This is a genomic window from Arthrobacter gengyunqii (assembly GCF_023022985.1).
Classification (GTDB): domain Bacteria; phylum Actinomycetota; class Actinomycetes; order Actinomycetales; family Micrococcaceae; genus Arthrobacter_B; species Arthrobacter_B gengyunqii.
Map to the genome: position 1 here is coordinate 1 of NZ_CP095461.1, position 57,152 is coordinate 57,152.

Sequence of the window (57,152 nt, forward strand, 5' to 3'; positions counted from 1 at the left end):
GAGTGCAGATAGCAGACACAAAGGACTACTCCACGTTAGGGGCAGGACCGCCGCCAGTCAAACCGGGAACGGCCTGCCGAGGGCAGAGGCCTGTTCATACAGTTTCGTCCACACCTGTGGACAACTCCTTCAAGCTTACCCGCCCACAGGGTGGTGTGAGCCCTGTCCCAGACCCTGTCCACAGCCGGAATCCAGCTACCACAGGCGGTAAATCATCCCTTAGGCTAGGCCTCGGGCCATTTATCCACCAACTGTGTATAAGTCTGTGGATGAACTGCCGGAATCCCGCTCGGGCTTCCATGTTTTCTGAGACCGCTGAGGGCGATCACGAGAGGTTTTTGTGGGCACGGACGAAATCAACGACGTCGGCAGTTCCTGGCGCAAGGTCATAAGGACGCTGGAAACCGATGACCGGGTCTCCCCCCGGCAGCGGGGATTCGTGGTTCTGGCCCAGGCACAGGGCCTGATCGGCACCACTCTGCTGGTGGCGGTGCCCAACGAGCTCACCCGCGAAGTCCTGCAGACCCAGCTCAAGCACATCCTGGATGAAGTCCTCCGGGGAGTCTTCCAAGCCGACATCCAGTGTGCCTTCGTCATCGACTCGGACATGCTGCCGGCGGTGAAGGCGGATCCCGAGCCGGAACCCGAGCAGCCCGCCCCCAATCCGGTTCCCAGCGGCGAAAGTGCTCCCTCTCCCACACCGCCGAGCACCTCCCAGGAATTCGGCCGACTGAACCCCAAATACGTCTTCGAGACGTTCGTGATCGGTTCCTCCAACCGGTTTGCCCACGCAGCAGCGGTGGCTGTCGCCGAGGCACCCGCCAAGGCTTACAACCCCCTGTTCATCTACGGCGACTCCGGACTGGGCAAAACCCACCTGCTGCACGCCATCGGACACTATGCCCGCCACCTCTACACGGGGATCCGGGTGCGGTACGTGAATTCCGAGGAGTTCACCAACGACTTCATCAACTCCATCCGGTATGACGAAGGCGCCAGCTTCAAGCAGCTGTACCGCAACGTGGACATCCTGCTCATTGATGACATCCAGTTCCTGGCCAACAAGGATGCAACGCAGGAAGAGTTCTTCCACACCTTCAACGCGCTGCACAACCACAACAAACAGGTGGTCATCACCTCCGATCTGCCGCCCAAGCAGCTCTCGGGCTTCGAGGAACGGATGCGGTCCCGCTTCGAGTGGGGCCTGCTCACCGATGTGCAGCCGCCGGAGCTGGAAACCCGCATAGCGATCCTGCGCAAGAAAGCCATCGGCGACAGCCTGAGCGCCCCGGACGATGTCCTGGAATACATCGCCTCGAAAATCTCCACCAACATCCGTGAGCTGGAAGGTGCCCTCATCCGGGTTACGGCGTTCGCCAGCCTGAATCGGCAGCAGGTGGATGTGGGGCTGGCCGAGATTGTGCTGAAGGACCTGATTACCGACGACGGCGCCCAGGAAATCACTGCCGCATCGATCCTGGGTCAGACGGCTGCATACTTCCAGATCTCGCTGGAAGAGCTGTGCTCCAAATCCCGGACGAGGACGCTGGTGACAGCCCGGCAGATTGCCATGTACCTGTGCCGTGAGCTGACGGACATGTCGCTGCCCAAGATCGGACAGGAGCTCGGCGGCAGGGACCACACCACCGTGATCCACGCCGACCGGAAAATCCGGGAACTCATGGCCGAGCGCCGCGCCATCTATAACCAGGTCACGGAACTGACGAACCGGATCAAGCAGCAGCAGCGGGAAGCATAATCCCCGGAACCGCGGGGATGCAGAGCCCGCAGGGGCTCGAAATTAACATTTGTGGACAAGGGTGTGGATAACCCGGTGGATAACTCCCGGCTACCTGATGTTCCCTGTGGATACGCGGAATTACAAAAAAGTTCCCCACAGCCCGCTGCAGACGCGGCAGCGGGAGCCCACAGGTTATCCACAGGCAATAAAAGCCTTGACGCCCCGATCCGCTGGGTTATCCACAGTATCCACAGGAGTTATTAACACTACGAACCTTAAGAAATTCGGTTCCACCAAATAACATCTGACCTTTCCGGACCAAGCCTGCCTCCTTGCCTGAACGAACATCGGATGTCTTCCCTGAACCCTTCGCGCTCCAGCCGAAGATGCCTTCGATGCCGTGCATCCACAGCCGGTCGGGCGCTAAGCTGGCACAGAGTATTGTTGTCATTCGCAGCCCATCCTGAGATGGTGTCTCGAACGCGGTGCAGCTGCGGCGCCGCAGCGCGCGGCGATGCTCCCTCACTTGTCATGAAGATTCAGTTGTACTGAGAAGTACGTTGTGAAAGGCGGCACCCTGCAGTGAAGTTCAGAGTTGAGCGGGATGTCCTGGCCGAAGCGGTTACATGGACAGCGCGTTCCCTCTCGCCGCGTCCCCCGGTTCCGGTTCTGTCGGGCCTGCTGATCAAGGCGGAGAGCGGATCACTGAGCATCGCGAGCTTCGACTACGAGATTTCGGCACGGCTCCAGATCGCGGCCGATATTGCCGAAGAAGGAACCATTCTGGTCTCCGGCCGGCTGCTCGCCGAAATTTGCCGCAGTCTGCCCTCAGCACCGGTAGAGGTCGAAACCGACGGTTCCAAGGTGACGCTGACCTGCCGCAACAGCCGGTTCAACCTCGCCACCATGCCCGTGGCTGAATACCCCGAACTTCCTGCCCTTCCCGAGGTCAGCGGCGTCGTTGACGGTGAGGCTTTCGCGCAGGCCGTTTCCCAGGTGATCATCGCTGCCAGCCGTGACGACACCCTTCCCATCCTCACCGGTGTGCGGATGGAGATCGAAGACGATCTCATTACCTTCCTCGCAACGGACCGTTACCGGCTGGCCCTGCGTGAACTGTCCTGGAAGCCTTCCACGCCGGGGATCTCCACCAGCGCGCTGGTCAAGGCCAAGACGCTGAACGAAGTAGCCAAAACCCTCGGCGGCGCCGGGGACCTGAACATTGCTTTCTCGGATGACAGCGAACTGATCGGCTTCGAAAGCGGCGGACGCCGCACCACCTCGCTGCTGGTGGACGGGGACTACCCCAAGATCCGGTCGCTGTTCCCGGATAACACCCCCATTCATGCCACGGTGGAAACCAGCGCCCTGGTGGAAGCCGTCCGCCGCGTCTCCCTCGTGGCTGAGCGGAACACTCCGGTCAGGCTCGCCTTCACCGACGGCCAGGTCACCTTGGACGCCGGCACCGGTGAAGATGCGCAGGCCTCCGAAGCACTGGAAGCCTCGTTGATCGGCGACGACATCACGGTGGCTTTCAATCCGCACTACCTCAGCGAGGGCCTGGGCGCCTTCCCGAGCAAGTACGTGCGTTTCTCCTTCACGACACCGCCGAAACCCGCGGTTATTTCCGCCCAGGAAGAGCTCACCGGCGATGACCGGGAGGACTACCGGTACCTGCTGATGCCGGTCCGGCTGCCCAACCAATAAGCCAGGGCCGCGGAAGCCGTCCGCGACCGCAAGGAAGAGGAACCTGTCATGCACATAGGCCTCATCGGACTCGGCAAAATGGGTTTCAACATGCGTGAACGGCTGCGCCGCAACGGCATCGATGTCACGGGATTCGACCGGAATCCGGTGGTCAGCGACGTGATGTCGCTGACCGAACTCGTGGCGGAGCTGCCGTCTCCGCGGATCCTGTGGCTTATGGTTCCGGCCGGCGAGGTCACCGACGCCGTCGTTCATGAACTGAGCGAAGTGCTTTCGCCCGGCGACCTGGTGATCGACGGCGGCAACTCCCGGTATGACGCCGATATCCGCAACGCGGAAAAGCTTGCCTTGACGGGGGTCCGTTTCATGGACTGCGGTGTCTCCGGAGGAGTCTGGGGCAGGGAGAACGGCTACGGGTTGATGGCCGGCGGCGCAAGCGAGGATATTGCCCTGGCCATGCCAGTCCTGGATGCCCTGCGTCCTGCGGGCGAGCGGGCACGCAGCTTTGTCCATGCCGGGGCGGTGGGTGCGGGCCATTACGCCAAGATGATCCACAACGGCATCGAGTACGGCCTCATGCAGGCCTACGCAGAAGGCTATGAGCTGCTCAGCGGCAAGGACATCATCACCGATGTCCCCGGCGTGATGCGGGCCTGGCAGGACGGCACAGTCATCCGGTCCTGGCTGTTGGACCTCATGGTCAAGGCATTGGATCAGGATCCGGAGCTGAGCCGGGTGGCCGGTTACGTGGAGGACTCCGGCGAAGGCAGGTGGACCGTGGAAGAGGCCGTTGCCAACGGTATTCCGGCGCCGGTCATCACCGCCGCCCTGTATGCCAGATTCATGTCGCGGCAGGAGGACTCGCCGGCGATGAAGATGGTGGCGGCGCTGCGGAACCAGTTTGGCGGCCACAGCGTCAGGGCCGCGGATGAAGGTCTGCCTCCCGGGACTACGCCGGCAGCGGCGCAGGAAACGGCGGTGCCGCCGGCGGTCGATGAGACCGGCAGCCCTGAGTAGTCTGCGGCAGTAGGGTGGAAGTACAGGACAACAAGCACGCGGAAGGCAGGGCAAAGGTGGACGGGTTTGTACATTGATTACCTCTCCCTGACCGGTTTCCGCAGCTACGCGCAGCTTGACCTCGAATTGAAACCCGGAGTCACCGTGTTTGTCGGCCCCAACGGAACCGGCAAAACCAACATTGTTGAAGCCATCGGCTACCTGGCATCGCTGTCCTCGCACCGCGTCAGCAGCGACGCTCCGCTGGTCTCCTTTGACGCCGGCCAAGCCCTGGTCCGCGCCCGCCTGGTGCGGGGAAGCCAGCGCACCAGCGTGGAACTGGAACTGAACCCGGGACGTTCCAACCGGGCCCGGATCAACCGCGCCAACCCGGTGCGTGCCCGCGAGATCCTGGGCATGTGCCGCACGGTGCTGTTCGCTCCGGAGGACCTGGCCCTGGTCAAGGGGGATCCGGCCAGCCGGCGCCGGTTCATTGACGAACTTATTGTGTCCCTGGTTCCCCGGCATGCAGCCACCCGCAGCGATTACGAGCGCGTGCTGAAGCAGCGCAACGCCCTGCTGAAATCCGCACGCGCGGCCGGTCGGTTCACCTCGTCCCATGAGGCGACCCTGGAAGTCTGGGACCAACACATGGCGGTGGCCGGCGCCAGCCTCCTCGCCGCGCGTCTCGAAGCCCTGCACCGGCTCCAGCCGCACCTGCAGAGCGCCTACCGGGACCTGACGGACGGCAGCAAGGCGGCCCGGGCCGTGTACCGCTCCACGCTGCAGGGAACGGTGAACGACGACGGCGCCGTCGTCAGCGATGCGAATCCCGAGGAATTGTACGGACTCAGCGAACCGGAGCTGGCCGAGCGGTTCCTGGCGGCGTTTGCCGCCAACCGCCGCCGCGAAATTGAACGCGGAACCTCCCTGGTGGGACCCCACCGGGACGATCTGGAGCTGATCCTGGGCCAGGCTCCCGCCAAGGGCTATGCCTCCCACGGCGAGACCTGGTCGTTTGCCCTGGCCCTGCGCCTGGGAACGTATTACCTCCTGCTCAGTGATGATGAGACTCCGGGTGCCGGGCCTATCCTGATCCTCGACGACGTGTTTGCCGAACTCGATGTCCAGCGCCGCAGCCGCCTCGCCGGAATTGTCTCCGGAGCCGAGCAGGTGCTTGTCACCGCTGCAGTTGCGGGGGACATTCCCGAAGCCCTGGCCGGGGAACTGGTCACCGTGGTTCCCGGAGGCATCAGTGCTCCCGCCCTCTGATGCCGACGGAAACCCGGAAACCGGGGAGCCGGAAGTCCGCCAGGACGCCGCGCAGGCCCAGCTGAACCGGATGCGCCAAGCCGCCCAGTCCCGGGGCAACCAGCGCATTTCCCCGAGCCGCCGCAAGGCCGGGCAGCGGCGGTCGGCCCTGCCGTTTGTGCCGGGTGAATACAGCGGCCGGGATCCGCAGGGCGTGGGGAAGGTCTTCAACCGCTTTGTCAGTGAACGCGGCTGGAACTCCCCCGTGGCGGTGGGCTCGGTGATTTCCCGCTGGGAGGAACTCGTGGGCCCTGACGTCAGCGCCCACTGCACTCCGGAATCCTTCTCGGACACCACGGTGCAAGTCCGCTGCGACTCCACCGCCTGGGCCACCCAGCTGCGGCTGCTGCGCAGCTCACTGATCAGCCGGTTCGACGCGGAACTGGGTGCCGGCGTCGTCACGAAAATTGAAGTGATCGGTCCGGCTGCACCGAACTGGCGCAAAGGCCTGCGCAGCGTCAAGGGCCGGGGTCCGCGCGATACCTACGGATAGCCTGCGGCACTTTCGGCCGGTGGGCAACCGGATCCGGCGCAGTTGCCAGATGCCGTTCAGCGGCTCGGGAACCCCTCCCGCCATATCCGGACTAGGAGATGGGGCTGGAATGGGCTCAAAACATGCTTTGGTGGCCGCGTAGGGGGTGTTTTGGCCGGTATTGACCCCTGCGACACGGTAGAATTGGTAGTTGAGACGCCTGCCTGGGGGAGGCGTTCTAATTTGACCAACACACTGAGGAGTCGACAGCACCTGTGGCTAACGACAATGAGATGGACAACGCTGACGTAACGCCAGAGCACCACAGCGAGGCTGAAAAACCGGCTCCGCACGAGTATGGCGCCAATGAAATCACCGTGCTGGAAGGCCTGGAAGCTGTCCGGAAGCGTCCGGGCATGTACATCGGGTCCACCGGGCCCCGAGGCCTGCACCACCTGGTCTATGAAGTGGTGGACAACTCGGTTGACGAGGCGCTGGCCGGCTACTGCGACCGCATTGACGTCACACTGCAGGCCGACGGCGGAGTCCGGGTCAGCGACAACGGCCGCGGCATTCCGGTGGATATGCATCCCACGGAAAACATGCCCACCGTCCAGGTGGTCATGACCATCCTGCATGCCGGCGGAAAGTTCGGCGGCGGCGGATACGCGGTCTCCGGCGGTCTTCACGGTGTCGGCATCTCAGTGGTCAACGCCCTCTCCGCCCGGGTGGAAACAGAGATCCGGCGTCAGGGATTTGTCTGGAACCAGAGCTTCGCCGACGGCGGACATCCGGTGGGCGGTCTGCGCCAGGGCGAGGCAACCGACGAAACCGGCACCACCCAGACGTTCTATCCCGACCCCTCCATCTTCGAAACCACGGAATTCGATTTCGAGACCCTGCGGGCACGGTTCCAGCAGATGGCGTTCCTGAACAAGGGACTGCGGATTGTCCTCACCGACGAGCGCACCGTCGAGGAAGATGCCGAGGAAATCGCCGGGGTCCCGTCCGAAGAAGGAACCGAAACCGGCCCCAAGCACCGCGTGGTCGATTACATGTACAAGGACGGTCTGCTGGACTACGTCAAGTACCTGAACTCGTCCAAGAAGTACGAAGCCATCCACGACGACGTTATCGCCTTCGAAACCGAAGACAATGACAAGAAGATGGCCGTGGAAATGGCCCTGCAGTGGACCACCGCGTACTCCGAGAGCGTTCACACCTACGCCAATACGATCAACACGCATGAGGGCGGAACCCACGAAGAGGGCTTCCGTGCTGCCATGACGTCCCTGATCAACCGGTACGCCCGCGAGAAGAACATCATCAAGGAAAAGGATGACAACCTTACCGGTGATGACATCCGCGAAGGCCTCACCGCTGTCATTTCCGTGAAGCTGGCCGAGCCGCAGTTCGAAGGCCAGACCAAGACCAAGCTGGGCAACTCCGAGGTCAAGGGTTTTGTGCAGCGTGTGGTCACCGACCAGCTTGGTGACTGGCTGGAACGCAACCCCGGCCCGGCCCGCGACGTGATTCGCAAGTCCATCCAGGCCTCCCAGGCGCGCCTCGCAGCCCGCAAGGCCCGCGAGTCCACCCGCCGCAAGGGCCTGCTGGAGTCAGGCGGAATGCCCGGCAAGCTCAAGGACTGCTCCTCCAAGGACCCGTCCAAGTCGGAAATCTACATTGTGGAGGGTGACTCCGCAGGCGGCTCCGCGGTCCGCGGCCGCAACCCCGAAACCCAGGCCATCCTGCCGCTGCGCGGCAAGATCCTGAACGTGGAGCGTGCCCGTCTGGACCGTGCCCTGGGCAACGCCGAAGTCCAGTCCATGATCACGGCCTTCGGCGCCGGCATCGGCGAGGATTTCGACGTCGAGAAGGCCCGCTACCACAAGATCGTGCTGATGGCCGATGCCGACGTTGACGGTCAGCACATCACCACGCTGCTGCTGACGCTGCTCTTCCGCTACATGCGCCCGCTGATCGAGAGCGGCTTCGTGTACCTGGCGCAGCCGCCGCTGTACCGCATCAAGTGGTCCAACCATGCCCACGACTACGTTTACAGCGACCGGGAACGCGACGAAGTGGTGGCCCGCGGCCTGGCCAACAACCAGCGCCTGCCCAAGGACAACGGCATCCAGCGCTACAAGGGCCTGGGTGAGATGGACTACACCGAGCTCTGGGACACCACCATGGATCCCGACCACCGCACGCTGCTGCAGGTCACCATGGACGATGCCGCTGCCGTGGACCAGATCTTTTCCGTCCTGATGGGCGAGGACGTTGAATCCCGCCGCAACTTCATCCAGCAGAACGCCAAGGATGTGCGCTTCCTGGACATCTAGGAAAGAGATTCCCCTGCGCCCGCGGATTTACAGAGTTTTTGAAGAACGGAACAACCAATGAGTGAAGAGACCCTCTCAGACCGGGTTGAACAGATCGATCTGCAGACGGAAATGCAGCGGTCCTACCTGGATTACGCCATGGCGGTCATCGTCGGGCGTGCCCTGCCGGATGTGCGCGACGGCTTGAAGCCCGTGCACCGCCGCGTGCTGTATGCAATGTTCGACGGCGGTTACCGTCCGGAGCGCTCGTTCAACAAGTGCGCCCGCGTGGTTGGCGAGGTCATGGGCCAGTACCACCCGCACGGTGACTCGGCCATCTATGACGCCCTCGTCCGCCTGATTCAGGACTGGACCATGCGCTACCCGCTGGCCCTGGGCCAGGGCAACTTCGGTTCCCCCGGCAACGACGGCGCTGCCGCACCGCGTTACACCGAAACCAAGATGGCGCCCCTCGCCATGGAAATGGTCCGCGACATCGACGAGGAAACCGTCGATTTCATGGACAACTATGACGGCCGCAACCAGGAGCCGACCATTCTCCCGGCGCGGTTCCCAAACCTCCTGGTCAACGGGTCCTCCGGGATCGCCGTGGGCATGGCCACCAACATTCCGCCGCACAACCTGCGCGAAGTGGCCGACGGCGTCCAGTGGTACCTGGAAAACCCGGACGCCCCCAATGACGTCCTGCTCGAAGAACTGATCCGCCGCATCAAGGGTCCCGATTTCCCCACCGGCGCCCAGATCCTGGGCCACAAGGGGATCGAAGATGCCTATCGGACCGGCCGCGGCTCCATCACCATGCGTGCCGTCGTCAACGTTGAGGAACTCCAGGGCCGCACCTGCCTGGTGGTCACGGAACTCCCCTACCAAGCCAACCCGGACAACCTCGCAATCAAGATCGCCGAGTTGGTCAAGGACGGCAAGGTTTCCGGCATTGCCGACATGCGTGATGAGACTTCAGGCCGCACCGGCCAGCGGCTGGTAATTGTGCTCAAGCGCGACGCCGTGGCCAAGGTGGTGCTGAACAACCTCTACAAGCACACCCAGCTGCAGGAAAACTTCGGTGCCAACATGCTGGCCATCGTGGACGGCGTGCCCCGCACCCTGAGCCTGGACGCCTTCATCCGCCACTGGGTCACTCACCAGTTGGAAGTCATCGTCCGCCGCACCCGCTACCGGCTGCGCAAGGCCGAAGAAGTGGCGCACATCCTGATTGGCCTGCTCAAGGCCCTGGATGCCCTGGATGATGTCATTGCCCTGATCCGCCGCTCGACCACCGTCGAAGAGGCGCGCAACGGCCTCATGGGACTGCTGGATATCGACGAACTGCAGGCACAGGCCATCCTGGATATGCAGCTGCGCCGCCTGGCCGCCCTGGAACGCCAGAAAATCCAGGACCAGCACGCCAAGCTGCAGCTCGAGATTGCCGAGTACAACTCCATCCTGGCGTCAGAAGCGCGCCAGCGGCAGATCGTCAGCGAAGAGCTGCACGAAATTGCGGAGAAGTACGGCGATGACCGCCGCACCCACATCGTGATGGGTTACGACGGCGACATGAGCATGGAAGACCTGATTCCCGAAGAGGAAATGGTCGTCACCATCACCCGCGGCGGGTACGTCAAGCGCACCCGCAGCGACAACTACCGCCAGCAGGCCCGCGGCGGCAAGGGCATCAAGGGGGCGCAGCTGCGCGGCGACGACGTCGTCGAGCACTTCTTCGTCACCACCACCCACCACTGGCTGTTGTTCTTCACCAATCTGGGCCGGGTCTACCGCGCCAAGGCCTACGAGCTGGTCGAGGCCGGCCGTGACGCCAAGGGACAGCATGTGGCAAACCTGCTGGCCTTCCAGCCGGATGAACACATTGCCCAGGTGCTGGATCTGCCGGGCTACGACGCCGCCCCCTACCTGGTCCTCGCCACCAAGCGCGGACTGGTGAAGAAGACCCGGCTGGAGGACTACGACACCAACCGCTCTGCCGGCGTCATCGCCATCAACCTGCGTGACGGAGACGAACTGGTCTCCGCCCAGCTGGTCTCCGAAACCGACGATCTGATGCTGGTCTCCCGCCAGGGGCAGTCGCTGCGCTTCACCGCTAGCGACGATGCGCTGCGCCCGATGGGCCGGGCCACCTCCGGTGTCACCGGCATGAAGTTCCGCGAGGATGACGAACTGCTGGCAGCCGACGTCGTCACCGAGGATTCCTATGTGTTCATCGTGACCGAGGGCGGCTACGCCAAGCGCACCGCGGTGGACGAATACCGCGTCCAGGGCCGCGGCGGCCTGGGCATCAAGGTCGCCAAGCTGGCCGAGGACCGCGGCCATTTGGTCGGCGGGATGATCGTGCAGGAGGAAGACGAAGTCCTGGTGGTAATGCAGGGCGGCAAGGTTGTCCGCTCCTCCGTTACCGGGGTTCCGGCAAAGGGCCGTGACACCATGGGCGTCATTTTCGCCAAGCCGGACAAGAACGACCGCATCATCGCCGTTGCCCGCAACTCCGAGCGTGATCTGGGCATTGAAGAGGCCGACGACGATGACGCCACCGAGGCTGTCGACACTGCTTCGGATGCTGCTGACAGCGTGCCGGAGACGGAGACACAGTCTGTAGGCACCGGTGCGGATGAAGTACCGTTGGCTAGAGACAAAACGGCTGAGCAGGATGCACAGTCAGCAGAAGATGGAGGTAACGAGTGAGCTCGACCAACTCAAATCCCAGGTCGGCTTCGGGCACAGGACCTCGGGTAAAGACACCCGCGCGTCCCGCCCAGCGTCCCGGAGGTGGTCAGAGCGCTCCGGCGAACCGGCAGCCGCTGGTCAAGCCGGCTCCCAAGGCCAAGGCCCGCAAGGCCCGCCTGCTCGTCAGTAAGATCGACCCGTGGTCGGTCCTGAAAATGGCCTTCCTGCTCTCAGTGGCCCTTGGCGTCGTGACCGTAGTGGCCGCGATCGTCATCTGGACCGTGCTGGACTTGACCGGCATTTTTGACCGGGTCAACTCGCTGCTCGGTGAGATCGCCGGAACGGAATCCGGCGGATTCGACCTGCGCGAGTTTGCCTCCCTGGGACAGGTGGTCTCCTTCGCCACCATCATCGCCGTCGTCAACGTCCTTCTGCTGACCGCGCTGTCCATGCTCGCTTCGGTTCTGTACAACATTGCCTCCACCCTGGTGGGCGGCATCGGCGTCACCCTGACCGACGACTAAAAACCCGTTCTAAATTTCCGTTTTTGGCCCGGCCGGGGAGTGAAAATTCCCCGGCCGGGCAGGAAAATGGATCTTGATTTGGGTTCCGGGCAGAGGTGGGGTAAAGTTTTATCTCGGCCCGAGAAGGTATCGGGGCGCATAGCTCAGGCGGTTAGAGCGCTTCGCTGATAACGAAGAGGTCCCAGGTTCAAGTCCTGGTGCGCCCACGGAACATCACCTCTGGTGGTGGACCACAAGGCAAGGAGGCACTGTGAAGAAGTTGCTGGCACTAGCTGCAGCGGCGGTCGCGGGAATCTTTGCCGTAAAGAAATGGCAGGAATCTGCTGAGGAGAAATCCGTGTGGAAGGCTTCAACCGACAAGGTTGAATGATTTTCCGCAAAACGAATAATTCCGGTTCCACCGCAGGTCAGGGTGGGATATACTGGATGAGTTCATATTCGGGGGCATGGCGCAATTGGTAGCGCACCTGCTTTGCAAGCAGGGGGTTCGGGGTTCGAGTCCCCGTGCCTCCACCGAAAAGAAAGTCCCGGCCGGCTGGCCGGGACTTTCTGCGTTAACGGTCAGGTCCGTACCAGGTGCTCCGTCGCTGCCGGTCCGCCAGCGCAGACAGCGGAAGGTCTGCAGTCCTCTATTGTTGCTCTGGTGATCGTTTTCCTCGCCGTGATCGGCGTCCTCGGGGTATCGGCTTCCGGCCCCATCATGGCAGCTACGGCTGCCCCGGCGTTGGCCATAGCCTTCTGGCGCAATGCCCTTGGCGCGGTGGTTATGGGGGTTCCCGCAGCCCTGCGCAATCCCCGCGGATTCACGCGGCTAACCCGGACCGAGGCCAAGTGGATTCTCATCGCGTCCGTGGCCCTCGCCCTGCATTTCGCCTGCTTCATCACGTCCCTGAAACTCACCTCGGTTGCTGCCGCCACCGCCCTGGTCTGCCTGCAGGCGGGTTGGATTGCCCTGTTCAACCTGCTGCGCGGCATTCCTGTGGCGCCCCGCGTGCTGGCCGGGCTTGCCGCAGCGTTGATCGGCGTCGTCGTTATTACCGGCTTTGACCTGACGCTGTCCCGGGAGGCAGCGCTGGGAGATCTGCTGGCCGTTGCCGGCGGAGCTTTGGCCGGTCTGTACACCATTGCCGGCAGCAAGGCCCGGGCCACCATGAGCACCGGAACCTACACTTCGCTCTGCTACGGCCTGTGCTCGCTGCTCCTGCTGCTCCTGTGCGCCATTTTCAGGCAACCCCTGGTGTCTTTTTCACCGGAGGCATGGATTGGGATTTTGGCGGTGACCGTGGTGGCGCAGATCCTGGGGCACAGCGTGTTCAACCACCTGCTCGCAGTGATCTCACCGCTGGTCGTGTCCATGATCATCCTGCTGGAAATCCCCGGAGCAGCCATCCTCGCGGCAGTGTTCCTCGGCGAGCAGCTGCCGGCCGGAACCTACGGGGGCCTGGTCCTGATTCTGTGCGGACTCGCCGTGGTGGTCACCGGACAGGGACGCCGAGCCGCCCGCACCGAGATCCTGCCGCCGGCGCCGCCCGCACTGGGCGGCGACATGGACAAGGACTAAGACACAAAAAAAGAGGGTTCCCGCTAAGCGGGAACCCTCTGAAAGTACTGCGGTGAAAGGCCTGCTTACTCGGCGGACTTTTCGGCGGACTTGTCAGCATGTGCGCCCGATGTCTTTAGGGCGTCAGATACCTTGCCGGCTGCTTCCTTGCTGTGCTTGCCGGCCTCGGCGGCCTTCTCGCCGCTGCGGGCAGCAGCGCGTTCGGCTGCTTCCTTGATGCTGGCTACCGTTTCCTTGGTTTCATGCGCGGATTCCTTGCCGTTCGCAGCAGCCTTGGACACGGAGTCCTCCGGCTTGGCAGCAACCGGGGCAGGTGCCGTGGCAGCTGCAGCAGGCTTGGGGGCTGCGGATTCGGTTGAAGCCGGCTTGGGCTCGGGAACCTTGATGGTCTCGGGCTTGGCCGGGGCAGGCGTCTTCCAGGGATCCTCCACCGGGCGGGACACGCGCCAGGCTGCAACGCCGGCAGTAACAGCTGCAGCAAGGATGCCGAAGATCAGCCAGCCCTTGCCGCCGCTCTTCTGGCTCTTGCGGGCTTCCTTGGCAGCCTTGGCGGCAGCCTTCTGGGTCTGCTTCAAGGCCTTCTTGTTGCCGGTAACCTTCGCAACGGCCGTCTGCACCGGTACGGAAGCGGCACCAAGGGAACGCGTTACTGTTGCCGAAGCATCGCCGATGCGGGTGGAGAGGGTGGGGATGTAGTCATCCACCACCTTGTCACGGGCACCGGTGATGACCGGAGTTGCACGGTCCAGGGTGTGCTGGATACGGGGCGTTGCCTCATCCACTGCGTGGCTGATCCTCGGACCCACCTTCTGCAGACCATCCTGGATGCGCGGCGTGACCGTGGCTACCCCGGCAGCAACGCCGTCACCGGCGCGCTTGATGCCTTCCTGGATTTTGGGTGAAGCGGTCTCGATACCCTTTTCGATGCGGGGCATCGCCCAGTCACGAGCGGCCTCAACCTTGGGCGTTGCCCAGTCACGTGCTGTTTCTACGCCTGCAGTGACATTGGATTCAAAGTCACGGGCAATACGGTCCTTCTTCTTCAAAACTACCTCCCGGGATAGTGACGGTTCATTCCTTACACTACGTTGACTTGGCAACTGCGTGCTATTGACCGGCTGGGCGGGGCGGACTTTTCACTGTGCGCTGAACCTGCGGAATTCCGCCCGTCTGATCCCCGGCCGTGGAAGAATGTTGCATATGACTGCTATTCCTACCGCAATTGCGACCATCCACACGTCCATGGGCGACATCAAGGTGAACCTCTTCGGCAACCACGCGCCCAAGACGGTCAAGAACTTTGTTGGCCTGGCCACCGGCGAAATCGAGTGGACCGACCCGGCAACGGGAGAGAAGACCAGCCGCCCGCTGTACGACGGCACCATCTTCCACCGCATCATCAAGGACTTTATGATCCAGGGCGGCGATCCCCTGGGCCGCGGCACCGGCGGGCCGGGCTACCAGTTTGACGACGAAATCAACCCGGACCTGGACTTCTCCACCCCGTACAAGCTGGCCATGGCAAACGCCGGTATCCAGATGGGCCGCGGAACCAACGGTTCGCAGTTCTTCATCACCTCGGTTCCGACCACCTGGCTGCAGGGCAAGCACACGATCTTCGGCGAGGTAGCCGACGACGAATCACGCGCCCTCGTTGACCAGCTCAACGCCGTCGCCACCGATATGCGCGACAAGCCGGCCGAAGACGTTGTCATCAACAGCATCACTGTCGAACAGCTCTAACCAGTTCACGGATGCCCCGGCCGAACCCTTCGGCCGGGGCCTTTCGTCCATCTGGCCTCATTTCTCTCTGGGAGTAACGCAAATGTCGTATGGAGTGCCCGCTGAAACACCTGCCTCACAGGTGCCGGTCTGTCCGCGTCATCCGGATCGGGTCAGCTACATCCGCTGCCAGCGCTGCGGCCGTCCGGCCTGTCCTGAGTGCCAGCATGCAGCACCGGTGGGCATCCAGTGCGTGGACTGCTTTTCGGAAAGCCGCCGCCAGTCCCCCGCCTACCGGACGCCCTACGGCGGAAAGGTGTCCGGTGGAAAACCGGTGGTTACCATCACCCTGATGGTGATCTGCGCGGCCTTCTTCGCCATCCAGTTCTTCTACCCGCCCTTCACCTACGAGCTTTGGTACGCGCCGCTGTACACCGGGAGCGAACCCTGGCGGATGCTGTCTTCCGCCTTCCTGCACTCCCCATCGGGACTGCTGCACATAGCCTTCAACCTCTATGCCCTCTGGTTCCTGGGCCAGGGGCTGGAACCGCAGCTCGGCCGGCTGCGCTTTGCGCTGCTGTACCTTGTTTCAGCACTGGGAGGATCCGTGGGGGTGCTGATCCTCAGCCCGGTCAACCAGCCCGTTGTCGGTGCCTCAGGAGCAATTTTCGGCCTCTTTGGAGCCCTGCTGGTGGTTCTGCTCCAACGGCGGGCCAGCGTGCGGTCGGTGCTGATCCTGCTGGCGGCCAACTTTGCGCTGGGATTCTTTGTGCCCAACATTGCCTGGCAGGCGCACCTGGGCGGGTTGCTGACCGGCGTCGCCTGCGCCGCAGTGCTCGTCTACGCACCCAAGAGTAAGAACCGTTCCCTGGTGCAGTTTGCCGGACTGGCGGGAATCGTTGTGTTCCTGTGCACCATGACAGCGGTGCTCGCAGCAGCCCGGGGACTGGTCTGAGGCGGGGATCCACAGCCGTCCTGCGTTATCCACAGGGATACCCACAGTGTTAATAACTCGTTGGGTCAGCCGGGTCTCCAATCGGGCGGGGCACAGCAGTGAGCGCGCAAAACCCGCGACGATTAAGGCCCGTTCAGGACTGAACGGAGGAGGCGCGGTGGAACTTTGGAGCCGGAACCAGACAGCCGCGTGTGACGGCTTATCCCCAACCCCACGAGTTATCCACAGGTTGGTGGCCACCCTGTGAACAGGTTATCCAGAGGCAAAACGGAGTTACACACATGTAATTCCACAGCTGTGGATAACTCTCAGCCCCGCCAATCCGGGGAATTTCCGAAGGCGGGAGAAAAAGTTACACACACCTGTGGATAACTCTGTGCACAGTGTGTGTACAACCGTTCTGCACAGGCAGGCAAAAAAAGACGCCTCCGCTGCGGGAAGCAGCGGAGGCGTCTGGTCGGAACGGAAAGGCGGTGCCGGCACTATCCGGGGGTGAGCCGGTTATAATTGGTCAGCGCCAGCGCGTGGTCATCAGGAAGCCGACGATGGCAACGCCGAAACCAACCAGGATGTTGCCGGCGCCCAGGGCCGGCACCGGATATTCGCCTTGGGAAATGTAGAAAACGATAATCCACAACAGGCCAATGATCATCAGGCCAAACATGACCGGCTTGTACCAGACCGGGTTCGGCTTCGGGGCTGACGATGCTTTGGCGGCGGGCGGTGTGGCTGCGGGCTTTTTGCGGGACTTCGACTCAGGCACGGATCCTCCTAGCGGAACCGGCTCTGTACGCCGGTCTGTACGGTCATGGCGGGGCCACGGGTGCAGTGCTGCCGCGCCGGGCTGCTGCCCGGCTGTATCCTGACTGGGGGCTGCCACCGCACCTGGCTGTTTCCCTTGTACTCATCGTAGCGAATGGCGCGCCGTCTGCGTGCCGTCCGTGCCTGCCAGGATTTACTTCATGAAAGGGGAACCGTGGCCAGCTCTCGCAGGGAAGCTTCAGTTTCCATGGGGTCTCACGGCACCCGCAGCGGCGGGAAAAGGCGCAGCGCCGGCCAGTGGATCATTCAAATTGTTGGAGAACTGCTGATTACCCTGGGCCTGCTGCTGGTCCTGTACGTGGTGTGGGAGCTTTGGTGGACCAACATCGACGCCAACCGCAAGCAGGAACAGGCACTGGGCAGTCTGTTTAAGGAATTCGACGGTCCGGTGGAGCCGGTGCCGGAGACCTCCGCGGACGGTCCGGACTACGGAGACCCGGCGGTTCTGCCTGCCATTGAAGCAGAAGGCACAACGTTTGCCGTGGTCTACATTCCGCGGTTCGGTGACACCTATTCACGGCCGGTGACAAGTGGTGTGGGAACCGCGGTGCTTGATTCGCTGGGGCTGGGGCACTATCCCTCCACCGCCATGCCCGGAGAGGTGGGCAACTTTGCGATGGCGGGCCACCGGCAAACGCACGGACAGGTTCTCGACGCCATCCACACGCTCGTTCCCGGCGATAACATTTACGTGCAGACACAAGACGGCTATTACAGCTACGTCTACCGCAACAACCAGATAGTCCTGCCGAACCGCGTGGATGTGATTGCGCCGGTGCCGACGCAGCCGGAGGCGGAGCCAACTGAACGCTTCCTCACCCTGACCAGCTGCAACCCCCGGTTCGGCGCCGAGGAGCGCATCATCGCGTATGCGGTGATGGACTCCTGGCAGCCCCTCTCGGCCGGCCCCCCGGCGGAGATTGCATCCCAGGTTGCCCACAATGCCGAAGGAGCAGGCTAAATGTACGGTTGGATCTTTCGGAGCCTGCCGGGTCCCCTCTGGGTGCGGATCCTCATCGCCCTCGTCCTCATAGCCGGTGCGGTGCTTCTGCTCATGACCTGGGTCTTCCCGTGGTTCTCCGAATTCAGTTTCCTCAGCCCCCTCACTGATTCCACGATTGAAGGTTCCTAGCCATATGAGCAGCATCCGCATACTGGTCGTCGACAATTACGACAGCTTCGTCTACACGCTGGTGGGCTACCTGCAGCAGCTGGGAGCCGAAACCACAGTGGTGCGCAACGACGACGTCAGCCTGGCCGAGGCGGTCGACCTGGCCGCCGCGCGTGACGGGGTGCTGGTCTCACCGGGTCCCGGCGCCCCGGCGGAGGCAGGCGTGTGCATTGATCTGATCCGCTGGTGCGGAGAGAACAGCAAGCCCATGCTCGGAATCTGCCTCGGACACCAGGCGCTGGCCGAAGCCTACGGCGGCACCGTGACACACGCCCCTGAACTGATGCACGGTAAAACGTCCTCAGTCCGGCACGGGGGCACCGATGTGTTCCAGGGGTTGCAAAGTCCGGTAACAGCCACGCGCTATCATTCGCTGGCGGCGGTCGCGGACACCATTCCCGACCAACTCGAGGTCACGGCGCGGACCGAGAACGGAATTATTATGGGCCTGAGGCATGTATCGGCTCCCCTGTCCGGCGTCCAGTTCCATCCTGAGTCCGTTCTGACCGAGGGCGGTTACCAGATGCTGGGCAACTGGCTTGAAGGATTGGGGCTGGCCGGAGCGGCGGCCCACGCCGCCACCCTCAGCCCGCTTATGTCCACAACACGGGAGAACCTCCCGCGCTGAGGATCTCTAGTCGTCGTTCTTCTTCTTTTTCGTCGCCTCCGACGGTGACGGATCAGGCGTAGCGGGAGCGCTCGGAGAAGCCTCTTCGGTGGGGGCCGCCGGTGCCTTGGCCACGGTCAGGGAGATGGTGCTGCCCTGGTCAACGTCCATGCCGCCTTCAACGCTTTGAGCGGTCACAGTGCCCGGCTCCAGGACGGCGTTTTCAACTTCATCGACGGTGATGGTCAGCGCTATGTTCGGATCTGACATGATGGCCTGCGCGGTCTCCAGCGGACTTCCCACCAGGTCCGGAACCGTCACCTTGCCGGTGGACAGCACCAGATCCACCGTGGTGCCCGTCGGGACGGACTCTCCAACGGCGGGGGTGGAGGACAGGACCCTGCCCGCGGCGACCGTGGCACTGTTGGCCTCGGTGGTGGCCCCGCCCTGGAGATTGAGTTTGCGCAGGGTATCCCGGGCTTCCGGCTCGGTCATGCCGGGCAGATTCTCCGGTATCACCACTTGTGAGGGGCCCTGTGAAATGTACAGGATGACCTTGCGGTCCAGCGCAACCTCGGTGCCGCCCTCGGGCTCGGTTCCGATGGCCAGGCCGGCCTTCACTGTGTCGCTGTACTGCTGCTCGATGGTGGGCGCCCCAAAGCCGGCGTCCATGATGATGTTCAGGGCATCTGTCTGCGTCTTGGACTGAACGCTGGGCATCAGCTTGGTTACCGGTGCGGTTTCCTTGGGATTGAGCATGTTGTAGGCCAGGACGGAACCCGCTCCGAGCAGAAGAATCAGAACGATGATCAGCGTGGTGATCCATGCCCGGCGCCGGGCCTTCTGGTCCGGATCACGGTCTCCGGTGGTGCCGATGGCCAGTGCTGCCGGAACCTCACCGTCGTCGTGGTTGTCTTTCTCCGCGGAATCAGTGGTGAGCGGTCCGCCGGCGAGGACCCGCGCCATGGCCCGCGTCCTGGGTTCGTCTTCGATGGGACTGATCTCGACGGCGGCACGCTTGGCCGGAGACACCGTCAGGGCCTCGGTCGGATGGGTGGCAGGGGACGGGTCCACGGCGGCCGCTGCTCCGCTCCGGGCGCTAAGGAGCGCGTCCCGGAATTCATGCGCATCTTGGTAGCGGTCGGCACGGTCCTTGGCCAGGCCGCGTTCCAGCACAGCGTCCAGTGAGGCCGGAATCTCAGGGTTGAAGCTGCTGGCGGCGGGCGGTATTTCCCGGACATGCTGGTACGCCACGGAGACCGGGCTGTCACCAATGAAGGGAGGGCGGCCGGCGAGCATCTCAAACAGCAGGCAGGCGGCTGAATAAAGGTCGCTGCGGGCATCCACGGTTTCGCCGCGGGCCTGCTCCGGCGACAGATACTGTGCAGTGCCGATGACCGCCTGGGTTTGGGTCATGGTGGCAGCGGAATCAGCCATGGCACGGGCGATTCCGAAGTCCATGACCTTGACTCCGCCATCGGAGGTGACCATGACATTGGCGGGTTTGATGTCGCGGTGCACAATGCCTGACCGGTGGCTGTATTCCAGCGCGGAAAGAACGCCCAGCGCGTAGTCGACAGCTTTATCAGTGGTGATTTCACCGGCCTTGACCAGGTCCCGGAGGGTGCGGCCCTGGACATACTCCATCACGATGAAGGGCAGCCGGACGTCCTCGGGGGAAGCCCCGGGTGATTCCTGGTCACCGGTGTCGTAGACACTGACGATGGCGGGGTGGTTCAGTCCGGCCACGGCCTGGGCTTCACGCCGGAACCGGGACTGGAAAAGGGGGTCGCGGGCGAGGTCCGGGCGCAGCACCTTGATGGCAACGGAACGGCCCAGCCTGATGTCACGGCCGAGGTAGACGTCCGCCATGCCGCCGCGCCCAATGAGCTCGCCGATCTCGTAACGGCCGTTGAGTACCCGTTCAGTGTTCAGCGTGGGCTGTCCCTTGAGGAATTCTGCGCTCATGTCTGATTACCGGTCCGAGGGAGCCGTGTTGGGCTTCGCCGGAACGCTGTCCGCGGAGGTGGCCGTCGGCTCGGGAACGCTCGTGGAAGGGGGCGTCACGGGTCCCTCGGAGGTGAAGTACGTGACAGTGGAACCCTGCGGCAGGGGCGCACCCTCGGACGGATTGACGGCGACTACGGTTCCGGCGGGCTGGCTTGACGCCTGGGTTCCGCCGTTGACCGGAACCAGGCCGGCGCCGAGGATCTGCTGTTCCGCGGCGCTCCCCGACAATCCGGACAGGCCGCTGGGAACGGTGGACATCTCCGGTGTGGGAGCCCCGGCGGAGTAGGTGACGGTGACGTTGTCACCGCGGGACAGCACTCCCGCGGGGTCGATGCTGATCACAACGCCTTCCGGGTAATCGGAGGACTCCACCTGGTTTGCGCTGACGCGAAGACCCAGATTGGTCAGTTCAGCCCGCACCTCTTCAAAGGAGCGGCCTTCGTAACTGGCAGCGTTGACGGTGATCTCATCGGCATCCTCCGAGGGTGTCTCGGACGGCGCTGATGACTGCGTCCTCGACGGAGCCGGAGAAGCAGACCGCGAAGTGGTGCTGGGACTGGGGGCCGCCGAGCTGGTGGCCGGTGCCGGAGCGGGATCGTCGTCGTTGTTACCCGTCAGCACGACGGCGGCAATCGCCGCGCCCACCAGCAGCACCAGGAGCGCGATGAGCGGAATGGTCCAGGGGCTGCGGCGCTTCGCCGGTGCATCGTCACCGGTTCCGTCGCCGTTGCCTGCGTCATCGACGTCGTCGACTTCTTCATCGGTCCAGTCCCGTGACGCCGCTACTTCGCCGGTGGCGGCGTCTGCTCCCACTGCTGCTCCCGCAACGGTGGGAAGTGCGGACGTGGAAGGCGAGGTGTTCACGACGCGGGTGGCGGATGTGCCGGCTGTCGGCACCGGTGCGGTGACGGCATCGTTAACGGCAGTTGCTCCGCCGCCGCCAAAGAGCAGCATCCCGGGGACCGCTGCTTCGGCAGCAGTGATGTCTCCGCGGCGGATGGCGGCGACGGCGCGGGCCAGGGCCTCGGCGTCGGACGGCCGGTCCGCCGGATCCTTGGCCAGCATGGACATAATGAGCGCGCGGACCGGCAGCGGAATGCTCTCGGGCAGCGGAGGCGGCGTGTCATTGACCTGTGCCAGCGCAATGGCGATCTGGGATTCACCGGAGAAGGGGCGGGTGCCGGCCAGCAGCTCGTAGCCAATGACACCAAGCGCGTAGATGTCGCTGGAACCGGTGGCCTGCTGCCCGGTGGCCTGCTCGGGCGCCAGGTACTGGGCCGTTCCCATGACCTGGCCGGTAGCGGTCAGCGGCACCTGGTCGGCGAGGCGGGCGATGCCGAAGTCGGTGATCTTGACCCGGCCGTCGGGCAGGATCAGCAGGTTGCCGGGCTTGACGTCGCGGTGGACGAGTCCCTGCTTGTGGGCTGCAGCCAGCGCGGTGGCGGTCTGCCCGATGATGGAGAGGGTGCGGTCCGGCGGGAGGCTCTTGTCGCGTTCGATGATGGAGGAAAGCGGCAGTCCGGGCACCAGTTCCATGACAAGGTACGCCGAACCCTCCTCTTCGCCGTAGTCGAAGACATTGGCGATGCCCTCATGGTTAAGCAGGGCGGTGTGGCGTGCCTCGGCCCGGAACCGGTTGAGGAACCCGGGATCCCCCGTGTACTCCTCCTTGAGGATCTTAATGGCAACAATGCGGCCCAGGACCAGGTCCCGTGCCTTCCAGACTTCGCCCATACCGCCAATGGCAATACGGTCGGTCAGCTGGAATCTGCCGCCTAAGGTGATACCCGATGTAGGCCTCACTTATTCAACACCGCCTCTAGGAGTTTCTGCGCGCTTGGAGTGGTCAATTGGGCACCGGTGGTCAGTTCCACGTCTTCCATGACGATGGAGATGACCACTTCGGGGTCGTCGGCGGGTGCGAAGCCGGTAAACCAGGCATTGTCGCCACGGTCCTGAACTTCAGCCGTGCCGGTTTTGCCGGCCACCTTCACACCGGGGATCCGTGCTGCGGAAGCTGTGCCGTTGTCCACGACGCCAACCATCCAATCGGTGAGCTGCCGGGCCGTTTCCGGACTGACGGAGGTGTTCAGGACTTCAGGCTCCGGCTCGTCGATGATCGACAGGTCGGCTGCCCGGATATTGCGGATCAGGTTGGGCGTCATCTGCACTCCGTTGTTGGCGATGGCGGAGGACATCATCGCGATTTGGAGCGGCGTGGCCGTGACGCTGTACTGCCCGATGGCTGCCTGGGCCAGCTGGGCCTGGTCCAGCTCCGTGGGGAAGCCGCTGGCGACCACCCGGTCGATGCCGCGCTCGGGAAGGTGCAGGGCGGTGTTCCAACCGAACTTCTCCGCTTGGGAGACGATCGCATCTTCACCGAGATCCCAGGCGATTTGGGCAAAAACGGTGTTGCAGGACTGCTCGAGGGCAAATCCGATGGTGGCCTCCGACCGGGCGCCGCAGTTTCCATTCGTGAAGTTCGGCAGCGAGATGTTGGTTCCGGGCAGGGGAAGCTCCGAGGGATTGTCGATCTGTGAGTCGGCGTCGTAATCACCGGACTCCAGTGCAGCGGCGGCATCAACCAGCTTGAAGACCGAGCCGGGTGCCAGCAGCGATTCGGTGGCGGCATTGGTGTAGGGAGACAGGCCTTCCACCGTGAGCAGCTCCTGCATGTTCTGCTCCACGACTTTAGTGTCGTGGCCCGCCAGGAGGTTGGTGTCATAGCTGGGCTTGGAAACCATGGCCAGGATGTTCCCCGTCTTCGGCTCCATCATGACAATGGAGCCCTTCTGCCCTTCGGGAATGAGGTCATAAGCCATCCGCTGCAGGTCGGGATCGATCGTCAGCTCAACAGAGGCACCCTGCGGCTGGTTGCCGGAAACGAGCTGCACCAGGCGGTCGTAGAACTGCTGGTCACTGGTGCCCGTGAGTTCCTTGTCCATAACCCGTTCCAGCTGTGTTACGCCGCTGACCAGGGAGAAGTACCCGGTGAGCTGCGAATACAGTTCCGGCTCGTAGTACACGCGCTGGAAGTTGAACTGGTCGCCTGAAGGCACCGATTCTGCGATCGGTGCCCCGTCCACCAGGATGGAGCCGCGGTTCTGGCCGAAGTTCTTGTAGATCGTGCGGTTGTTGTTCGGGTTCGCGTTGAGTTCTTCGGCTGCAAAGAACTGGACGTAGGTCAGCGAACCGAGAATGAGGACAAACATGGACAGGGCCACGATCCAGCTGTTCCGGATGGCTTGATTCATGAGCCGCTTGCCTCCTTTTTCCTCAGTGATCGTTTGAGCTTGGCCGGAGTCGCCGATGCGTCCTGCATGGCCGGGACCATGGGACCGGTCATCGGTCCCATGGCGGCAGGACGGCGGGCGGCCTCGGAGATCAGCAGCAGCAGGGCAACAATGATCCAGTTGGCCAGCAGCGAGGAACCGCCGGCGGACATGAACGGCGTGGTCAGCCCGGTGAGCGGAATCAGGCGGGTGACCCCGCCGATCACTACGAAGCACTGCAGTGCGATCGTGAAGGACAATCCGCAGGCCAGCAGTTTGCCGAACCCGTCGCGGGTGCCCAGGGCTGCCCGGAATCCGCGGGACACCAGGAGCACGTACAGCAGCACGATTGCGAAAATGCCGATGAGGCCGAGCTCTTCGCCCAGGGCGGCAATGATCATGTCTGAATTGGCGTAGATGACCAGATCCGGCCGGCCCTGTCCCAGACCGGTTCCGGCGAGTCCGCCGCTGGCCAGCCCAAACAGCCCCTGGACCACCTGCCAGCTGCCGCCCGGACGGTCGATAACCTCCGGGTCGAAGGCATTGATCCAGCCGTCGATCCGCAGTGCGACGTGGCTGAAAAGCTGCATGGCCACCAGGCCGCCGGCGGTGAGCAGCGCAACGCCGATGAGGACCCAGCTGACGCGGCTCGTGGCCACATAGATCATGGCCATGAAGAGGCCAAAGAACAGGATGGAGGATCCCAGATCACGCTGCAGGACCAACACTCCGATGCTGACGAGCCAGGCCGCGATCATGGGACCGAGGTCCTTGAACCGGGGCAGCTGCAGCGGGCCAACCTTGCGGCCCGCCAGCAGGATGAGGTCGCGGTTGGTGGATAGATACCCGGCAAAGAATATAGCGAGCGTAATTTTGGCGATTTCGCCGGGCTGGAAGGTTCCGGAGCCGACCTGGATCCAAATGCGGGCACCATTGAGTTCCAGCCCGATGGGCGTCAGAGGCAGCAGCAGCAGGATGGCGCTGACGATCAGGGAAATATAGGTGTATCGGCGCAGGATCCGGTGGTCCTTGATCACAAAGAACACGGCGATTGCCGCGGCGACGGCGAGGGCGCTCCAGAGCAGCTGCCGATCCGCGGCGGTCTCGTTGTTCGCTATGTCCAGGCGGTGGATCATGGCGAGGCCGATTCCGTTGAGCGCCGTGACGATCGGAAGTATTACCGGGTCGGCATATTTAGCGCGGATCCGCAGCACTATGTGGAAGGCAAGAACCAGTCCCACGAGGGTGGCTCCCTGCGTCCAAAAATCCGAGTCGAAGGCGCGGTCCTGGTCCAGGCCCACCACCATGTTGGCGCCGATGCCCACCACGAGGGCAAGCAGCAGCAGCACGGCCTCGATATTGCGCCGTGACTTGGGAACCGTCAGCATATCTGACATTACTTCTGTCCTCCGCAATTTTCCGGATCAGCGGCCGGCCCGGCCGCCGCTGAGGAAACGGCGGATGCCGTGGGGCTGGGGGTGGCGCCGGCGCTGGGGCTCGCCTTGGCCTCGGCCGGCGTTGCGGGAGCGGACGGCCCGCAGCTGCTTACCCGGGCGGTGCCCCGGAGGTCTTCAACGATCTGCTCGGCATGAAGCAGATCCTTGGCAGGGATGGTGCCTTCCACCCGGTTGCGCTGGTATTCAGGCAGGCTGTCCAGTGGAATGTCCGTTTGCTCGGTGACGGATGAGAGCTTGATGGGGCCCAGGGACTGCGAAACGCCGTTGTAGATGGCCACGCTGTTGTCGCTGGAACCGACGTAGTAGCGGGTCTGCGTCCAGGTGTAACCGACCCAGAGAACGGCGGCCAGCAGGACCGCCAGCAGCGCAAGGAAAGCCGGTACGAGCCAGCGGCGCCGCGGCTTGGATTCGGGGTGCTCAGGGGCGGGTGACTCTGACACGGGTGCCGCCTTGTGGGTGAGCAGGCGTGCGGCGCGGCGTTCGGCGGAGCGCTTGGTGACAATGGGGATCTGACCGGTTTCGGTGGCCAGTGACGCCGCACCCACCAGCATGTGCGGGCGCTGGGACAAATCCTGGCGGATCAGCTCCGCGCGGGCGGGCTCGTCGTCGTCCGCTTCCGTGTCCGTGATATCGCGCCCCGTCAGCGGAACGGCAGGAGATCCGGTGCCCGGTCCGCCCGTGACGGTTCCGGCGGCGGAAACCTGCGCGGAGACAGGTTCGTCGTCAGCCGGGGCATCATCCGGCACTTCGGCAATTTCCAGGACGGCAACCGTCACGTTGTCAGGTGAGCCGCCGGAAAGAGTGAGCTCAACCAGGATGTCGACGCAGCGCTGGATGTCGTTGGTGTTCCGCAGGACGTTCTCAATATCAGAGTCGCGGAGGACGGCGGTCAGGCCGTCGGAACAGAGGAGCCATTTCTCGCCCGGTTCCACGTCAAAGGTGTCCAGATCAAGTTCGGGGCTGGCATCCACATCTCCCAGAACGCGCATGAGGACGTTCTTATGGGGATGGACTTCGGCTTCTTCGGGGCGGAGGCGGCCTTCGTCAATCAGCCGCTGGACGAAGGTGTGGTCAATGCTGATCTGTTCAAAGACGCCGTCCTTGAGACGGTAGGCACGTGAATCGCCAATATGGGCAAAGGCGAACTTGTTCCCGTTCAGCAGCAGCGCGGTCACTGTGGTTCCCATGCCGGACAACTGCGGGCTGGTGGTGACCAACTCCGAGAGCAGGGAGTTTGCGGCCTGGATCTCGTCTGCGAGCACGGTGAGTGCCTCGTCGTCGTGCTCTCTCTGGTCCAGATGAACCAGGTCCAGGACGGTGGAGGCGGATGCGACATTGCCACCGGCGTGGCCGCCCATACCGTCGGCGACGACGGCAAGGTACCGGCCCACATAGGCAGAGTCGTCATTCTTCAGGCGGACCATGCCTACATCGGACCGTGCTGCGTATTTGAGAACCAGAGCCACCGTCAAGGCCTCAACTCAAGGACCGTCTTGCCAATGCGGATGGGAACCCCGGGATCCACCGGGAGGGCGCGCGTCAGCTGGCTGCCGGCCAGGAAGGTGCCGTTGGTGGACCCAAGGTCCTCAATGAACCAGCGGCTGCCCTGGGGGAACAGGCGGGCATGCCGGCCCGAGGCATAGTCGTCCTCCAGCACCAGCGTCGCTTCCTGGGCACGGCCGAGCAGAATCGGGCTGGAGGCCAGCTCCAGGGTGGTGCCGCGGAGGGGACCTTCGGTGACGACGACCTGCCGCGCCGGGACCTTCACCGGAGCGGGTGCCTGTTTCTCCAAGTCGGGATTCTTGCGGATCTGACGGGCGGTGGGTGTGCCGGTGCGGTTGCGGCTGCCCACCACCAGGTCACGCCGGATGGCGCCGACAACGCTGATGACCATCAGCCAGAGCAGGAGCAGGAACCCGTACCGCAGCAGGGTCAAAATCAAACTACCGTCCACTAACGTCCTCCGGTCCGGACGGGAAGGAGGCGGAAGGTGATGCGGGTGCGGCCCATCGCAATAGTCGAACCATCCGTGAGATCTGCTTCCCCTTGTACTTTTTGGCCGTTGACGAAGCTTCCGTTTGTGGAGCCAAGGTCGATGGCGCGGCTGACACCGTTTTGGGTGCGGATTTCCAGATGCCGGCGGGATACGCCGGTGTCATCAACGAGGATATCTGCCTCGGAGGACCGTCCGAGCACAACTGACGGCGCATTGAGTGAATACCGCTGTCCGTCGATGTCCAGAACGGGCTGCATGCGTGCGGGTACCTGCTGCGGTGCGGGCGGAGCGGGCTGCCGCGGTGCGGGGGCTCCGGCCTTCTCCGTGGCGGAGTCGACCTCAAGCACTCCGGCCTTCAACTCTGAATCGCGGGTGAAGGAGACCCGCACCGGCCCCTGGAGGGTGTAGGACTGGCTGCGGGCATGCTTGATGACGACGTCGCACAGTTCCTCCGCCAGCGGCGCTCCCCACTCCTGCGCGCGTTTGAAATCAGCATCGGACAGGCGGGCGGTAAAGACATTGGGTGCCAATGTGCGGCCCTGGCCCACGGTGAAGGAACGCTCGTCGAGTTCGCGCCGCAGGGCGATGGCCAGCTCGAGGGGTTCCACCCGGCCGGAGGAACCCGTGGAGAAGGCACCTCGCACAACCTTTTCGATGCCGCGTTCAACGTTATCGAGTAAGCCCATGATCGCCTCCTTCCCTAGATTCTGTCCGGACTGTCCGTCGGATGCTGTGACCCCGTCATGGCCCCGTCATGGCAGGCCAAGGATACAAAGGTCCTCTTCGATAGTACTGGTGTCTCCCAACAAACAACCTAACGGGCGCACGGGGTTCCCCTGTGGCGAAACGGCACGGTCCTGAGGAAAAGGGTGGCTCCACGGGTACGGCTCCGCGTGGTGACGGACCGCAAATTCCCTGTCGCGGCGCGGAATTTGGCCCCCTCCGCCGGCCGTTTAGGTGTTTCCCGAAAATGTGGGTATGCTTGATTCTGCTGTTCCCGAGGAATCGAGACGCTGAAGGTTGATGAGACTGAATGCACACTCACCACGGGAAACCATTTTGCGCGAGTGGCGGAACGGCAGACGCGCTGGCTTCAGGTGCCAGTGTCCGAAAGGGCGTGGGGGTTCAAATCCCCCCTCGCGCACTAACAAGAATCACCCCGGCTGAATAAGCCGGGGTGATTTTTTTATGCCCTGAACGGCAGCACCCGTATGGCCCCCAGCAAGACCGTGCCGCCCTTCTTCTCTGAAGGCGGTTCAGAGAAGAAGGGCGGCACCGGGGCCGGGCATGGGTCTTTAGGCCTGCTTGTTTGCGTGCTGTGCAGCCTGCTCGGCCTTGCGGGCCTTCTTGGCCTCGGCTTCCTTCACTCGCTTGGCTTCTTCGCGGACGGCGGCGAAGCTGGCCCGTTCTTCAACCAGCCATGCCGGCGGGGCAGCCAGCAGCGCGGTGATCTCGGCCGTGGTCAGCGCGTCGGTGATTCCCGAACGGGTGAGACCGCTGATGGAGATGTTGAGCTTCTGGGCCACCACGGGGCGGGGGTGGGGTCCGTTGCGGCGCAGTTCAACGAGCCACTCCGGGGGATTGGCCTGGAGCTCGTCGAACTGGGCGCGGGAGATGGGCCCGTCCTGGAACTCCTGCGGCGCTGCGGGCAGGTAGATGCCCAGTTTCTTGGCTGCCGTGGCAGGTTTCATGGATTGGGATTTCTCGGAAGTCATCTACCTAGGATATCCGCCGCGGGCACCGGCCCGGGAGCACACGGAGGGGCGCACCGCGCCGGCGGCGGATAGACGGAGGAGCGGCCTGGGCTAACCTGAAAAGGTGCCAACAGACGCTTCCCCCCGCCAGACCCGCCCGGCTCGTCCGCTGACGCTGGCTTATGTTCCCGGAGTGACGCCCGGAAAATGGATTGGCCGGTGGACGGAACGACAGGACCGCGAGCTGCACTCCTATCAATGCGGCGAGGACACGGTCTTCGACGAACTGCGTGCCGGCCGCGCGGATCTGGTGTTTGTGCGCGTGCCGGAGGAGGGATTTGTCCGTCCCCCGGACCTGAGCGTCATTGCCCTCTATGAGGAGCGCCCGGTGGTGGCAGCGGCCAAAGATTCAGCTGTTGCTGCGTTCGAGGAGCTGGACCTGGCTGATTTGGCCGGCGAGATCCTGCTGGACCTGCAGGACATGGGAGGCGCCGACGTCGGAATGGAAGTGGTGGCCTCGGGTGCGGGCCTGCTTGTTCTGCCAATGTCCGTGGCCAAGTTGTACTCGCGCCGCGACGTTGTGGCGCGGCCGCTCACCGGTTTCCCGGCGACCCGCATTGCTGTCGCCTGGCTTGAAGGGTCCGAGGACGCCGGTATCGAGGAGTTCGTGGGGATTGTGCGCGGCCGCACGGCCAACAGCTCGCGCCAGCCCTCCGTTCAGGAAGAGCAGAAGACCACGGCCCGCCAACGGACGAAAGAGCGGCAGAGCCGAAGCGGCGAGAAAGCGGGAAGCGGAGGCAAGCCGGCGTCGAAGTCCACCGGGCGCCCCGGTGCCAGGGGCAGCGCCGGGAACAAGGCGGGCGGGGCCAAGGGCGGCAAGGGCGGCAAGAGCGGAAAGCCCCGCCGGAGCCGCTAAGAAACAAAACCTGTTCCGGTACCGCTTACGGCGCGCCAGTGCAGGTTGTAGCCTTTCGCGCATGCGCATAAAAATGAGCAGTATCCATGTCACTGATCCGGCTGCGGCCTTCGATTTCTACACCGGCACCCTTGGCTTTGAGCCCTTAATGGTGATGCCGGAGTTCAACCTGTTCATTGTCCAGGCCCCGGGTGTTCCCGATGGGCCCGGCCTGCTGCTGGAACCCAGCGACAATCCGGTCGCCGAGGCGTACCGGAGCGGGGTGTACGGCTTGGGTCTGCCCGCGGTGGTGCTGGGGGTTCCGGATGTGGAGGCCGAAATGGCGCGGCTCAGCGCCCTGGGCGTCCGGTTCACCGGTCCGCCGTCCACTGATGCGATGGGAACCCAGGCCGTGTTCGACGACGGCTGCGGAAACTACATCCAGCTGCATCAGGACTAGGTCCGATCCGGCCCGGCCGGCCTAACCCGAGCCTGCGCCGCTGCCAAGAGCCTTAGTGCTCGCCGAGGCGTGGTTTGAGCCGGGACTCCTCCAGATCCAGCAGACGCTGGGCGTCCGCCAGGGTGCGGGAAGGGAAATGTCCCTCCCGGCGTGCTAGCAGCAGTGCCTCCCGTTCGGCATCGACGACGGCGCGGCGCAGTTCACGGTACTGGAGCTGGGGCGTGGCTGAAGTGCCGGCGCCCAGCGCCTTGACGCGTTCCCATGCCAGTTCGCTGCGCAGGAAGGTGCTCTGACGCACCCGTTCCACCACGTCCGGGTCAACCTCCACCTCCACATTCAGGCAGGCATTGGGGTTTTCCAGCACCCTAAGGCCCGCGTCGCTGATCTGGTCCAGAAGGGTTGCCAGATCGCGCTGGTCCTCCGTGGCGTTGCGCCCGCGGACACCCAGGATCCGGATGACCCAGGGGAGGGTTCCGCCCTGCAGCAGGAGGGTCACCACGGCCACTGTGAAGGCGATGAGGACCAGCTGCTCCCGGTAGGGAGTCGCTTCCGGCAGGGACTGGGCCGCGGCCAGCGTTACCACGCCGCGCATTCCGGACCAGCCGATGACGGCGCCTCCGCGCCAGTCCAGTCCTTCGCTGCGGAGCTGCGCGACGTCCGCCCGGCGCCTGCGGTACAGCTCTTCACCACGGGTATGGCGGCGTTGGGTGCGCGCATCGGCCAGCCCCCTGGCCTTCATGCTGTCCAGAGCTGTCCGGAAGCGGTTGGTGCGGCGCTCCTGATATCCCACCTTGGCCCGCAGGAACAGAATCAGGGGACCCATCCAGGCGAAGCGGATCACGATCAGCAGAGCGGTGACACCCAGGCCGATTCCAACTGATTCCCGGACGGTCAGCAGGGCGGGATCGACGTTTTCCACCAAATAGCGGATCTCCAGACCCATCAGCAGGAAGACGCCGTTTTCCAGGAGGAACTGGACGGTGTGCCAGTTGACGCTGTCGTTGATCCGCGCCTGCGCACTGAAGGCCGCACCCGCCCGATGACCCGTGTACAGGCCGGCCACCACCACGGCCAGGACGCCGGAGGCGCCCAGTTCCTCCGCCGGAATGAACGCCAGGAACGGAACCACAAACGAGATGGCCGTGTCCAGCACCGGGTCGTGAAGCTTGGAACGGATGAACACCGTAGCGAATCCCACCAGCAGGCCGACGGCGACGGCGGCCACCACGGCAAAACCGAAGTCCGCGACTCCGTCCCAGACGCTGGCCAGACCACCGGCGCTGGCCGCAATTGCCGAGCGCAGCAGCACCAGTGCGGTGGCGTCATTGACCAGCCCCTCGCCCTCCAGCACCGTCACCAGGCGCGGCGGCAGGCCGAGCTTCTTTCCAATCGACGTGGCGGCTACGGCATCCGGCGGGCTGACCACTGCGCCCAGCGCGACGGCGGCGGCAAAGTTCAGATCCGGCAGCAGGACGAACAGTAAAGACCCGGTGGCGAACGCGGAGAATAGGACCAGAAACACCGACAAGCTGGAAATGGCACCGAAGTTGCGTCGGAAATCCATCACCGGAACGTTGACGGCTGCGGCATAGAGCAGCGGGGGCAGCACGCCCATCAGGATGACGTCGTGCGGAACCGTGAACGTTGGCAGACCCGGCAGATAGGACAGGCCGAGCCCGACCACCACCAGGATCAGCGGCGCGGCGATGCCGAGCCGCTTGGAAAATGCGGCGACGGTGACTATGAGAGCCACGCCGATGACAGCTAACAGGGCTAATTCCACAACTCCCATTATCGTTCACAGCGGTGAACGATTCTAATGGCGACTCGCGGACCCGTTACACGGGGTCATGCCGAGGCCCACTGGGCCAGGGTCAGGAAGGCAGCATGGACTACTCCGTACATGGCATACACCGTGACCGGAACCATCAGCGCCCATTCCCGCCAGGACCCGGCAGCACCGATCAGCGGCAGTGACATGCAGCCGCTGCTTCGCCAGAGCTTGTTCAGCACCGGAATGCCGGCGAATGACCGGGGACGTTTGATCCGCAGGGGCCACAGAATCATGACGCCCTGATGGGTCAGCAGATCCCCCAGGATGTGCACGGCCACACCCAGTCCCACGGCTACGGGCAGCCAGTCATTGTTTTCCGGCGCGTAGACGGCAATGAAGGCGGACAGGGACAGGGCCAGCAACCAGCTGCGGGCGGGACCGCCGGCGATTTTCAGCGCCTTCAAGGCGAACCCCATAAGCAGAACTGACAGCAGGCCGGCGCCCACGGCGACCGATCCGAACACCGGCACATCAGCGGTGATCTTGCCCAGGGCGGTGGACAGGGCCACGAACACCGCGAGACCCAGCAGGGAGTGCGTGCCGCGCCGGTGTCCGCCGCTGATCTGTTCGGTAATCCGGGCCAGGATCTTCGTGACCGGCGGCAGGGAATGGGCAATGGTTCCGCTGTGATGGTCCAGGTCCGGAAGCAGGGCTGCTCCGGCGGTGAGCAGTGCGCCGGTGACCACTCCCAGCGGAGTGACCGGATACCAGCCGAGGGCGTGCGGTGCGGTTGAAGCGACGGCAATCCAGGCTGCGGCGCCTGATGCTGCGTGATGACCACCCATCATGGTGCGTGGGGTCCTTCCCTAGGGCGGTGGAGAGCACCGAAAATTTCGTAACTTCTCATGATTTCACGCGGCACTGACACTCCGGACCCGGCCATTGGCCGGGTGCCGGGCGCCGCTGGTCCGGACACAACGACGGCGGGGCACCCGCGAAGGTGCCCCGCCGTCGTCGTGCGCGCTTTAGATCAGGGACGCCAGGCCAAAAGCCAGCGCCGCCAGGGCAAAGCCCATAACGCCGATCAGTGTTTCCAGCACGGTCCAGGTTTTCAATGTGGTTTTCACATCCATGCCCATGAAGCGGCCCACCAGCCAGAAGCCGGAGTCATTGACGTGGCTGACCACCACGGAACCCGCGGCCACGGCCAGCACCATGGCGGCAATCTGGACGGTGTTGTAGCCGGCGTCGAGGACTCCGGGAGAGATCAGGGCTGCCGCGGTGGTCAGGGCCACGGTGGCGGAACCCTGGGCGATGCGCAGGATAGCGGCGATCAGGAAGCCGGCCAGGATCAGCGGTACCCCCAGGTCGCTGAGGACGCCGCCCAGGGCGTCGCCGATGCCCGAGGTGCGCAGGACGCCGCCGAACATTCCGCCGGCGCCGGTGATCAGGATGACAGAACAGACCGGGCCCAGGGAGGATTCCAGCACCTTTTCGATGGCGTTCTTGGACTCGCCGCGCCGGGTGCCAAGGACCACGGAGGCCACAAGCAGCGAAATCAGCAGTGCCACCGGCGTCTCACCCAGGGTGCGCAGCAGGGCGTACCAGGTCTGTTCGGAAGCCTGCTCCGACACAATGCCGGCCGCCGACAATGTGTTCAGGCCGGTGTTCAGGAAGATCAGGATCAGCGGCAGCAGCAGGACGGCAACCACAGTGCCGAACCTGGGCGGGTTCTTAACGTCGTCTTCATCAATTTCGCCCAACACGGCGGGTACCGGCAGTACGAACTTTTTACCGGCCCAGAGACCGAAGAGATACGAGGTGAGATACCAGGTGGGCAGGGCAATAATGAGGCCCAGGATGAGCACTACGCCGATGTTGGCTTCGAAGAAACCTGAGGCAGTTACCGGGCCCGGGTGCGGCGGCACGAAGATGTGCATAACCGAGAAGGCACCGGCAGCCGGAAGGCCGTAGCGCAGCACGCCGCCGCCCAGCCGGCGGGCCACCGAGAAGATGACCGGCAGCATGACCACCAGTCCGGCATCGAAGAAGATCGGGAAACCGAAAATCAGCGAGGCGACACCGAGCGCGAAGGGCGCCCGCTTCTCACCGAAGACCCGGATGAGTGTTTCTGCCAGCACCTTGGCGCCGCCGCTGGTTTCCACCAGCCGGCCCAGCATGGCGCCCAGGCCCACCAACAGGGCAACTGTTGCCAGCGTTGAACCGAAACTGCCGGTCAGGACGGTGACGATGCTGCCGGTCGGGATTCCGGTGGCAAAAGCAGTCAGCAGGCTGACCAGGATCAGCGCGACGAACGCGTGCAGGCGCAGCTTGAGGATCAGGAACAGCAGCAGCGCAATGGCTCCACCGGCGATCAGGAGGAGGGGTCCCGCGCCGAGAGTTTGGGACCAGCCTTCAATTGTCATGGGTTTAGCTCCGTTACTAAAAGTGACTGTTGGAAGTGGCTGCGGCGGAAGACGCCGGAGCAGGAGTTAGTTCGCGGGCAGGGAGAGCCTGTCCAAGATGTCGGCGGCGATTTCCGCGGGTGTATGCAGGATGTCGATGACGATTCCGGGTTCGTCGTCGGCGAGCGGTTCCAGGGTGCTGATCTGGGAGGGCAGGAGCGAGGCGGGCATGAAATGGCCACTGCGGGTCTTCATCCGTTCACGCAGCACCTCTGCGTCGCCGTTGAGGTGGACGAAATGCACCTGCCCTGAGGCGGTAGCCAGGATGTCCCGGTAGACACGTTTCAGGGCGGAACAGGTGACGATGGTGGACCGTCCGTTTTCGGCCTGAGTGTCCATCCAGTTCCGGATGGAGTCCAGCCAGGGCCAGCGGTCCTCATCGGTCAAGGGGGTGCCGGACGCCATCTTGGCAATGTTGGCTTCGGAATGGAACTCATCCGCTTCGGCGGCAATCCAGCCCAGATGCTCGGACAGCAGGGTGGAGATGGTGGTCTTGCCTGAACCGGACACACCCATAATGACGAGGTGCTGCGGGGCGGGGCTCATATTTCTCCTTTGGACGTCGTTGTCGCCGGAAGAGGGCCGGGCCCTTCCGATGTGATCTGCAGGACAAAGGTATCACCATACAAGTGATTGATGACACCAATGGCGCGTTAGGCTGGTTCATTGTAGATTTCAGTCCCTGCCAGGGCGGAGACACGGTTTCTATCCGTTGCGGAGCATGCAAGGGTGACCGGCTCAACATTTCACGTATCGCACGTCAGGGGAACAGTGTGGACAGCAAGGAGCGGCCGCGGGCGGCGGCAACGGTTCTTAACGGGGCGATCATCGATGCCATCGGAACAGACATCATCGCCGGCACGCTTCGGCCCGGGGACCGGTTGACGCTGGAGGGGCTGCAGGAGGAGTTCGGCGTCTCACGCACCGTGGTGCGGGACTGCATGCGGATCCTCGAATCCATGAACCTGGTGTATTCCAAACGGCGCGTCGGGATTGTGGTTCAGGACCCGTCACACTGGAATGTTTTCGATTCACGCATCATCCGCTGGCGCTTGAGTGGTACCGGCAGGGATCGCCAGTTTCGGACGCTGACGGAACTCCGGGTGGCGGTGGAGCCGATGGCAGCCGCCGGTGCAGCCCGGCACGCAGGCGCTGCGGAGCGGCTGGCGCTGGTGGAGCTGGCGGCGCGCATGCGCCTGCTGGGTGAGGAGGGCCGGCTGGAGGATTTCCTTGCCGCGGACATTGCCTTCCACACCTTGCTGCTGCGCTCCAGCGGCAATGAGATGTTCGCTTCCCTCATTGAGGTGGTGGCGGAAGTCCTGACCGGACGCACCCATCAGGGACGCATGCCGGATCATCCCCGCGAGGTGGCACTGCAGGGGCATGAGCGGGTGGCCCGGGCTGTGGCTGAGGGCAACAGTGACGAGGCGATGAGGCAGATGGCGGATCTGCTGGAAGAAGTCCGGACCGCAGTGGCCTAGGTCTGTCCGGGTTCCCGCGCGGTAGGAGAAACGGCTGCGGCCGGCACTTCCCGCAGAGGGGAGGCCGGCCGCAGGGCGAACGGAGTTAGACCGTAGGCTGGCTGTTGGCGTCTTCGGGAGTAACCACAGTGGCGGTCGCCTTGATGTTCTCGGCGTCCACCATCCAGGCGTACTGCTCCAGCTTGCCGATAAAGCCGTGCAGGATGTCCGCGGTGGTGGGATCTTCCTCGTCCACCTGGTCGTGCACCTCACGCATGGTGCCAACGGTTGCGTTCAGCATGGCAACCGTCAGGGTGACGGTGTCCTTGGTGTCCACAAGTCCGGCGGGGAACGGGGCAAGCGAGGTGCCCTCGGCCACTGCAATGCTCCGACCGTCGGGAACGGCCCCCAGCGCACGCATGCGCTCGGCCAGCTCATCGGCGAAAAGGCGGGCATCTTCGATGATTTCATCGAGCTGCAGGTGGAGGTCGCGGAAGTTCTTGCCCACAACGTTCCAATGCGCCTGCTTGCCCTGCAGATGCAGCTCAATGAGGTCCACGAGGACGGCCTGCAGATTGGTGGTCAGTTCTTTGGATGCCTTCACGTTTCCTCCAATGTTGACGAAATATGTTGACGAAAGACGCCTGCAGCACAGTGGTTTCCGTGTGGAACCCCGGCCGCAGTAGCCAACCTAAGTAAGCTTACCTTCTGGTTGAAGTCAATGGGTCCATTGGGTAGCGTGAGGGCCCCGAAGCGCAAAATGCTTCCAACCGGCACGATCCGACTACCGGAGGGACCTCCATGACCACCGTAGAAGAGTCCATTGATGTTGCAGTTCCCGTGTCCACGGCTTACAACCAGTGGACCCAGTTTGAGTCCTTTCCCCGGTTCATGGGCGGAGTTGAATCCATTACCCAGACCTCGGAGACCAAAAACCACTGGGTCACGAATATTGGCGGCGTCAAGCGTGAGTTCGATGCCGAAATCACGGAACAGCATCCGGACGAGCGGGTCGCCTGGAAGAGCACCGACGGAACCTCGCATGCCGGAGTGGTGACCTTCCACCGGCTCGGGGAGGCTGAAACCCGGGTGAGCGTCCAGCTGGATTGGAACCCGGAAACGTTCATCGAGAAGGTGGGTTCGGTGGTGGGAGCCGATGACCGGCAGGTCAAGTCGGATCTCAAGCGTTTCAAGGAATTCATCGAGAGCCAGGGTGCATCGACGGGTTCCTGGCGCGGCAATGTTGATGCCCCGCCCACGGCGCCCGATGCACCCGTCACCTCGACCTCTTCCTTGGCAGCGGCGCCGGAGGCAGATCCCGCTATGGATGATCCGGAATCGGGCGGTCCGCGGGCAGGGTTGTAGCAGCCGGGGGCCGGACCCTCCCGGCCCGGCCCCCGTCGGGTTTGGCCCCGTCAGGCCCGGTCCAGCCCCCGGACTGCCGGACCTTCCAGCAGTCCACCGTCCGCTGCAAACCGTGAGCCGTGCAGGGGGCAGTCCCAGGATGCTTCTGCGTCGTTCCAGGCGAGGACGCCGCCCAGATGTGGACAGACCGCGGACACCCGGGAAACCTCGCCGTTCACGGTGCAGATTCCCACGGGCCGCAGATTCCGGCGGACCACTTTCCCCTGGCCCTCGGGCGGGACCGCTTCGTCCGTGTCCGCCAGGGACGAAGCCCAGCCTGCGAGCATTTCCAGCCCCACCTCCGCGTTGTCCCGCACAGCGGAGAGCACGTCGCGGGATGAGAGTTTCGGCTGGTACCAGCTCTGCGCACCGTTTCCCTCCGCCGCGGGGGCGATGGCCTGACTGAGGGCGAGGGCGGCAGCAACGGCATTGGTCATGCCCCATTTGTTGAAACCCGTCGCCGCGAAAATGCTGCCGTCACCAAAAGGAACCTGCCCCACATAGGGCACTCCGGAGGCGGGCTCATAGTCCTGGGCGGACCACGCATAAGTGGGATCCGCCACCGCAAAATGATGTGTGGTCCACCGTGACAGGTCCTCCACCAGTGACTGCGGATGCGGGTGGCGGCCGACGGCGTGGCCGTTCCCGCCGGAAATGAGGTAATCCGTTCCGCCGACACGGGCCGTACGCAGGGACCGTGAGGGGGAGTCAACGGACAAGTACATCCCCTGCGGCACCGCTCCGCGGATCGGATGGGCCATGGCGTAGGAACGCAGCGGCAGAAGCCGGGCGAAATAACCGCCGCGGTCCAGGATTGGTATTCCGGTGGCCAGCACCAGATGGCGTGCTGACACGGAACCGGAGGGAGTCAGGACGCGGACCCGATTGTCCGCCGCCCTGCCTGCTCCGGTGACCCGGATCCCCTGAACCAGGGTCCCTCCCGCTGCCCGCAGTTCCGCAGCCAGTGCTGCCAGCGCCTGCAGGGGGTGGATCTGCGCCTGTTCAGGCAGTTCCAGGGCTCCGGAGACTTCAAAGGGCAGTTCGGTTTCCAGTGTCATCTGCGGTAACAAGCCGGCCGCTGTGGCGGCTGAAAATTCAGCGTCCAGGCTCTGCCGGCCCTTCTCGCTGAGGGCGTAGGTGTAGGCGGTGCGGATGTCGTGGTCCACCCCATGGTCGCGGCAGAAACGGAGCAGCCATTCCTGGCCTGCCCGGTTGGCGTTCACGTAGTCGCGGACGGCGTCGGCTCCTTGATGGGAGGCGATGTTGGAAAGCTGAACACCTTGGAGCAGGGAGACCTTTGCCGTGGTGTTCCCCGAGGTTACCGCTCCCACCTGCCGGGCCTCCAGCACCGCAACCTTCTGGCCGCGGCGGGCCAGCAGCAAAGCAGCCGCAAGTCCGGTCAGGCCGGCTCCGGCCACCACGACGTCATATTCCCCAGAGGGAATAAACGGGTCTGAGGAGACGGGCGGGGCAGTGGACAGCCAGAGACTTTCCATGTTCAGGCCTCCATCCAGTCTGTGGAGACAATGTGCGAGCCGCCCTGCGGCCCCATCTGCAGCATCCCGCCGTCAACGGGCCAGGAGGCGCCGGTGACGTAGCTGGCGGCCGGGGAGGCGAGAAAGGCGACGACGGCGGCGATCTCGCGGGCGTCGCCGGGCCTGCCCAGGGGTATGCCGGGACGCTCCGCCCGGTGCGGGTCCTCGTCATGCTGGTCCGTCATGGGGGTGGCGATTTCGCCGGGAGCCACCGAGTTTACGGTGATCCCGTACCGGCCAAGTTCCAGGGCCATGACCTTCATGAGACCGCCCAGCCCGTGCTTGGAGGCCGTGTAGGCCGCCGATCCCACCCGCGGCTGGGTTTCATGAACGCTGGTCACGGCGATCAGACGCCCTTCCCGACCCGATGCCACCATTTTTTTGGCGGCGTGCTGCAGGCAGACAAAGGCTCCGTTGAGGTTGGTGTTCAGGGTGTCCATCCAGGTGGGAAAGTCCAGCTCGAGGAAGGGTTTGCCGTCCCCGGTGCCTGCGTTGTTGACGAACACGTCCAGTGATCCCAGCTCCGCCGCAAGGTGGTCAATGACCTGCCCGCAACCCGGGAGGTCCGTGGTGTCCAGTCGTGCTGTGACTGACTTTCGACCGAGGGCGCGCACTTCCTCCGATGTCTCCCTGGCCCCCTGCTCATCGGTGTGCCAGGTGATGCCCACATCCATTCCTGCTGCTGCGAGGGCAACCGCGGTGGCCCTGCCGATTCCGGAGTCGGAGCCCGTGACGATTGCGGTGCGAGGGGCGAAAACCATGATGGGGGAACCCTTTCGATGCCGTTCAGTTCAGGATGCTAAGTATGCTTCCCATGATCTGGTGATTGTGCAACAGTTGAGGAATTGTTCGCTCCGGGGAAAACGCGTTGAGCACTAGTCGGCCGCGGCCGGCAACACATGTCGCCGAGGCATAAGGAGTTTCCAATGTCCTATCCCATCCGCGGCAGGTCAGTCCGCCGCACCAATGCACAGCGAGCCTCATGGTATTTCGGCATTATCTTCATCCTGATCGGTGTTCTGGGCTTCGTTCCCGGAATCACCTCCAACTACGACGTCCTTTATCTTTCAGGGTTTGAATCCGAAGCACTGCTTATGGGTGTTTTCCAAGTGTCCATCCTGCACAACATCGTCCACCTGCTGTTCGGGTTTCTCGGACTGGTCATGGCCCGAACCAACAGACTGGCCAGGATCTACCTCATTGGCGGCGGCATCGTCTATCTGCTGCTGTTCCTTTACGGACTGATCGTGCCGCACCACTCCGAGGGGAATTTTGTTCCCGTGAACTCCGCGGACAACTGGCTCCACCTGATCCTGGGGGTCGCCATGGTGGGACTGGGCCTGCTGTTCGGCTCACGTTCCGTTCCTGGGCGTACCTCTCCGGCCTAGTGCTCGGGAACGTTCACTCGGGGTGAGGAAGACGGGACGGCATCGGGGCTTCCGGGCACAGGGACGGAGGGCTCCCGAAGGATTTTCACAGTTCCTGTGCCAGCTGCTCCCGCGCTGACGGGCTGACGGGCACCCCCAACCTCCGAGGGGTTCTGGTCACCGGCGGGCCTGATGGCTAGCGTAGGGACATGGACGCTACCGAAATTCAGCACCGTATTTCAGAACTCGTGGAGAAGGAACAGGAGCTGCGGGATTCCCCGGCCGACGACCATCCCGAAGACCGGCTGGAGCAGCTGCGCCGGGTTGAAGAGCAGCTGGACCAGTGCTGGGACCTGCTGCGTCAGCGCCGTGCGCGGTTGGATGCCGGGGAAAACCCGGACGACGCGACGGTGCGGCCGGTGGGGGAAGTGGAAGGCTACCGGCAGTAGTTACTCAGTGCGGGGAAGGACCTCCCGGGCGAGGGCCGCCATGCCCATGGTCCGGCGGAACGGGCTGTTGCCCCGCACAGCCTCCAGCAGTGCCCAGAGTGTCAGGGAGCTTTTGCTGAGGGTGCCCAGAAGATCCCGGTACTTTGGCGTCAGGGCCATCATGGAGGCGGCACCGAAGCCGGCCCAGGCGAGGATGGGCAGGTTGGGAACTTCGAGAATACGGATGCGTCCGTTGCGGTCCCGGAAAAAGTTGGTCAGCGCCATGGTCTAGGCACCCTTCCTGGTCTTGGCTGGAGCCTTGCGTGCGGGTTTCTTGTCCGCCGGTTTGTCGTCGTCGTCCTTTTGGGTGCGGGACGATGAGCGCGTCCCGGAACCGGAGGACTTTGTCCCCGAGCCGGCTGATTTCTTGTCGCGGTTCTTTTCCACGCTGCGTCGCAGGGCTTCCATCAGGTCCAGGACCTTTCCGCCCTCCTCTTCGGTTTCGGTGCCGAAAGTCTCTTCGGTATCCAAGGCTTCGCCCTTGTCCAGTTTTGCCTCGATCAGCGTTTTCAGCTGAACCTGATAGTCGTCAGTGAACTCCTCCGGACTGAAGTCCGAGCTGAAGGACTCCACCAGGGTGGACGACATTTCCAGTTCCTTGGCGCTGATCCGCACCTTCTCATCCAGGGACGGAAAGGAAGCTTCCCGGACTTCGTCCTCCCACAGCAGGGTCTGCAGGGTCAGGACGTCGCCGCGGACGCGCAGCGCGCCGAGCCTGCTCTTCTGCCGCAGCGAAAACTGCACGATGGCCGTGCGGTCAGTGTCCTCCAGCGTACGGCGCAGCAGCACATACGACTTGGTTGACTTTGAATCAGGCTCCAAATAGTAGGTCCGGTCAAAAAGGATGGGATCCACCTGATCGCTGGGCACGAATTCGACGACGTCGATCTCCCGGCTTTTCTCCACCGGCAGGGATGCCAGGTCCTCGTCAGTGAGAACGACCGTCTGCTCGCCGTCGTCGTACGCCTTGGCAATGTCTTTGTACTCCACCACTTCGCCGCAGATTTCGCACCGCCGCTGATAGCGGATGCGGCCGCCGTCCTTGTCGTGGACCTGGTGCAGGCTGACGTCGTGGTTCTCGGTGGCGGCATAGACCTTGACCGGCACATTGACCAGCCCAAAGGCTATGGCACCCTTCCAGATGGCTCTCATGTCCTACAGTGAACACCAAACCGGGGGGACTCGGCCAGAGCGGCGCTAACCCTGCTGCGAGGTTTCCAACTCACGGCGGATGGCCCGGTAGACGTCCGGATTGGCGAAGTAGGCGCTGTGCGAACCCGGAAACGGCTCTCCGGAGGTAACTTCCTCATCGGTGATCCGGCCGCCGTGTCCGGCGAAGACCCGCTCGCTGCAGAAGGAAAGCAGATCGCGTTCGTCCCAGAAGTTGAGCCAGGGCACCGGCAGCGTACCCTGCCCGCCCGGAGCCAGGTGCGCAAGTCCGCCCAGCAGGTAGAGCCAGGGGCTCTGGGAACCGGCCGTGACGAGCAGATCCACGCGAACGCCTTCAGCTATCCACTCAGGTGCGGTTACCAGGTCCAACGCGGCCACCCCGCCCAGGCTGTGACCGAACAGGATCACGGGACCATCCTGGTTCGCCATCCGCAGGGCATGGGTGATGGCGGTGCGCGCCTCGGCGCCGTGGCGCAGGTAGTAGATGATGCTGCGGGAAAAGTCCGATGCGGCTTCCGTCAGCGGTACCCGGCGGCGGATGGCGACGTCGGTGACCAGGTTCAGGGTGAGCCGCTGCAGGCTGCTGCCCAGCAGGTTTTCTTCCTCGGCTTCGAAGGCAGCAGGATCGTCCTCCCGCGGTGCGGCCGAAGCTCCGGAGTTTTCGCCGGTCTGGATTCCGTCGGCGGAGGCCTGCGGGGGCCGGTGCAGCGGGGGAGCGGTGACAAGGTCCAGTCCGGCCAGAGCCAACCCGCGTTCCGCGGCGTCGAGCTCCATCGGGCCGGAAGGTGTCACCGGCTGATAGCGCGGGGGAAGGGCGGGAACCACGCTGACGTCGGGGGCCGCACCGGCGGCCCAGGTGACGTCGAGAACGGAATAGCCCTCAAGGACCGGATCCTGGGCAAGCATCCAGCGGATGGTTTCGGCGGGGACGGGATCAGGGCCGCCGGTGCCCTGCAGGAAAACCAGGGTGCCGGCGGCATTGGGAGCTGCGGGGAACATCGGGGCCTTTCCGAGCGGAATCGTGGGTTGAGATCCGAGCCTTGTGCCTCATCGAGTGACGCGGTCAAGCGGAAATCTACGCCGTTTTCCCGCATGATCTCCACACTCGGCGGGCATGGGCGGGTTTGCAAGGGCGGATAATGGAACCGGCAACGGAGGGTGGAACTGTGGGCAGGGATGCATCAACCGGCGGGGAACCAACGGGGCGGTCCGAACTGACGGTGGGCCAGATGGCCGAACGCAGCGGCGTGAGCGTTTCCGCCCTGCACTTCTATGAACGCCAGGGCCTGATCAGCAGCCGCCGCACGGCCGGAAACCAGCGCCGCTTCGACCGCTCGGTCCTGCGGCGGGTGGCGGTTATCCGAGCGGCGCAGCGGGCCGGCATTCCCTTGTCCGCCATTGCCCGGGCATTGGATGAGCTGCCCAAGGACGCCGTGCCGGACCAAAACGACTGGCAGCGGCTCTCCTCTGCCTGGCGCCAGGATCTGGACGCGCGGATCCATTCCCTGGAGGCACTGCGGGACCGTCTCGGCGGGTGCATCGGATGCGGCTGCCTGTCACTGGCCGAATGCCGGTTCGTCAATCCCGACGACGCATCGGCCGACCGGGGAACCGGTGCCCGCGCCTTCGAATTTTAGGGCACGGCCCGACGGCGTGTGCCGGCTTTCGATTTGACCTCAACCATAGTTGAGGTTCTAGCGTTGAATCATGCTGACAGACCATTTCAAGGACGCTTTCCGCGCCCATCCGGCCGGAGTTGCCGTTATTACCGCGCAGGGCGACGCCGGGCCGGTCGGATTGACTGCTTCCTCCGTGTCCTCCGTCTCCGCGGATCCGCCCATTCTGGTCTTCTCACTGGCGTCAGCCCAAGGATCCGCCGGTGTCATTGCCGCCGCTGACACCGTGGTGGTGCATCTCCTGGGGGCACGCAACGCTCCGCTGGCATCTCTGTTTTCCCGGCCCGGCACTGACAGATTTACCCCGGAACTGGCCTGGGAGAATCTGCCCACCGGAGAGCCTCTGCTCATGGATGCTCCGCATGCCCTGCGTGCCCGCGTCCTGAGCCGCACCGCCGTCGGATCCTCCGTCCTGGTCACCGCGGAGGTCCTGACCATCCTTGCCTCCGGCGAACCGGACGCCCCGCTGGTCTATCACAACCGCACCTACCACCGCCTGGGTTCCCACTCCGCGTTGTGAGCATTCGGCTTCCCGGTCGACAGGACACGCGGTCACAGGGCGGCCCGTGGCTGCGGCCTGGTTTGCTGTAAGGATGGAAGGAAGACCCATCAGCGAGAGAAACGGGAACACCATGGCCATGAAGAAATCCCTCAAGGACCTCACTCACCAGCAGAAGAAGCTCGTGGGCGTCTCCGCCACCGTGCAGTTTGCCCTCGCAGGTTTGGCTTTGGCAGACATCTGGCGCCGCCCGGCGTCCGAGGTCCGCGGTTCCCGGGCACTCTGGTCTGCTGCCTGCGCCGTGAACTTCATCGGCCCGCTGTCCTACTTCATCTTCGGCCGGCGCAAGTAGGCTTGGCCCCGCCAACCCGGCGTCCGCCCGTGCGCAAAACCGGATCCGGCAAGGCGGGCTCCGGTAAAACCCGGGCACCCGCCCTGGATCCGGTTTCCCTGCACGGACTGGAAGAGGCGTCCGCCCCGGAGGAAGCAGGCACCTTTGAAGGACTGCACTTTGACGGGCAGTCCTTCGACGGCACCGACCTGCAGGGCAGCACCTTTTTGGAGTGCGAATTCAGCTCGGTGACCATGACGGACACTGGCCTGCGCGGTGCCCGGTTCCTGGAATGCCGGTCCGCCGGCCTGTACGCCCCGGTGTTCCGGGCGCCGCGGGCCACCTTCCGCGACGTGGTGCTGGAAGGCAGCCGGCTGGGCTCGGCGGAACTCTACGACAACGGCTGGAACAACGTGCACGTGGACGGCGGCAAGCTGGATTATGTGAACCTGCGCAGTTCACGGCTCACCGACGTGCTGTTCACCGGCTGCACGATCGAAGAACTGGACCTGGACGGCGTCCACGCCACCCGGATGGCGTTCCGCGACTGCCGCATCGGCGCCCTGAACCTTTCCGGTGCAGTGTTCCAAGACGTTGACCTGCGCAGCACCGAGCTGCGGTCCATCACGCACCTGCCCGGGCTGCAGGGCGCCACGATCGATGACGGGCAGCTGATGCTGCTGGCACCGCTGCTGGCCGCCAACCTCGGCCTGCGCGTGGAGGGCTGAGTCAGCTTTCCTGGGCGACCTTGGACGCGTTCTTGATGATGTTCTTGGCCATGGATGGAAAAATCAGGGTGTGGAACGGCGCAATCAGCCACCAGTACAGCTTTCCGCCCAGCCCTTTGGGGAAGTAGATGGCGCGCTGCCGGTACAGGCTGCCGTCGCCGTCGGGATCCACCCGCAGTTCCAGCCAGGCCTTGCCCGGCACCCGCATTTCGGCCCGCAGCCGCAGCAGGCTGCCGCGCTCCAGCAGTTCCACCCGCCACCAGTCCACCACGTCCCCGGTGAACAGGGTGGTGGGATTGCGGCGTCCGCGGGTCAGACCGGCCCCGCCCACGGTCTTGTCCAGCACCCCGCGGATAGCCCAGGCCATCGGCAGCGAATACCAGCCGTTCTTTCCGCCGATTCCTTCAATCACCTTCCACACATGCTCGGGAGCCACCGAGGAACGGCGCTGCCGGGAGTCCACGTACACGGTCTGCCCGGCCCAATTCGGGTCACTGGGCAGCGGCGAGGACGCATCATCGGCCGACGGTGACGCGCCGGCCCACGTGGTTTCCACCTCGCCGCGCATTTCCTTGCCCAGCGCCCGCTTCACCGCTTCCTGATACCCGGTGCGGCCACTGTCAGGCTCCGGCACGTACTGGTCAATGTCGTGTTCCTTGGAGACGGCGTCGTGCTGCAGCGATTCCACCAGCGGCAGGGACATGGACCGCGGAATCGGCGTCACCAGGGCCACCCACAAACCCGCCAGCCGCGGCGCGGGCAGCGGCAGGGCGTAGATCCGCCGCTGCGGCAGGCCGGCTTCTTCCGCGTAGCCGTTCATGATCTCCGCGTAGGTCAGCACCTCGCGGGAGCCGATGTCGAAGGTGCGGTTGGTGCCCGCCGGGAGGTCGACGGCGCGGACCAGGTAGTGCAGGACGTCGCGGATGGCGATGGGTTCGATCTTCCGCCGCACCCAGCTGGGCGCCGGCATGACCGGCAGGGTTTCGGTCAGGTGGCGGATCATCTCAAACGAGGCCGAGCCGGAACCGATCACCACGCCGGCCTGGTAAACGACGGCGGGAACCTTGCCCTCGAGCAGGATTCGCCCCACTTCCGTGCGGGACCTCATGTGCGGGGACAGTTCGCCCTCCGGATGCAGGCCGCCCAGATACACGATCCGCTGCACGCCGGACTCCGCTGCGGCATCCGCCACCAGATGCGCGATCTGCTGTTCCTGGTCCGCAAACCCCTTGCCCGAGGCCATGGAATGCACCAGGAAGTAGAGCGTGTCCATGCCCCGCATGGCCTCACCCACTGAGTCCTTGTCCGTGAGGTCGCCCTGGACGATTTCGACGTCGTCGTGCCACGGAACGTCGTGCAGTTTCTCCGGGGAGCGCACCAGAACCCGCACCTTGTGGCCGTCCTCCAGCAGCAGCGGAACCAGCCGCCCGCCGATGTAGCCGGTGGCACCCGTTACCAAAACACGCTGCGCTTCAGTCATTTTTCCAAGCTACACAGTTCTTCCGCCGTTGCGCAGGGCCGGCGGAACGCCCTTGGCGTAATCTGCTCAGCAGGCTGACCAATAGTGGAAATTGCCTGCCGATCCCGGTAAGACTAGGGACCATGGCGAGCAGCGGAGCGGGTCTGAGACAGCAGGAGACCGTGAATGTGGACGGACACCGCCTGCGGCTGACCAATCTCGACAAGGTGCTGTATCCGGAAACCGGAACCACCAAGGCGGATGTACTGTCCTATTACGCCGCCGTGGCCGAGGCGCTGCTGCCCCATTCCCGCGACCGTCCGGCCACCCGCAAGCGCTGGGTCCACGGGGTGGGGGTTCCCGGAGATCCGGGGCAGGTTTTCTTCCAGAAGAACATTGAGACCTCGGCTCCCACCTGGGTGAAACGGTTTCCGATCGAGCACAAAAGCGGCACCAATATTTATCCGCTGGTCAATGACCTGGCGACGCTGATCTGGCTGGCGCAGAGCGCAGCCCTGGAAATCCATGTGCCGCAGTGGCGCTTCGGTCCGCGCGGCAAGATCAACAACCCGGACCGCCTGGTGCTGGACCTTGATCCGGGGGAGGGTGCGGACCTGGCGCAGTGCGCCGAGGTGGCCCGCCTGGCCCGGGACATCCTCGCGGACATGGGCCTGGACGCCCGCCCGGTCACCAGTGGTTCCAAGGGCATCCACCTGTATGCCGCGCTGGACGGCAAGCAGACCTCGGACGAGGTCAGCGCCGTCGCCCATGAACTGGCGCGGGCGCTGGAAGCGGACCATCCGGACCTGATCGTGTCCGACATGAAAAAGTCGCTGCGCACCGGCAAGGTGCTGCTGGACTGGAGCCAGAACAACGGCAACAAAACCACCATCTGCCCCTACTCGCTGCGCGGCAGGTTCACGCCCACGGTGGCGGCGCCGCGCACCTGGGAGGAGCTGGAGGATCCGGACCTGGCCCAGCTGGACTATGAGCAGGTGATGCAGCGGCTGGATGACGACGGCGATCTGCTGGCAGGCATGGCCACCGGTGCCGGGGAACTGGACGCCGAGGCGCTGGAGGAGGCCGTGGCGGAAGGGGCCGACGGCGGCGGGGCGGGGGACCGGCTCAGCAAATACCGCAGCATGCGTGACGCCGCGAAAACTCCGGAACCGGTCCCGGCGGAACCTGCCGAGCCGTCGGAGGGCAACAGCTTTGTCATCCAGGAACACCACGCCCGCCGCCTGCACTGGGATTTTCGGCTGGAGCACGACGGTGTCCTGGTCTCCTGGGCGCTGCCCAAGGGTCCGCCCGACTCGCCGGACCAGAACCATCTGGCGGTGCAGACCGAGGACCATCCGCTGGACTACGGGAGCTTTGCGGGCACCATTCCCAAGGGGGAATACGGGGCAGGCGAGGTGCGCATCTGGGACCACGGAACCTACGAGCCGGAGAAATGGCGCGACGGCAAGGAAGTCATTGCCGTGCTGCACGGCCAGCCCGACGGCGGCCTGGCGTCCGAGGGAAGCGCGGACCGCCGCTTCGCCCTGATCCACACCGGAGGCAAGGGCGGCAAGGGCGGAGACAACAACTGGCTGATCCATTTGATGAAGCACCAGCCCGCGCCCGCGGACAACGTCGACAAGACGGACACGGCAGCGGCAGCGTCGCCTACTGCCACTGTGGCAGCCGCCGCGGCAGCACCTGCCCCGGCCGCCAAGGCGTTGCCGGACACCGCCGGGGTGTCCAAGGCCGTCGCGGCCGATGCCGGGGAACACGGCATGCCCGCCGTGGAACCGATGCTCGCCACGCTCGGCACCCGGGCGGACGTGAACGACGCTGATGGAAACGAACATGACGAATGGGCCTTCGAAATGAAGTGGGACGGCGTCCGCGCCGTGGTGGACGTGACGCCGGAGGGAACCCGGCTCATCAGCCGCAACGGCAACGACATGACCGCCGCCTATCCCGAACTGCAGGAACTGAGCCGGCATCTGAACGGGGAACGCGCGGTCCTGGACGGGGAAATCGTCGCGATCAACAAGGCGGGCCGGCCGGACTTCGGGCTGCTCCAGCCGCGCATGCACCTCACCAAGAGGCGCGAAATCGAGGCCGCCGCAGCCCGCACTCCCGTGCACCTGATGCTCTTTGACCTGCTCTGGCTGGACGGAAACTCACTGCTGGACCTGCCCTACACGCAGCGCCGTGAGATCTTGGAATCTGCTGTGGACCCGGCGGGGGAGGACGGCCACGTTCAGGTGCCGCCGGCGCTGGACATGTCCATGGACGAGGCAGTGGAGGCCAGCAAGGAGCTCGGTCTGGAAGGGGTCATTGCCAAACGCCGGACCAGCACCTACGCCCCCGGACGGCGTTCCAAGAACTGGATCAAGCTCAAGAACTCCTTCACCCAGGAAGTGGTGATTGTCGGCTGGCGCCCGGGCAAGGGCAACCGGGCCTCCAAAATCGGCTCCCTGCTGGTGGCCGTTCCGGACGGTCACGAACTGACTTACATTGGCCGGGTGGGCTCCGGACTGAGCGAAAAAGATCTGGCCCTGGTGGGCGGAAGACTCAAGAAGCTGGCCCGCAAAACGCCTCCGCTGGACGGTGTTCCCAGTGCCGACGCTTCCGACGCACAGTGGGTGCGTCCCGTCCTGGTGGGAGAAGTGACCTACTCTGAACGAACATCCACCGGCAAGCTGCGCCATCCCGCCTGGCGCGGCCTGCGCCCGGACAAGAAACCCTCCGACGTCGTCGTCGAAACCCCTGAGTCCTGACGCCCCTGACCACCGCACACCCCCATACCCACCCGACCAGACCGCACGCACTCCAACCGTCCCCAAGCACGGAGGAACCGCATGACCTCTGCACAAACTGCACCGGACCAGCCGCTCAGCGACACCCTGAAGGATGTGGACACCTGGTGGCGCGCCGCCAATTACCTCTCCGCCGGGCAGATCTACCTCCGGGACAATCCGCTGTTGCGCCGCCCGCTGGAGAAGGAGGACGTCAAGGCCCGGCTGCTCGGCCACTGGGGCACCACGCCCGGACTGAACTTCATTTACGCGCACCTGAACCGGCTGATCCGCGAACAGGACCGCAAAGTCCTGTTCATCACCGGCCCCGGCCACGGCGGGCCGGCCAACGTTGCCAATGCCTGGCTGGAGGGAACCTACTCCGAGGTCTACAGCCACGTGGGCCAGGACGAGGACGGGCTGCGCACGCTCTTCAAGCAGTTCTCCTACCCCGGCGGCATTCCCAGCCACGCCGCCCCGGAAACCCCCGGTTCCATCCACGAGGGCGGGGAGCTGGGCTATTCGCTGGCGCACGCCTACGGTGCCGTCTTCGACAACCCGGACCTGATTGCCGCCACGGTGATCGGCGACGGCGAGGCCGAAACCGGGCCGCTGGCGGCCAGCTGGCATTCCAACAGCTTCCTGGATCCGGCCGTGGACGGCGCCGTGCTGCCGATCCTGCACCTGAACGGCTACAAGATCGCCAACCCGACCATCCTCTCGCGCATGCCCGAGGAGCAGCTGGTGAAGCTGATGGAGGGATACGGCTACCACCCGTACCTCGTCACGGTGACCGATCCGGCGTCGACGGCGCAGGCACACGCCGATTTCGCCGCTGCACTGGAAGCGTGCCTGGCGGAAATTGACGAGATTCAGGCTCCGTACCGCAACGGTGAGCGGGTGGCTGTGCCGGCCGACGCCCCGGATGCTGCGGCCACCCTCGAAGCGCGGAACGAACACGCCCCGCGCTGGCCCATGATCGTGCTCCGCTCGCCCAAGGGCTGGACCGGCCCCGCGGTGGTGGACGGCCAGCAGATGGAGGGCACCTGGCGCGCGCACCAGGTGCCGCTGTCCGGAATCCATGAAAACCCCGAGCACCTGGCGCAGCTGGAGGAGTGGCTGCAGTCTTACCGGCCCCAGGAGCTGTTCGACGACGACGGCCGGCTGCTGCCCGACATCGCTGCCCTCGCGCCGGAGGGGGACCTGCGGATGAGCGCCACCCCGTATGCCAACGGCGGCCGGCTGCTGCAGGACCTGAAAATGCCGGCCTACGCGGATCACGCCGTGGAGGTGGACGCACCGGGCACCAAGCGGGTTTCGCCCATGATCACCGCGGGCGAATATCTGCGCGACGTGATCTCGCTGAATCCGTCCAACTTCCGTGTTTTCGGCCCGGATGAGACCGCGTCCAACCGGCTGCAGGCCGTTTACGAGGTCACCGACAAGGCCTGGCAGCAGCGCATCGACGAGATAGACGAGCATCTGGCCCGCAGCGGGCGGGTGGCCGAAGTCCTCTCCGAGCACCTGTGTGAGGGCTGGCTGGAGGGTTACCTGCTGACCGGGCGGCACGGCGTCTTCAACTGCTACGAGGCGTTTGTCCACATTGTGGATTCCATGTTCAACCAGCATGCCAAATGGCTCAAGGTGAGCCGGAGCCTGTCCTGGCGCCAGCCCGTCGCCTCGCTGAACTACCTGCTCTCCAGCCACGTCTGGCAGCAGGACCACAACGGTTTCTCGCATCAGGACCCCGGTTTCATTGACCACGTGGTGAACAAGAAGGCCGAAGTCATCCGGGTGTACCTGCCGCCGGACGTGAACACCATGCTGGCTGTCACCGAACACATCCTGGGCACCCGGGACCGGGTGAACGTGGTGGTTTCCGGCAAGCAGCCCACCCCGGCCTGGCTGAATCCGCAGGACGCCCAGCTGCATGTGGAGCGCGGTGTCGGCATCTGGGACTTCGCCGGCAGCGAAACCGCCGGGCCCGGCACAAAGTCCGATCCCGACGTCGTGCTGGCCTGTGCCGGAGACGTGCCGACGCTGGAAACCGTGGCGGCGGCGGGCCTGCTGAAACAGCAGCTTCCGGACCTCAAAATCCGGGTGGTCAACGTGGTGGACCTGATGCGGCTGCAGGACCCCGGAGAGCACCCGCACGGGCTCTCTGACAGGGATTTCGACACCCTGTTCACCAAGGACCGGCCCATTATTTTTGCCTATCACGGCTATCCCTGGCTGATTCACCGGCTCACGTACCGTCGGACCAACCACGGCAATCTGCACGTGCGCGGCTACAAGGAAGAGGGCACCACCACCACGCCCTTCGACATGGCCATGCTCAACCAGATCGACCGTTTCCAGTTGGCCATCGACGTGCTGGACCGGGTAGCGTCGCTGGGATCAACGCAGGCCGGTTTCCGGCAGTGGCTCCAGGATGAACGGGCCCGCTGCCGGCAATACACCCGGGACGAAGGGCAGGATCCGCCGTACATTACCGGCTGGGAACTGCAGGAAGCCTCGGAACAAACCGCGGACTGAGCCTGCGGGTACGTACGATCCATCTATTGAAGGAGAGTTCATTGACCACTGATCAGAGCAGTGTTGTTGTCTCACGAATCATCGACGCTTCAGCAGCAGACATTTTCAACCTCCTGTCCAACCCCGAGCGCCATCACGAGCTGGACGGCTCCGGCATGGTCGTTTCGGACGAGAAGACCGACCGCATCACCGCTTCCGGGCAGGTCTTCACCATGAACATGCACAACGAGAAAATGGGCGACTACCAGACGGAAAACACCGTCACCGGGTACGACCACAACAAGCTCCTGGCCTGGCAGACGGCTCCGGCCGGCACCGAGCCCAAGGGCTGGCAGTGGGTCTGGGAGCTCGAACCCATGGGTCCGGACTCCACTGAAGTCACCCTCACCTATGACTGGTCCAACGTCACCGACAAGGAGACCCTGAAGAAGGTGTCCTTCCCGATGGTGTCCAAGGAAGACCTCGAGGAGTCGCTGAACAAGCTGGCTGCCGGAGTTTCCGGAGCCTAACGCGTTTACCCGCATAACGACGGCGGCCGGTTCCCTTCACGGAGAAGGGAACCGGCCGCCGTCGTTATGCCGTGATGGGAGCTGCGGGTGCTTAGACCGCGGACCAGCCGCCGTCGGAGGGCAGGATGGCGCCGTTGATGTTCACGCCGTCGTCGCTGAGCAGGAACGTGATGGACGCTGCCAGCTCCTCGGCGGAAGCCAGGCCCGGAATGTTGATGCGGGCGGGGCCGAGGCGGGCTTCGCCGTATTCGCTGGTCTTGCCGCCCATCGGAATGCCGGTGGCCACGCCGCCCGGAGCCACGGCGTTGACGCGGATGCCTTCCTTGGCGTACATGAACGCGGTGCTGCGGGTAATGCCCACAACCGCGTGCTTGGAGGCCGTGTAGGCCACGCCGGATGCCGAGCCGCGCAGGCCGGCCTCGGAGGTGATGTTCACGATCGAGCCCTTGTGCGCTTCGAGCATGGTCGGCAGCACGGCGCGGGTCAGGCGCATCAGGCCCTCCACGTTCACGGCGAAGATCTTCTGCCACATGGCATCGGAGACCTCGTGCAGCGGGGAGAAGTCGTCATTGATGCCTGCCACGTTGGCCAGGCCGTCAATCTTGGCGCCGGACGCTTCCATGATGCGGTCAATGGCGGCGGCGTCGGTGAGGTCTCCCGCAACCGGAACAATGGCGTCGCCAAGCTCGGCGGCGAGCTCCTTGATGCGGTCCTCGGCAATGTCGACGGCGATGACGCGGCCGCCTTCACGGACAATCCGTCCCGCGGTGGCGCGGCCAATGCCGGAACCGGCGCCGGTGACGATGACGGTGCGGCCTTCGAAACGTCCCTCGACGGTCGGCAGGACGGTCTCGGCGGTTTCGGGCATGACGCCGCCGTTGGCCTGCTTCACGAGTTCATCTACGGCTGCCTGCGGGAACTTGCCCCCGCTCAGGTCGACAAGCTGCTGCAGCTTCAGGGTCAGTGCCGGGCCCAGCGTTGACTCGTCGCTGCCGGAGGCGGCGAGCATGCCGCGGATGGCGGGTCCGCCTGCCGGGTGGTCGAGCCACTGCTGGACGGTGTTCTGGGCGGTGATGGGCTGGTTGGCCATGGACCGGTCCTTTCGTTGCGGGGGCGACCGAAGTGCGGCCGCGGTTGCCAGGCAATCCACGAGGGGTTTCCCCGTACTGCTTACACGTGTAAGTTGCCTGTAAAGTCAGAGTACCGGAGAAAGCCGGCGGATATAAGGCAGTAATTTCGGCGGAAAGGAGGGGCCCGTGGAACGCAGGGCTACCTCCAGTGATGTGGCACGTGAGGCAGGCGTCTCGCGGGCTACGGTCAGCTATGTCCTTAACGGCCGAAGCGGGCAAAGCATCTCCGTCGCAACCCGGAACAAAGTGCTGGCTGCCGCCCGGAATCTGGGGTACATCCCGTCCGCAGCCGCCCGCACGCTGCGCAGCGGCCGCAGCACGCTGGTATTGATGCTGCTGCCGCCCGAACCGCTTGGCCGGGCCCAGGCCATGGTGATCGACGCGGCCTCGGAGTACCTGGAGCAGCACGGGTTGCGGCTGGTGGCCCACCGGTTGCCTCGGAGCGGAGGTGCGGTGTCCCTGGTGCATTCCTTGGTTCCTGCGGCACTGATCCTCATCACTCCGCTGGAGGACGCGGAGCTGGCTGCCCTGCAGGCCACCGGGATCAGGATGGCCTCGCTGCACTCGACACTGCATGATCCGCTCGGGCCGGACCTGGGCATCGGCGCACTGCAGGTCCGGTACCTGGCCGACGCCGGGCACCGCCGGATCGGCGTGGCCGTGCCGGAGGGTGCCGGCTACGGCTGGCGTGTACAGGTGCGCCTGGCCGCCATCGAGCACGCCTGTGATGTCCTTGGCCTGCCGCGTCCCGCCGTCGCGCATCTGCGGCTGGACGCCGCCGATGCCGCAGCCGCCGTCGCCCGCTGGCTTGAAGGCCCGGAGGCGGTAAGCGCAGTGTGCGCCTTCGACGACGACCACGCCTTCGCCCTGCTGTCCGGTTTGGCGGTCCACGGACTGACGGCGCCGAAGGACCTGGCGGTGATCGGTGCCGAGGACATTCCGCTGGCGTCCCTCGCCGTGCCGCCGCTGAGCACCGTCCGGCTCGACGCCGCACGGCTGGGAGAGCGGTTTGCACAGATGGCGCTGGGCGAAACGGCCGCTGAAGGACTGCCGCCCGTCAGCCTGGTTCAGCGGGACTCCGCCTAGCTGCGGTCCGGGCCTACGCGTGCCGCCAGACGGACCTAACCGTGCGGCCAGGCGGCGACCGCCTGGTCAATCGCCCGCCGTGCCGCCGCCGGAACGCGTTCCAGCAGCTCCACCACCGGTTCCGATTTGGCGCGGGAGGTGGTGCGCGGCAGCCGCCAGGTGCCGACGGTGACCCCGTCCACCACCACAACCGGGCGGAAAACCCCGTTCCGGCCCGGAACTATGGCATCCAACATCGCAGGGCCGGCCGTCAGGGAACGGTCCGCGTAACCAAGGATCCACTCATCAAACCCGGGCAGCAGCACCGCTCCCGTTGGCTCCGCCGGCGGCGGAGCACCGATGATCCAGGCGGGCACGCCGTCCACCTCCACCGTGGTGAGGTCCTCCACGGTGGCGGCCGCACGGCGCAGTACTGTCCGTGGCAGCTTGGTCCACCAAGCGAGGTCCGCCTCGGTCACCGGTCCGCGGGCGAGGACAAACCCGCGCACTATCTGCGCCAGCGCAGCCTCCGGATCCGCGGGCACCAGGCCCGGGGAAAGGGTGAGGAGCTGTTCCGGGCGGTCCGGATGGAACGCGCCCCAGTGCACATGGCCGGCGACGGCGAGATGCAGGAGCAGGCGATAACCGGGTCCGCCCGCCGTTCCGATGCCCGCGGCGTCCCACAGGGAGAGGGCTTCGGCCCGGGACAGAGGACGTTTTTCCAGTGCCTCCAGCAGCACATCCCGGGCGTGGGCAACCGTGCGGTCATCCAGCCCCAGCTCCTCCCGGTTCCGCGCTGTTGCCCGGTGAACGCGCTCGGCGGTGAAGAACAGCAGTGCGGCGAGGTGCTCCGGCGTCGTCACGAACAGGGTGCCCCGCATGGGCCAGCTGCGGACCAGCACACCGCCGTCGAACGCGGCCCGCACATCAGGCACCGTGGTGCCGGGACGGGAGCGCAGCGCGACGGCGCGCAGTACGGCGGGCAGATCCTGGCCCTGCAGCGCCACCGCCCGGTTCACGACGTCGGCCGGCAACAGGTCCGAACCGCCCAGCAGCTGGGACCGCCACCGGATCCGGCGTGCATCCTCGCCGCTGAGTTGGATAACCATCCGCTCACGGTAGGCGGCGGAGGGACGTGCGGCAAGGATCAGCGCAGGCAGGGACCGATTGGGAGAAAAACCTCAGGCCGGTCCAGCGTTCAGACTCCGCTGCCGTCCCCGAAGCCCTCACAGAAGGTGCTTTAGGCGTTGTCCTCCCGGGCACGGAACAGCTGCATCTGCCGGTAGCGGCGGCCCAGCGACTCGCGCCGCGGCTTGGCCGGCGCATCTTCCGGCTCCGCGGTGAGGTCAATATGCTTCTTGCCGAAGCGCCACAGCAGCAGGTCATCGAGCAGCCGGTCCGGTCCCGGGGAGTAGCGGTGGTCCAGGGCCTTGCGGACCTTGGTGATGATGTCCGCCTGCAGCAGTCCGGCCAGGTCCATGGTGGTCTTCATACCGTGGGCGGCCAGCAGTTCGGCGGCCCAGCCCCAGTCATCCCCGGCCTTGCGGTTGACGTGCGGCAGGAGGGTCATCCAGACGTCGCGGATCCGGTTGGGAGTGAGCGGTGCGCTGCCCTGGCCGTCCTCATCCCAGAAACCGGTGACCGTTTCGTAGCGCTCGTGCAGTTCGGCAAACGCGGTTTCCACGGTTTCCAGCATGGCCGCCGTGGCAGTGAACTGGCGGTCGAAGTAGGGGCTCCAGGCCCGCGGATCACCGGCCTTGAACCGGATGTCATGCTCAATCTCGGACCAGGCGTGGGCCAGCACGGTGCGGATCTGCACTTCAAACTGGTAGCTGCCGTTGGGCCGCTGCTCCGGGTCCAGGAGCTTGTGGAATTCCCGAACGGTGTCATTCTGGATGGTCCGCAGGACCAGATGCCGGCTGGAATACCCGTAGGTGCCGGATTCGATCGACCCGATGTCCTTCTCCCGGTCCCCGCGGCAGTCGAACTCGGCACGCTGGCGCTTGATCAGGTTGGCGGCCTCATCGACCTCGTGCGGCAGGGTTACGATCACCCGCAGTCCCACCAAATCGATCAGGTTCCGCAGCGGATCGGGAAACAGCAGGGTCGGCAGCTCGGAGGGATCCTCGGACGGCAGGGTCCGGGCAGCCTTGTCCCGGAAGGACTCCACTGTTTTGGTCCGTGAAGCCACGAAAAGCGGGCGGACGGGACTGTCCGTGAAGATGGCTCGGAGGCTCTCCTCCATTTCACGGGTGAGCTTTTCCAGAGCCGGACGGACCCGCGCATATTCATCGATGCTCGCCTGGACCACCGGACGCAGCCGGTCATCGAGGCTGTCCCACGCGCCCATAGAAAAAACCCCGTTCCTTCACCTGTG

General features: G+C 64.5%; 53 protein-coding genes and 3 tRNA genes. 32 read left to right on the forward strand and 24 right to left on the reverse strand.

Annotated elements, in window-relative coordinates; translation table 11 throughout:
- Positions 1–340: 340 nt before the first annotated feature.
- From dnaA to MUG94_RS00060, 12 genes are all read left to right on the forward strand, one after another.
- A complete protein-coding gene (gene dnaA / locus MUG94_RS00005; protein WP_227890942.1) occupies positions 341–1,759 on the forward strand; it encodes a chromosomal replication initiator protein DnaA in 1,419 nt (472 codons plus the stop codon).
- A 564-nt stretch (positions 1,760–2,323) separates the two neighbouring features.
- Positions 2,324–3,448: a DNA polymerase III subunit beta gene (dnaN, locus tag MUG94_RS00010; protein WP_227890943.1), complete on the forward strand. Its 1,125-nt coding sequence runs from the start codon at positions 2,324–2,326 to the stop codon at positions 3,446–3,448.
- A 48-nt stretch (positions 3,449–3,496) separates the two neighbouring features.
- Entirely contained in the window at positions 3,497–4,465 is a 969-nt protein-coding gene (gene gnd / locus MUG94_RS00015; RefSeq protein WP_227907344.1) for a phosphogluconate dehydrogenase (NAD(+)-dependent, decarboxylating), read from the forward strand.
- Between the two features lie 66 nt (positions 4,466–4,531).
- Positions 4,532–5,716 (forward strand): DNA replication/repair protein RecF, encoded by a 1,185-nt coding sequence (recF, locus tag MUG94_RS00020; RefSeq protein ID WP_227907345.1) that lies wholly within the window; start codon positions 4,532–4,534, stop codon positions 5,714–5,716.
- A complete protein-coding gene (locus MUG94_RS00025; RefSeq protein WP_227907349.1) occupies positions 5,700–6,248 on the forward strand; it encodes a DciA family protein in 549 nt (182 codons plus the stop codon). The genes recF and MUG94_RS00025 overlap by 17 nt, the downstream gene beginning before the upstream one ends.
- A 272-nt stretch (positions 6,249–6,520) precedes the next feature.
- On the forward strand, positions 6,521–8,569 hold the full coding sequence (gene gyrB, locus MUG94_RS00030) for a DNA topoisomerase (ATP-hydrolyzing) subunit B (protein WP_227907561.1): 2,049 nt from the start codon (positions 6,521–6,523) through the stop codon (positions 8,567–8,569).
- Positions 8,570–8,626: 57 nt separating this feature from the next.
- Positions 8,627–11,263, forward strand: a complete 2,637-nt coding sequence (gyrA, locus tag MUG94_RS00035; RefSeq protein ID WP_227907351.1) for a DNA gyrase subunit A — start codon at positions 8,627–8,629, stop codon at positions 11,261–11,263.
- Positions 11,260–11,769: a DUF3566 domain-containing protein gene (locus MUG94_RS00040; protein WP_227890948.1), complete on the forward strand. Its 510-nt coding sequence runs from the start codon at positions 11,260–11,262 to the stop codon at positions 11,767–11,769. Before gyrA ends, MUG94_RS00040 begins: the two co-directional genes overlap by 4 nt.
- Before the next feature lie 132 nt (positions 11,770–11,901).
- A tRNA-Ile gene (locus MUG94_RS00045) sits at positions 11,902–11,975 on the forward strand.
- Positions 11,976–12,019: 44 nt separating this feature from the next.
- Positions 12,020–12,139, forward strand: a complete 120-nt coding sequence (locus MUG94_RS00050; RefSeq protein WP_227890949.1) for a DLW-39 family protein — start codon at positions 12,020–12,022, stop codon at positions 12,137–12,139.
- Positions 12,140–12,209: 70 nt separating this feature from the next.
- Positions 12,210–12,282: transfer RNA gene (locus tag MUG94_RS00055), tRNA-Ala, on the forward strand.
- A gap of 130 nt (positions 12,283–12,412) precedes the next feature.
- Positions 12,413–13,330 carry a DMT family transporter gene (locus tag MUG94_RS00060; RefSeq protein ID WP_227907353.1) on the forward strand — a complete coding sequence of 306 codons (918 nt, stop codon included), beginning with the start codon at positions 12,413–12,415 and terminating at the stop codon, positions 13,328–13,330.
- Between the two features lie 65 nt (positions 13,331–13,395).
- Here the strand turns inward: MUG94_RS00060 and MUG94_RS00065 are convergent, their stop codons facing one another.
- Positions 13,396–14,376 (reverse strand): hypothetical protein, encoded by a 981-nt coding sequence (locus MUG94_RS00065; protein WP_227907355.1) that lies wholly within the window; start codon positions 14,374–14,376, stop codon positions 13,396–13,398.
- Between the two features lie 154 nt (positions 14,377–14,530).
- Between MUG94_RS00065 and MUG94_RS00070 the strand changes: the two genes are divergently transcribed.
- On the forward strand, positions 14,531–15,073 hold the full coding sequence (locus MUG94_RS00070) for a peptidylprolyl isomerase (RefSeq protein ID WP_104053485.1): 543 nt from the start codon (positions 14,531–14,533) through the stop codon (positions 15,071–15,073).
- Between the two features lie 313 nt (positions 15,074–15,386).
- Entirely contained in the window at positions 15,387–16,007 is a 621-nt protein-coding gene (locus MUG94_RS00075) for a rhomboid family intramembrane serine protease (RefSeq protein WP_341481639.1), read from the forward strand.
- A gap of 511 nt (positions 16,008–16,518) precedes the next feature.
- Here the strand turns inward: MUG94_RS00075 and MUG94_RS00080 are convergent.
- Positions 16,519–16,770: a cell division protein CrgA gene (locus tag MUG94_RS00080; protein WP_227890953.1), complete on the reverse strand. Its 252-nt coding sequence runs from the start codon at positions 16,768–16,770 to the stop codon at positions 16,519–16,521.
- 246 nt (positions 16,771–17,016) lie between these two features.
- Here MUG94_RS00080 and MUG94_RS00085 point away from each other — a divergent pair, with 246 nt between their 5' ends.
- Genes MUG94_RS00085 through MUG94_RS00095 form a run of 3 tightly spaced genes read left to right on the forward strand, consistent with a single transcriptional unit; the run spans position 17,017 to position 18,628 of the window.
- Positions 17,017–17,790 carry a class E sortase gene (locus MUG94_RS00085; protein WP_227907357.1) on the forward strand — a complete coding sequence of 258 codons (774 nt, stop codon included), beginning with the start codon at positions 17,017–17,019 and terminating at the stop codon, positions 17,788–17,790.
- Positions 17,791–17,961, forward strand: a complete 171-nt coding sequence (locus MUG94_RS00090; protein WP_227907359.1) for a hypothetical protein — start codon at positions 17,791–17,793, stop codon at positions 17,959–17,961.
- A gap of 4 nt (positions 17,962–17,965) precedes the next feature.
- Positions 17,966–18,628: an aminodeoxychorismate/anthranilate synthase component II gene (locus MUG94_RS00095; RefSeq protein WP_227907360.1), complete on the forward strand. Its 663-nt coding sequence runs from the start codon at positions 17,966–17,968 to the stop codon at positions 18,626–18,628.
- A 6-nt stretch (positions 18,629–18,634) separates the two neighbouring features.
- Here the strand turns inward: MUG94_RS00095 and pknB are convergent, their stop codons facing one another.
- From pknB to MUG94_RS00130, 7 genes are read right to left on the reverse strand one after another with little or no spacing between them, the layout of a single operon-like run.
- Positions 18,635–20,575 (reverse strand): Stk1 family PASTA domain-containing Ser/Thr kinase, encoded by a 1,941-nt coding sequence (pknB, locus tag MUG94_RS00100; RefSeq protein WP_227890957.1) that lies wholly within the window; start codon positions 20,573–20,575, stop codon positions 18,635–18,637.
- A gap of 6 nt (positions 20,576–20,581) precedes the next feature.
- Complete coding sequence (locus MUG94_RS00105) at positions 20,582–22,420, reverse strand: protein kinase domain-containing protein (RefSeq protein ID WP_227907361.1); 1,839 nt, start codon at positions 22,418–22,420, stop codon at positions 20,582–20,584.
- A complete protein-coding gene (locus tag MUG94_RS00110) occupies positions 22,417–23,871 on the reverse strand; it encodes a peptidoglycan D,D-transpeptidase FtsI family protein (RefSeq protein ID WP_227890959.1) in 1,455 nt (484 codons plus the stop codon). Before MUG94_RS00110 ends, MUG94_RS00105 begins: the two co-directional genes overlap by 4 nt.
- Positions 23,868–25,286, reverse strand: a complete 1,419-nt coding sequence (locus tag MUG94_RS00115; protein WP_227907363.1) for an FtsW/RodA/SpoVE family cell cycle protein — start codon at positions 25,284–25,286, stop codon at positions 23,868–23,870. Before MUG94_RS00115 ends, MUG94_RS00110 begins: the two co-directional genes overlap by 4 nt.
- A complete protein-coding gene (locus MUG94_RS00120) occupies positions 25,286–26,770 on the reverse strand; it encodes a PP2C family protein-serine/threonine phosphatase (protein ID WP_227907562.1) in 1,485 nt (494 codons plus the stop codon). The genes MUG94_RS00115 and MUG94_RS00120 overlap by 1 nt, the downstream gene beginning before the upstream one ends.
- A gap of 44 nt (positions 26,771–26,814) precedes the next feature.
- Positions 26,815–27,288 (reverse strand): FHA domain-containing protein FhaB/FipA, encoded by a 474-nt coding sequence (locus MUG94_RS00125; RefSeq protein WP_432418089.1) that lies wholly within the window; start codon positions 27,286–27,288, stop codon positions 26,815–26,817.
- Between the two features lie 11 nt (positions 27,289–27,299).
- Positions 27,300–28,028, reverse strand: a complete 729-nt coding sequence (locus tag MUG94_RS00130) for an FHA domain-containing protein (RefSeq protein WP_227907365.1) — start codon at positions 28,026–28,028, stop codon at positions 27,300–27,302.
- Between the two features lie 375 nt (positions 28,029–28,403).
- Here MUG94_RS00130 and MUG94_RS00135 point away from each other — a divergent pair.
- Positions 28,404–28,486, forward strand: a tRNA-Leu gene (locus MUG94_RS00135).
- 151 nt (positions 28,487–28,637) lie between these two features.
- Here the strand turns inward: MUG94_RS00135 and MUG94_RS00140 are convergent.
- On the reverse strand, positions 28,638–29,057 hold the full coding sequence (locus tag MUG94_RS00140; protein WP_227890962.1) for a DUF5997 family protein: 420 nt from the start codon (positions 29,055–29,057) through the stop codon (positions 28,638–28,640).
- A gap of 103 nt (positions 29,058–29,160) precedes the next feature.
- Between MUG94_RS00140 and MUG94_RS00145 the strand changes: the two genes are divergently transcribed.
- Positions 29,161–29,952, forward strand: a complete 792-nt coding sequence (locus MUG94_RS00145) for a LysR substrate-binding domain-containing protein (protein WP_227907366.1) — start codon at positions 29,161–29,163, stop codon at positions 29,950–29,952.
- A gap of 61 nt (positions 29,953–30,013) precedes the next feature.
- On the forward strand, positions 30,014–30,391 hold the full coding sequence (locus MUG94_RS00150) for a VOC family protein (protein WP_227907368.1): 378 nt from the start codon (positions 30,014–30,016) through the stop codon (positions 30,389–30,391).
- 52 nt (positions 30,392–30,443) lie between these two features.
- Here MUG94_RS00150 and MUG94_RS00155 read toward each other — a convergent pair whose 3' ends face one another.
- From MUG94_RS00155 to MUG94_RS00170, 4 genes are all read right to left on the reverse strand, one after another.
- Positions 30,444–32,183 carry a cation:proton antiporter gene (locus tag MUG94_RS00155; RefSeq protein ID WP_227907371.1) on the reverse strand — a complete coding sequence of 580 codons (1,740 nt, stop codon included), beginning with the start codon at positions 32,181–32,183 and terminating at the stop codon, positions 30,444–30,446.
- Positions 32,184–32,239: 56 nt separating this feature from the next.
- Positions 32,240–33,013, reverse strand: a complete 774-nt coding sequence (locus MUG94_RS00160) for a metal-dependent hydrolase (RefSeq protein ID WP_227890966.1) — start codon at positions 33,011–33,013, stop codon at positions 32,240–32,242.
- Between the two features lie 177 nt (positions 33,014–33,190).
- Positions 33,191–34,591 (reverse strand): GntP family permease, encoded by a 1,401-nt coding sequence (locus MUG94_RS00165; RefSeq protein WP_227907373.1) that lies wholly within the window; start codon positions 34,589–34,591, stop codon positions 33,191–33,193.
- 66 nt (positions 34,592–34,657) lie between these two features.
- On the reverse strand, positions 34,658–35,176 hold the full coding sequence (locus MUG94_RS00170) for a gluconokinase (protein WP_227890968.1): 519 nt from the start codon (positions 35,174–35,176) through the stop codon (positions 34,658–34,660).
- Between the two features lie 227 nt (positions 35,177–35,403).
- Between MUG94_RS00170 and MUG94_RS00175 the strand changes: the two genes are divergently transcribed.
- The gene (locus MUG94_RS00175) at positions 35,404–36,111 is read left to right on the forward strand and encodes a FadR/GntR family transcriptional regulator (protein WP_227907375.1); all 708 of its coding nucleotides are present in this window, start codon (positions 35,404–35,406) and stop codon (positions 36,109–36,111) included.
- Positions 36,112–36,196: 85 nt separating this feature from the next.
- Here MUG94_RS00175 and MUG94_RS00180 read toward each other — a convergent pair whose 3' ends face one another.
- Positions 36,197–36,694 carry a Dps family protein gene (locus tag MUG94_RS00180; protein ID WP_227907376.1) on the reverse strand — a complete coding sequence of 166 codons (498 nt, stop codon included), beginning with the start codon at positions 36,692–36,694 and terminating at the stop codon, positions 36,197–36,199.
- A 197-nt stretch (positions 36,695–36,891) separates the two neighbouring features.
- Here MUG94_RS00180 and MUG94_RS00185 point away from each other — a divergent pair, with 197 nt between their 5' ends.
- Positions 36,892–37,455, forward strand: coding sequence for an SRPBCC family protein (locus MUG94_RS00185; protein ID WP_341482151.1), 564 nt, complete (start codon positions 36,892–36,894; stop codon positions 37,453–37,455).
- 50 nt (positions 37,456–37,505) lie between these two features.
- Here MUG94_RS00185 and MUG94_RS00190 read toward each other — a convergent pair whose 3' ends face one another.
- Positions 37,506–38,990, reverse strand: coding sequence for an FAD-dependent oxidoreductase (locus tag MUG94_RS00190; protein ID WP_227907379.1), 1,485 nt, complete (start codon positions 38,988–38,990; stop codon positions 37,506–37,508).
- A gap of 2 nt (positions 38,991–38,992) precedes the next feature.
- A complete protein-coding gene (locus MUG94_RS00195; RefSeq protein WP_227907384.1) occupies positions 38,993–39,790 on the reverse strand; it encodes an SDR family oxidoreductase in 798 nt (265 codons plus the stop codon).
- A gap of 165 nt (positions 39,791–39,955) precedes the next feature.
- Between MUG94_RS00195 and MUG94_RS00200 the strand changes: the two genes are divergently transcribed.
- Both MUG94_RS00200 and MUG94_RS00205 read left to right on the forward strand, forming a co-directional pair.
- Positions 39,956–40,417 (forward strand): DUF4383 domain-containing protein, encoded by a 462-nt coding sequence (locus tag MUG94_RS00200; protein WP_227907387.1) that lies wholly within the window; start codon positions 39,956–39,958, stop codon positions 40,415–40,417.
- 188 nt (positions 40,418–40,605) lie between these two features.
- Positions 40,606–40,845 carry a DUF2630 family protein gene (locus tag MUG94_RS00205; RefSeq protein ID WP_227907388.1) on the forward strand — a complete coding sequence of 80 codons (240 nt, stop codon included), beginning with the start codon at positions 40,606–40,608 and terminating at the stop codon, positions 40,843–40,845.
- On the opposite strand, the gene MUG94_RS00210 is transcribed toward MUG94_RS00205, so the two are convergent.
- The 3 genes from MUG94_RS00210 to MUG94_RS00220 are packed head-to-tail and all read right to left on the reverse strand — an operon-like array spanning position 40,846 to position 43,053.
- Positions 40,846–41,109 (reverse strand): hypothetical protein, encoded by a 264-nt coding sequence (locus MUG94_RS00210; RefSeq protein WP_227907389.1) that lies wholly within the window; start codon positions 41,107–41,109, stop codon positions 40,846–40,848. It abuts the gene before it with no gap.
- Positions 41,110–41,112: 3 nt separating this feature from the next.
- Positions 41,113–42,036, reverse strand: a complete 924-nt coding sequence (gene ku / locus MUG94_RS00215; protein ID WP_227907390.1) for a non-homologous end joining protein Ku — start codon at positions 42,034–42,036, stop codon at positions 41,113–41,115.
- 45 nt (positions 42,037–42,081) lie between these two features.
- A complete protein-coding gene (locus MUG94_RS00220) occupies positions 42,082–43,053 on the reverse strand; it encodes a hypothetical protein (protein ID WP_227907392.1) in 972 nt (323 codons plus the stop codon).
- 140 nt (positions 43,054–43,193) lie between these two features.
- On the opposite strand from MUG94_RS00220, the gene soxR reads away from it, so the two are divergent.
- The 4 genes from soxR to MUG94_RS00240 all read left to right on the forward strand — a co-directional run bounded on the left by soxR (position 43,194) and on the right by MUG94_RS00240 (position 45,288).
- Positions 43,194–43,691, forward strand: coding sequence for a redox-sensitive transcriptional activator SoxR (gene soxR, locus MUG94_RS00225; protein ID WP_227907395.1), 498 nt, complete (start codon positions 43,194–43,196; stop codon positions 43,689–43,691).
- 70 nt (positions 43,692–43,761) lie between these two features.
- On the forward strand, positions 43,762–44,250 hold the full coding sequence (locus MUG94_RS00230) for a flavin reductase family protein (RefSeq protein ID WP_227907396.1): 489 nt from the start codon (positions 43,762–43,764) through the stop codon (positions 44,248–44,250).
- A gap of 73 nt (positions 44,251–44,323) precedes the next feature.
- Positions 44,324–44,581, forward strand: a complete 258-nt coding sequence (locus tag MUG94_RS00235) for a PLD nuclease N-terminal domain-containing protein (RefSeq protein WP_227890980.1) — start codon at positions 44,324–44,326, stop codon at positions 44,579–44,581.
- A gap of 29 nt (positions 44,582–44,610) precedes the next feature.
- The gene (locus MUG94_RS00240) at positions 44,611–45,288 is read left to right on the forward strand and encodes a pentapeptide repeat-containing protein (RefSeq protein ID WP_227907397.1); all 678 of its coding nucleotides are present in this window, start codon (positions 44,611–44,613) and stop codon (positions 45,286–45,288) included.
- Between the two features lies 1 nt (position 45,289).
- On the opposite strand, the gene MUG94_RS00245 is transcribed toward MUG94_RS00240, so the two are convergent.
- Positions 45,290–46,768, reverse strand: a complete 1,479-nt coding sequence (locus MUG94_RS00245) for an SDR family oxidoreductase (RefSeq protein WP_227907400.1) — start codon at positions 46,766–46,768, stop codon at positions 45,290–45,292.
- A 122-nt stretch (positions 46,769–46,890) separates the two neighbouring features.
- Between MUG94_RS00245 and MUG94_RS00250 the strand changes: the two genes are divergently transcribed.
- The 3 genes from MUG94_RS00250 (at position 46,891) to MUG94_RS00260 (ending at position 52,580) form a co-directional block, all read left to right on the forward strand.
- Positions 46,891–49,518, forward strand: a complete 2,628-nt coding sequence (locus tag MUG94_RS00250) for an ATP-dependent DNA ligase (protein ID WP_227907401.1) — start codon at positions 46,891–46,893, stop codon at positions 49,516–49,518.
- Between the two features lie 81 nt (positions 49,519–49,599).
- Positions 49,600–52,071, forward strand: a complete 2,472-nt coding sequence (locus MUG94_RS00255; RefSeq protein WP_227907405.1) for a phosphoketolase family protein — start codon at positions 49,600–49,602, stop codon at positions 52,069–52,071.
- A 41-nt stretch (positions 52,072–52,112) separates the two neighbouring features.
- Positions 52,113–52,580 carry an SRPBCC family protein gene (locus tag MUG94_RS00260; protein ID WP_227890985.1) on the forward strand — a complete coding sequence of 156 codons (468 nt, stop codon included), beginning with the start codon at positions 52,113–52,115 and terminating at the stop codon, positions 52,578–52,580.
- A gap of 91 nt (positions 52,581–52,671) precedes the next feature.
- On the opposite strand, the gene MUG94_RS00265 is transcribed toward MUG94_RS00260, so the two are convergent.
- The gene (locus tag MUG94_RS00265; RefSeq protein WP_227907407.1) at positions 52,672–53,670 is read right to left on the reverse strand and encodes an SDR family NAD(P)-dependent oxidoreductase; all 999 of its coding nucleotides are present in this window, start codon (positions 53,668–53,670) and stop codon (positions 52,672–52,674) included.
- Positions 53,671–53,836: 166 nt separating this feature from the next.
- Here MUG94_RS00265 and MUG94_RS00270 point away from each other — a divergent pair, with 166 nt between their 5' ends.
- Complete coding sequence (locus tag MUG94_RS00270; RefSeq protein WP_227907409.1) at positions 53,837–54,796, forward strand: LacI family DNA-binding transcriptional regulator; 960 nt, start codon at positions 53,837–53,839, stop codon at positions 54,794–54,796.
- 35 nt (positions 54,797–54,831) lie between these two features.
- On the opposite strand, the gene MUG94_RS00275 is transcribed toward MUG94_RS00270, so the two are convergent.
- Together MUG94_RS00275 and MUG94_RS00280 are read right to left on the reverse strand one after the other, a co-directional pair.
- The gene (locus tag MUG94_RS00275; protein WP_227907411.1) at positions 54,832–55,884 is read right to left on the reverse strand and encodes a DNA glycosylase AlkZ-like family protein; all 1,053 of its coding nucleotides are present in this window, start codon (positions 55,882–55,884) and stop codon (positions 54,832–54,834) included.
- A 131-nt stretch (positions 55,885–56,015) separates the two neighbouring features.
- Entirely contained in the window at positions 56,016–57,125 is a 1,110-nt protein-coding gene (locus MUG94_RS00280) for a GTP pyrophosphokinase (protein WP_227890989.1), read from the reverse strand.
- Between the last annotated feature and the right edge of the window lie 27 nt (positions 57,126–57,152).

Coding starts and splice junctions, on each gene's coding strand:
- gyrB (WP_227907561.1), top strand. CDS start 6,521: ATGGACAACGCTGACGTAACGCCAGAGCACCACAGCGAGGCTGAAAAA.
- MUG94_RS00170 (WP_227890968.1), bottom strand. CDS start 35,176: ATGAGCCCCGCCCCGCAGCACCTCGTCATTATGGGTGTGTCCGGTTCA.
- soxR (WP_227907395.1), top strand. CDS start 43,194: ATGGAACCGGCAACGGAGGGTGGAACTGTGGGCAGGGATGCATCAACC.
- MUG94_RS00185 (WP_341482151.1), top strand. CDS start 36,892: ATGACCACCGTAGAAGAGTCCATTGATGTTGCAGTTCCCGTGTCCACG.
- MUG94_RS00150 (WP_227907368.1), top strand. CDS start 30,014: ATGCGCATAAAAATGAGCAGTATCCATGTCACTGATCCGGCTGCGGCC.
- MUG94_RS00280 (WP_227890989.1), bottom strand. CDS start 57,125: ATGGGCGCGTGGGACAGCCTCGATGACCGGCTGCGTCCGGTGGTCCAG.
- MUG94_RS00190 (WP_227907379.1), bottom strand. CDS start 38,990: ATGGAAAGTCTCTGGCTGTCCACTGCCCCGCCCGTCTCCTCAGACCCG.
- ku (WP_227907390.1), bottom strand. CDS start 42,036: ATGAGAGCCATCTGGAAGGGTGCCATAGCCTTTGGGCTGGTCAATGTG.
- MUG94_RS00255 (WP_227907405.1), top strand. CDS start 49,600: ATGACCTCTGCACAAACTGCACCGGACCAGCCGCTCAGCGACACCCTG.
- MUG94_RS00115 (WP_227907363.1), bottom strand. CDS start 25,286: ATGTCAGATATGCTGACGGTTCCCAAGTCACGGCGCAATATCGAGGCC.
- MUG94_RS00250 (WP_227907401.1), top strand. CDS start 46,891: ATGGCGAGCAGCGGAGCGGGTCTGAGACAGCAGGAGACCGTGAATGTG.
- MUG94_RS00070 (WP_104053485.1), top strand. CDS start 14,531: ATGACTGCTATTCCTACCGCAATTGCGACCATCCACACGTCCATGGGC.
- MUG94_RS00160 (WP_227890966.1), bottom strand. CDS start 33,013: ATGATGGGTGGTCATCACGCAGCATCAGGCGCCGCAGCCTGGATTGCC.
- MUG94_RS00120 (WP_227907562.1), bottom strand. CDS start 26,770: ATGGTCCGCCTGAAGAATGACGACTCTGCCTATGTGGGCCGGTACCTT.
- MUG94_RS00245 (WP_227907400.1), bottom strand. CDS start 46,768: ATGACTGAAGCGCAGCGTGTTTTGGTAACGGGTGCCACCGGCTACATC.
- MUG94_RS00210 (WP_227907389.1), bottom strand. CDS start 41,109: ATGGCGCTGACCAACTTTTTCCGGGACCGCAACGGACGCATCCGTATT.
- MUG94_RS00205 (WP_227907388.1), top strand. CDS start 40,606: ATGGACGCTACCGAAATTCAGCACCGTATTTCAGAACTCGTGGAGAAG.
- gyrA (WP_227907351.1), top strand. CDS start 8,627: ATGAGTGAAGAGACCCTCTCAGACCGGGTTGAACAGATCGATCTGCAG.
- MUG94_RS00085 (WP_227907357.1), top strand. CDS start 17,017: ATGGGGTCTCACGGCACCCGCAGCGGCGGGAAAAGGCGCAGCGCCGGC.
- MUG94_RS00265 (WP_227907407.1), bottom strand. CDS start 53,670: ATGGCCAACCAGCCCATCACCGCCCAGAACACCGTCCAGCAGTGGCTC.
- MUG94_RS00110 (WP_227890959.1), bottom strand. CDS start 23,871: ATGAATCAAGCCATCCGGAACAGCTGGATCGTGGCCCTGTCCATGTTT.
- gnd (WP_227907344.1), top strand. CDS start 3,497: ATGCACATAGGCCTCATCGGACTCGGCAAAATGGGTTTCAACATGCGT.
- MUG94_RS00165 (WP_227907373.1), bottom strand. CDS start 34,591: ATGACAATTGAAGGCTGGTCCCAAACTCTCGGCGCGGGACCCCTCCTC.
- MUG94_RS00275 (WP_227907411.1), bottom strand. CDS start 55,884: ATGGTTATCCAACTCAGCGGCGAGGATGCACGCCGGATCCGGTGGCGG.
- MUG94_RS00220 (WP_227907392.1), bottom strand. CDS start 43,053: ATGTTCCCCGCAGCTCCCAATGCCGCCGGCACCCTGGTTTTCCTGCAG.
- MUG94_RS00155 (WP_227907371.1), bottom strand. CDS start 32,183: ATGGGAGTTGTGGAATTAGCCCTGTTAGCTGTCATCGGCGTGGCTCTC.
- MUG94_RS00230 (WP_227907396.1), top strand. CDS start 43,762: ATGCTGACAGACCATTTCAAGGACGCTTTCCGCGCCCATCCGGCCGGA.
- MUG94_RS00130 (WP_227907365.1), bottom strand. CDS start 28,028: ATGGGCTTACTCGATAACGTTGAACGCGGCATCGAAAAGGTTGTGCGA.
- MUG94_RS00200 (WP_227907387.1), top strand. CDS start 39,956: ATGTCCTATCCCATCCGCGGCAGGTCAGTCCGCCGCACCAATGCACAG.
- MUG94_RS00095 (WP_227907360.1), top strand. CDS start 17,966: ATGAGCAGCATCCGCATACTGGTCGTCGACAATTACGACAGCTTCGTC.
- MUG94_RS00195 (WP_227907384.1), bottom strand. CDS start 39,790: ATGGTTTTCGCCCCTCGCACCGCAATCGTCACGGGCTCCGACTCCGGA.
- pknB (WP_227890957.1), bottom strand. CDS start 20,575: ATGAGCGCAGAATTCCTCAAGGGACAGCCCACGCTGAACACTGAACGG.
- MUG94_RS00140 (WP_227890962.1), bottom strand. CDS start 29,057: ATGACTTCCGAGAAATCCCAATCCATGAAACCTGCCACGGCAGCCAAG.
- MUG94_RS00090 (WP_227907359.1), top strand. CDS start 17,791: ATGTACGGTTGGATCTTTCGGAGCCTGCCGGGTCCCCTCTGGGTGCGG.
- MUG94_RS00235 (WP_227890980.1), top strand. CDS start 44,324: ATGGAAGGAAGACCCATCAGCGAGAGAAACGGGAACACCATGGCCATG.